Consider the following 49538-nt stretch of genomic DNA (forward strand, 5'->3'; position numbering starts at 1 on the left):
CACCGAGATCTACACCGCCGCCGAGGAGAAATTCTCCATCGAGGACCTGATAGTCGATGAGGAGATGGTTATTACCATCAGCCATGCCGGGTATATCAAACGCCTTTCGGCGACGGCCTACAAGCGGCAGGGCCGGGGCGGCAAGGGGGTGACCGGCATGAAGACCAAGGACGAGGATTTCGTGGAGGGGATGTTCATCGCCTCCACCCACCATTACATCCTGTTCTTCACCGACAAGGGCCGTTGTTACTGGCTGAAGGTATACGAGGTTCCCGAGGGAGGCCGGGCCACCAAGGGCCGGCAGATCAGCAACATTCTGGAATTAAAGGCCGACGAGAAGATCGCCGCTTATATCGCGGTCAAGGAATTCGACGACCAGCATTTCGTGGTGATGGCCACCAGCAGCGGGGTAATCAAAAAGACCGCCCTGTCGGTATTTTCCAATCCCCGCAAGGCCGGCATCATCGCCGCCTCGGTGGACGACAAGGATTATCTGATAGAGGCCAAGCTGACCGACGGGACCGAGGACGTCATCCTGGTCACCCGCCAGGGGCAGGCCTGCCGCTTCCATGAGTCGGACGTTCGCTCCATGGGCCGGACCGCCGGCGGGGTCAGGGGCATCACTCTGGAGAAGAAGGATTACGTGATCGGGATGGTGGTGGTCAAGCGGGAGGGCAGCCTACTGACCATCTGCGACCGGGGCTACGGCAAACGCAGCGATATCGCCGATTACCGGGTGACCCGGCGGGGCGGCAAGGGGGTCATCAGCATGAAGCTCACCGACAAGACCGGCGAACTGGTGGCGGTCAAGGAGGTGGTGGACAGCGACGAGCTGATGATCATCTCGACCGAGGGCCAGGTAATAAGACTGACTCTTAAAAACGTCAGGGTGATGGGCCGGGCCACCCAGGGGGTGCGCCTGATCAATCTGGACGGCAAGGACAAGGTGGTGGATGTGGCCCGTCTGGCAGCCAAGGATGACGAGGAGAACGGAACCGATAACGGAATTGTTGAAGAAGTAACCGAGGAATAAAAGATAATAGCCGCCCTCTTTATGAGGGCGGCTATTTATGTAAAAACAATAGACGTTCAGAACATTATGAATAAAATTACCGGTGTGTTATTATTGGTTCTAAATACTTCATCACTACTGGCCACCGATGTTCGCATTGCAGGGATGGGGGGATGGAACAATGTCGTTCAGGACGTTGAATTTGAAGCATTCTATAATCCGGCCTTATTGCCCAACATTGAGCGAAGCTATGTTATCGCCGGTATTGGCGCAAGATTTGACAAAGGGACATATGGCACAGCACATACTTTTATGGATACAACAATATATACTGATACAAACTATAATTATGAAACATATAATCCCACCCTGGGTCTGTTAATGCCGGTTACAGTGAAAGGCCCATATATTGGCATCATGGCCGGGTTAGATATTAACTGCCCGGATGTCCCTAATAATTATGGGATTATCAATTTAAGGCTTGCACAGAAACTGAAAAATTTTAATATTGGCGTTGGATATGATAATAATCTAAATGCAGGAAACAGCTATGGTAATAAATTAAAAAGCCAGGTTATAATCGGTGCATATTTCGGCAGCAAATCGAATAATTATTCGGTGGTCTATAATAGAAGATACTTTAACAGACAATGCCGGGACAGTGAAACAACCTTAACAGCGTATAATTCTGATAATTTATCCTTTAACTGGTTCCATAAATGGAAGGATTGTTTTCTTACCGCCTTAGCTTCCAGTTATGCTTATGAACGACATGATGAATATCAAAGTGGTTACGAGCGGAGGGAGCATGACTTTGGTCTTCAACCCAGCATTCAAATCAGGATAAAGCCCATTAATACCATAGCTTCGGCCGGGATAAATTTGGATCTAAATATATATCAATATAAACCTTATTTTATTTCACATTACAATACCGCCTACAGCAATACAAATTTGCATGGTTGGTGGTGCTGTGGCGTAGAAACCGAGATCACACCATTTATCACTATCAGGGGCGGATTAAATGCCGGAAAAGATTTTGTGCCAAAACTGTATACAACAGTTTACGATCAATATTCGAGCTATGTCTTTGGCACAACTTATAAAATAAATGAAAATATTAAAATGGAATATGCGTTTATTCCAAATTTCAAAAGAATCAAAGAAGATCAGGATCACTATCTAAAATTAATCTATTCATACTGAAATAATGAATAATTTCGATTATTTTAAACAATTCTGCGGGGCGGTAACGGTCTGCGACCGGGATGGCATCATCCTTTACATGAACGATAAGGCCGTTGGCACTTTTGCCAAATACGGCGGAAGGGACCTGATAGGTCAGAACCTTTTGGACTGCCATCCCGAACCGGCCAGGGCCAAGCTAAAGACGATGATGAATGAACAAAGCACCAATATCTACACCATCGAGAAGAACGGGGTGAAAAAACTGATCCACCAAAGCCCCTGGTTCAAGGATGGTGAATACCGGGGATTTGTGGAATTGTCCCTGGATATCCCCTTTGACCTGCCGCACCATGCAAGAAAATGATTTTTCTGCTTGCTTTTTATAATGCATCGTAGTATAGTTCAAAGGTAAATATTCCCAAAACATAACTGGAGGTATGAAGATGGAAGATCAAATCGGCACCGGGTTGCTGGCGGCGATGGGCGTGGTCTGGATGTTCGTGGGACTGGCCGCCTACCTGTTCTCAGCCTTTGCCTTGATGGCTATTGCCAAAAAGACCAACACTCCCAACGGCTGGCTGGGCTTCATTCCCATCGGCAATGTGTATCTGATGACTCAGATAGCCAAATTGCCCTGGTGGTGGACATTATCAATACTGCTGGCCATCATTCCAGTACTGGGTGCAATTGTGATGATGGTGGCCATGATCTACATCTGGTGGAAGATCGCCGAGAGGTTGGGCAAGCCCGGCTGGTGGAGCCTGCTGTTGCTGATACCGATCGCCAATATCGTGATAATCGCCATTTTGGCCTGGGGCAAGGATACTCCGGGCAAAGATACTCCGGCCCCGGCCCCGGCCCAGGTCTAAATAATTTCCCACCAAGTTAGATTCATTTCAAGCCGTTCTGTCGATAGCACAGAACGGCTTTTACCTTTCCCGGCGTTTTCTTTTATTGACATCATCGGCGCATAATAAGTATAATCCTTTCATGAAATTAATCCTGATAATCCTCATAACGGCCCTGTCCTTTTGGTCGCTGATAAGCGAAAAGAATCGGATCGGCTTTAAGCAATGGGTGGCATTTGCCGGACTACGGTCTGTGGCAATCATTTTATTTGCCTTGGTGCTTTGGGGAGTTCCGCTTGGCCTGAATATTTTTACCAAGCAAGAAAACAACATAGCCCTGGTAGTGGATGCCAGCAGAAGCATGGCCCAACGTGACGGCGGGCCGACCAGTCGTTTTGACAGGGCGATGGACCTTCTGGGAAAAATACCCTCCCAACAGAGTATAAAAATATATATTTATGACAAGAACGGCTTGAGTGAGGCCGAGCCTGGCACGCCGGTTGAGCATTCCGACAATACCGATTTGATAAAGATGATCAACGCGGCTGTTTCCTTAAAGCCGAAAGCGGTGGTGCTTTTCTCGGACGGCAATCATAACGCGGCAGGAAACCCGCCGGTCGAGTTCTCCGGCGGGGATGTTCCGATATACACCATTGGCATCGGCCCGGAGGCTGATAATCAATATCCCTCGATCTCCCGGATAAATTCACCAGAGGAGATCTCACCGGGGCAAAAAGCTTCAATAGAGCTGCAGCTGGACAATGTCAAGGACAAGGGAAAGATAGTCTTAATCGATAACCGGGGAAGAACCCTGCAACAGGCGGAATACTCTTCCGGTAAAAAAACAATCACTCTGGAGGCGACTACTTCTGCTTTGGGACTAAGTCGTTATACGGTGAATATGCTGTCCGGGGGCGATACCATCGACCGAAAAAATGTGGTAATAAACGTAAAAAAAGACCGGATTACTGTTCTCTACTTGTCAGGCAATCCGGGATGGGACCTGCGGTTCATGCTTCAGGCGGCGGCCAATGCCAAAAATATCGAAATAGATCCCTATCTTTGGAAAAATAACAGCTGGGCAGGCATTGGCAACCAAGAGCAAAACCAGCAGTATCTGGGTGATAAAATAAAAACCGCCGATGTGATCATTCTGCAGGACATCAAAGGAAACATATTGGACAGCGGCTTGGAGGGCGATATCGCCGCCCGGGTGCAGAATGGAGGGTGCGGACTTTTGATAATGGGTCTGGATTGGCTCTGGGCGTTTCGCAGCCGCCAACTGTATGCTATTGCACCTATAATGCCTTCGTCCAATAGCGGAAGCACCGAAGGAACGATTTCGCTGACGAAATATTTCTTGACTTCCGCCATGTTCGATCAGTCCATGACCGAACAGATCGCTAAACGGATTGTAAAATATCCTCCATTGAACATAAGGGGGAAAGTCAAACAGTTAGCTACCGATGCGGTACTATTGGGAAGTATTGAAAATAAGAAAGAGAACATCCCCTTTTTGGGCCGTCGCTATTTCGGCCGGGGACGCGTAATGCAGATAACGGCATCATCACTGTGGCCATGGAAAATGACCGCCCAGGGGATACTGGGAGACAGCCTGATCTATTCCGCGTTGATCACCGGGAGCTTTCACTGGCTGGCCGGGATGGAGGATCAGAACATAACCCTATCCACCGATCGAAGCTTTTATTATCCCAACGAAAAGATCATTTTCCAGGGAACCATGCCGGCGGAAAACAGCCGGGCCCAGGGCCTGGAGTGGTCAGTTGAGATCAGAGGGAGAAATGGTGTTCGGCAAAAACGGAGAATGTCACATTGGGGATCGGGGCGCTATATATTCGATGCCGGGACCATGCCGCCGGGCGAGTACAGTTATGAATCGCTCCTTTCATCTGACGGCAAAAAACTAACCGAACTTTCCGGCAGGTTCTGGGTGGAGCCCTTCACTTATCAGGAAAAGGAGCGTTTCCAGAACCGGGAGTTGTTAAGGGAGATATCCCGGGTTACCCAGGGCAGATATTGGGATATAGATTCTTTGGCCGGCAATAATGACTGGCTGGATCAGGTCAAACCGCAACCGGCGGCGGGAGAAAAGACCCAGGCCCCCTGGCTGTTTCTGCTGATCATGGCCCTTCTGCTGGCCGGGGAATGGTACTGGCGGCGGCGCTCCGGCTTAAGCTGAACATGAAAGGCAACCGATGATACCCCTAAAGGATGACATACCATCATCCCGTTTTCCGGTGGTCAACACCATCCTGATCGCTTTGAACGGCCTGGTGTTTTTCTATGAGGTCGGCTTGGGTCACGAGGTTTCGCAATTCATCCAGCGCTTCGGGATGATCCCGGCCAACCTGATGAACCAGGGGTTCGGAGGCTGGGGAAACATCTTTTCATCCATGTTTATCCACGGCGGCTGGGAGCATATCATCGGCAATATGCTGTACCTTTTCATCTTCGGCGACAACGTGGAGGATGCTTTGGGGCACTTCCGGTATCTGCTCTTTTATCTGCTGTGCGGCATAGCCGCTGCCTGGGGGCATATATTGTTCAATCCCCATTCGATCATCCCCACCGTGGGGGCCTCCGGGGCGGTAGCCGGGGTGCTGGGGGCCTATCTGCTACTGTATCCCAGGGCCAGGGTGCTGACGGTGATCCCCATCGGAATATTCATCCGAATAATTAAGGTCCCGGCCGTGCTGGTGTTGGGGTTCTGGATAGTGCTGCAACTGTTGTTCGGGCTGATCAGCCTGCCCCTGCCGGGCGAGCAGTCCGGAGGGATCGCCTGGTTCGCCCATATCGGGGGTTTCTTTACCGGGATGCTGCTGGCCAGCCCGTTTATCCGCCGGAGAAATAAAGGGTCATTTGTTTAAAAAAATGTTGCAAAAGGGCTTGGTTTCTGACATAATTAAAAATTAGACTGATGATTAATATTTATTATATGATATCAAGGAACCAGCCATGGAATACCGATTGGAAAAACTGAACTGGAAGCAGTTCAAAAAGATGGTGCCCGAAAAGACCGACATCGTTCTGCTGCCGGTGGGGACCATCGAGGCCCACGGGCCCGGGGCCTTGGGCACCGATGCCATAATCCCCGGCTACTTGGCCGAGCGGCTTTCCCGGTCGCTTAACGCCATGGTGGCCCCGGCCATCAACTACGGCGTTACCAATTCCCTGATCGGCTTCCCGGGGTCGCTGACCGTCAGCCCCCAGACCCTCAAGGCCTATGTCAGGGAGGTGGCTTTCAGCCTGGCCGACGCCGGTTTCAAAAAGATCATCGTGCTCAACGGCCATGGCGGAAACATCGACAGTCTGGACGATCTGGGGGCCGGACTGTGGAAGGAGAAGAAGGCCGGGTGCCTGGTGATCAACTGGTGGATGGCGGCCGAAGAGGCGTCGGCCAAATATTTCGACGGCTCCGGCCATGCCGGGGCGGACGAGCTGGCGGCCCTGATGGCCATAGACCCCTCGTTGGTCTCAAAATCAGACTACCGCCGGGAGGAGGCCGGGCATCGTTTCCAAGGCATCAGCATGCATCCTTTCTACCGGAGCATGATATTGAACCAGCCGGGGAAGGGCTATCCGGTATTCAATACCGTCCGGGCCAAGAAATATATGGAGGCGGTGGTGATGAGATTAACCTCGGACATTAAACAGATATTGGCCGGCTGGGAGAAGATCATCTGATGGATAACGGGAACTTCAAAATATCGGAATTTGAGAAGATCATCAAGACCAGCAGCCGCTACATCTCCAGGACCGATGAAACGCTGGGGCAGCCGGAACAGGCCCGGGAGAAGATAAGCCTGGTATCCCAGTTCCTCAAGGAGCGAAGGCTGAGCGGCGAGATCCTTTCGGTGTTCGGGGAGGCCAAGAACCCGGGGCTGGTCTATGTGGAGCTTCCCCAGGGCACTAGGGAGTTTCACGGGCAGGCGGCCCAGATGCTGTTGGAATGCTGCCTTTACGATGCCGACGGGCAGCCCAACGAAAGGGCCTGGGACCGGTGGCGCGATTTCGGGAGGAACATCTACTACGGTACGGTGGAGGAGATCTACCTCAACTTCACTTCGGCCCGGCCGGAGCTGGCCCTGATATTCGAGCTGGCCTACCGCCAGCTGATGTCCGAGGCTTCGATATTATGGTGGGAACAGCAGCCGGAGGCGGTCAAAAGCAAGGAGTCGCAGGTGATGCGGAGATTCAATCTGGAGCTGACCGCCCTGCTTCGCCCAATCAGGGATACGGTGCTGCAGAAGCACTCCATCGACACCGAGCTTTTTGAAAAACTGCTGGATCACGGATGGAACGTAACCTTCGACTTAGAAAATCCCCAGGCCAGAAATTTTGCCCCGCTGCTCAGGGAGCTTAATCTTTCCCAGTGGATGGTCTCGGAGCTATTCCACCTGCTGTACACAGAGCAATTGAAAGCCAATGAAGAGGCGCTTTGGGAGAAGCTAGGCAGCAGCAACTTTGCCAAACCCGAAGAGATAACAAATATGATCTCCGGCAGCCTGTCCCAGATCACCGAGGTAGCCGCCCGGGAGATCCAGAAGGTCATTATTAAAAGAGCCTCCGAACTGGAGGTCAAGCTCAACCAGGAGCTAGTCGACCTTCAGAAATACACCAGCCGGGTCAAAAAGCAGACCCAGGAACTGGTGATGCTGAACAACAGCGACATGTCCAAGGTGGTGGATGCCAAGCTCTATTCCGAGAACCTGCTTAACCTTTCGGCCAAGGTCACCGATTCGCTGATGCAGTTCCAGAGAAATCTTACCGGCCAATTGTGGTACCTACAGGACCTGGAACGCAAGGAAAAAACCCTCCAGACATCCATCGAAAAATGCCAATCACTGCAACGGATGCCCCTGAAGGACCTGACCTCAATGCTTACCTCTCAGTCTACCGAGATCTACACCGATCTCCTGAAGCATTTGGGATTTTTCAACAATCTTGACAAATCAATAAAACACGACTGGGAGGGGCTTACCAAGAACCTGGCCAAAATCCTGGTGGAGATGATCCGTCAGGGGCTGGAGCAATCCAACACCAAGGTAAAAACCCTGGATCGGGAGGCGGCCAGGCGCAATCCCAACGATTCTCATGCGGCGGCCGTTCTGTTCGAAATGGAGCAGGCCCAGGCCGACGGAAGGGCCATATCCGGATTGATTGAGGACCAGGGAGGGAACCGGGCCTTCCATGTGGAGCTGCTGATAGAGAACTACCGTAAGTTCCTTAAAGAGGTGGCCGAGCCGATCATGAATTACCGCCGGCTGGCCTCGCTGGTCAAGCTGTGGCCGCCTTTGATGGTGAAAGATCCTCCTGTTTTGAGACAACAGGAATTATGCGACGAGGTCTTCTATCTTTCGGAAAGGCTTAAAAGGTATAATCGGTGCTATTCTTTTGTGGCCCAGGGGGCGGTCCTGCCCCAGTCCTCGGCCGCCCTGAAAAACGACAGCGAGGTGCGGGAAAGGGTATACAAACATTTCTCCCGGGTGGTCACGGTGATGGTCTATGACATCCGGGGCTCCAGTTTCATGAGCTCCAAACTGATGAATGCCGACAAGGAAAGGGAGATCAAGAACAAGCTGGGCTATATGATCGCCCAGGTCATCAGGCAGCATGGCGGGTTTATCGTCAAGGACACCGGGGACGGCGGATTGGCCTGGTTCGGGGACAACGCCCATGAGACTTACGAAAAATGCTACAAGGAGGTCTTCACCGGCAAGGGTCTCAAACTGAGGCATTCCATCAGCTCGGGAACGGAGTTGAACATCCTGCCGGCCACCGAGTCCACCAAACAGGCGGTGGACTGCGCCGCAGAGATGCTTAATATGGCCGAGAAATTCATCAAGGAGAATTTCAGCAATTACCGGGACTGGTTCCGGGACGCCAAGGAAAGGGAGATCCTTTACGAAGGGATAAACTATGCGGTCCTGCCGCCGGCTTTCAAATCGCTGTTCCGGATAGGGGTGGGGATATCCTCAGGCTCCTCCGGCAAAGAGATCAACCTGTCGCTCAATTCGTTCGGCGATACCGATCTGTGCGGGGCGGCGGTCAATAATGCCAGTCTGTATGCCACTGGCAAGGACCCCAGCCGCTCGGTGATCCTGCTGGATCACGTTTCTTTTGCCAATATGATGCTCAACACCGAGAGGTTCACCTCTTTATACCAAGAGCAATTATGGAAGACCAAGACCACCGGGAGTGACGACTGGGAAAGCAAGCTCAGGGAGAGCCTCAAAATATGCGATTCTGTTACCGATGACGGCAGTTATTACATCCCGGGAAGGAACTATTCGGTAAAAAGAACCGGCTATCAGATCGTGGGGCTGTCGAATACATCAAAGGAGGCCAGCCTGCGGATGGAGGCCGGGGACAAGGAGGCAGCCATGCAGGATGACGGCAGGTTCATGGATCCCCAGACCAAGACCGAGATAAAATTCGTATACGAAATTCAACCCCAGGAGAAGGGGGGTAAGTAACCATGGCGGAGATACTGATCGTTGACCAGGACCGGCTCTTTGCCCTGACCCTGATTCATGTCCTGAGCGGCCATCACCACCAGTCGGTGCTGGCCTCCGACGAAAAGGAAGTGGTGAACATCATCCGGGGCCGCAACATCGACCTGATCCTGATGGATGCCGAGCTGGCCAGCCGGAAGAACCTCCATCTGCTTAAGCATTTAAGACAGGCCAACCCCGATATCCCGGTGGTGCTTTCGATATCCAAGAAGGTTGACAAGGACGACAGAGAGCAACTCCGGAGCGGGCTATACGACTATATCAACAAACCGTTCGGGCACGAGGAACTGCTGCTGGCGGTGGAACGGGGCCTGGAAAGGCGGCGCCTCCAGAACGAGAATCGCCAGCTGCTGGGGGACCTCAAACAGCGGATCCGGGAACTGTCCACCTTCAATACCATAGCCAAAACGCTCAACTCCACCCTCAATCTCAAAGAGGTGCTGGATATTGTGATGGGCAAGGTCAAAGAGCTTATCAAGGCCGAGGCCTGGTCCATTTTGATGCTGGATGAGAAGACCAACGAGCTGGTGTTCGAGGTGGCCACCGGGGAGAAGGGGCAGCAGGTGAAGGAGATGAGGCTGGGCATGGGACAGGGGGTGGCCGGCTGGGTGGCTCAGAACCAACGGCCGGTGATCGTGCCGGATACCGCCCAGGATCAGCGTTTCTTCAAGGGGCTGGACCAGAAGACAGGGTTCCGCACCAGATCCATCATCGCCACTCCCCTGGTGTCGCGGGGCCGGCTGATCGGAGTGGTGGAGATAATAAATAAGCTGGGCGACGCTTCTTTTGACCAGAAGGATCTGGATCTGCTGCAAACCCTGACCGATCATGCCGCCATAGCCATAGAGAACGCCCGGCTGTACGAGAAGGCCCGGAGGCTGGCCATCACCGACGACCTGACCGGACTGTTCAATTCCCGGCACTGCGACATGTTCCTGAAGAAGGCCTTGGACGAGGCGGTCAAAAAAGAAAAGCCGCTGTCCCTGATATTCATCGACCTGGATCACTTGAAGGAGGTGGACGATACTTACGGCCATCTGATGGGCGGGCACGCCCTGAAGGAGGTGGCCGACAGGATAGCCGGGGAGGTCAACCCGCCGGATATGGCCTCGCGCTACGGCGGCGACGAGTACGTGATCATTCTGCCCGATAAGAACTCCCGGCAGGCCATGGAGCTGGCCGAGAGCATCAGAAAAAAGATCGAGGCCGAGCCGTTTCTGACCGATCACAAACTGTCGTGCCGGATAACGGCCAGCATCGGCATTGCCAACTACCCGGAACAGGCCGGAAGCGCCGACGAGCTGTTCTCCAAGGCCGACCAGGCCATGTACCAGGTCAAGGAATCGGGAAAGAACCGGGTCAAATTAGCCGATAAATAATTGCAAGGTATATAATGCCATGACGCCTTTCTGCCCCAATTGCCGGACTGAATACCGCCAAGGGTTCAAGAGCTGTTCTGATTGCGGATCCGACCTGGCGGAAACCCTGCCGCCTGAGGCCGACAATCAGGAGGAGGTCAATTCGGACCTGGTGGCGGTTTGCGATGCTCCGGACCAGATGTCAGCTCTGGCCCTGTCGTCCTTTTTGAATGACAGCGGCATTCGGGCCGTCATTAAATCGGAGCAGATCCCCATGTATGACGGGGTGGCCATGATGCTGTTTCCCCGCTGGGGCCGGGTGATGGTTTTGGAGCACCAATATGAAAAAGCCAGGGTGCTGATAGATGAATATATGGCCGGAGAAGCCCTGGCCGAAGAGGAACCGCCGCCAGCATAGAAAAAGCCGCAAACCTAAGTTTGCGGCTTAAAAATGCCGGTAAAATGGTGCCGAGGGGGGGAGTCGAACCCCCATGTCCTTGCGAACACTAAGTTCTGAGCCTAGCGCGTCTACAGTTCCGCCACCACGGCCTAACCATAAAGTGTTATTATAATATAAAATACGCGCCACTGTCAAGATTATATAATGATTGAAAGCATATTAAATAAAAAGGCCCGGTATGATTACGAGATAATCGACCGGCTGGAAACCGGGATCGTTCTGCGGGGCACCGAGGTCAAGTCCATCCGCCAGGGACAGGCCAACCTCAAGGATAGTTTTGCTATGGTTAAGGGCCGGGAGCTGTTTCTGTTCAATATGCATGTTTCACCCTATGATCACGGCAACCGCTACAATCTGGAGGCCACCCGCCCCAGAAAGCTGCTGCTCCACCGGGAGCAGATCCGGAAATTGACCGCCCAGCAAAAAGAGAAGAACCTGTCTCTGATCCCGTTGTCGCTGTATTTTAAAAAGGGAAAGGTGAAGATCGATCTGGCTCTGGCCAAAGGCAAGAAACAGTATGACCGGCGGGAGGACATCAAGAAACGGGACGTGGACCGGGAGATGCGGGGCACCAACAAGGGGAGGTTCCGAGGATAGCCTCACCACCAGACCGAAAAATAACGGCAGTGCCGGCAGAGGGATATCTGATCCCTTTGGCCGGCATTATGTTTTTGCCGCAGGTCGCCCAAAACAGCTCCCTGCCAGATCCCGGCCAAATTGTCTGTTTCGACATTTCCTATCATTTGCCGGGCTTCGTAATCCAGGCAGCAGACCGGCACTGTGCCGTCCCAGTAGATGTTCAGTTGGTCCCAGAGGTAACGGCAGGGCGGCCAAAAGTTCTGCTCCATAAGGTGCGGGCTGTGTTCCCTGTCTGGGAGGGGCACCTGGCCGGCCCAGTCCTGGGCCTGCCGGAAAATAAGGCGATCAGCTTTGTGTTCCCATAAACGCCGAAGTTCTGTTATCTCTTTTTCATTATCGCTAAGGGTAACCACCTGGATATAGATCTTGGGCCGGGGTGAAAGCGACAAGATATGGTCGATATTTTCCACCACTTTACTATAATCGAGCCCGGGGCGCAGTCTATGGTAAGTTTCCGGAGAAGCTCCATCAAGGCTGATATGCATCTGGTCCAGCCCGGCCGAGATCAGCCGGGCGGCTTTTTCCGGGGAGAGCAAGGAGGCATTACTGACCAGGCCGATATTCCCAAAGCCTTTTGATTTTGCCAGGGATATGCGTTCTTCCAAATGGGGATCCAGCAGTGGTTCCCCGAAGCCGGATAGCAGAAGATTCTCGATGGGCCAATCCTGCAGCTGCTCCAAAACCCTCTTATACAGCTCCAACGACATAACCCCCTGGGCCCGTTTCATATTCTTGTGGCCGCACATGATGCAGGCCGAATTGCAGGCGCTGGTGCCTTCTATGGCAACCGTCCGGGGATAGAGCAGTCTTTCTTCCTGTATCCCTTTTATCCGCCGGGAATAGAGGTGCCGGTACAAAGGATTCCGGACGAGCCGTCCCGCTGAAACCATCCGGTAAGCCAGGGGCCTCCATACAGGGGAGTCCGATAAAATGCGACGAAGATTAAAACCCATTTTATTTAGACCTACGTTTTTCGGATTTAGATAATGCCTGAAACAACAATCTGAAGGGCAGAGTGGTCAACAGCAGTGATTTTACCAGGCAAGTTGATAATCTGCCAGGGTAGTGCTTGTCGAAGAAAGCGGCCAGGCTGCGGTGGGAGGAAACGGTCATGGCCAGCCGGGCCTTTTTTATGCTGACCCCCTGCAGGTGGGTCAGCCTGGACTGGGGAAGGAAAAATATTTTCCATCCGGCTCGCTTGAGCCTGAAGCACCAATCCACCTCATTGAGAAACATGGGGAATCTTTTGCTGTCCATCGGCCCGATCTGATCGACGGTCGCTTTGCGAACCAACAAACAGGCTCCCATCGGCTGGTCCACCTCCCGCTGGCTTTGGTGGTCAAAATATCCCATTCGCCAGGAGCCGAAAACTGGATGGCCGGGAAAAAGTCTGGCCAGGCCGGTGAATTCCCAGATAAAATGAACCGGCCGGGGAAACTCCCGACAGGAGGGCTGGATGGTATCGTCGGCGTTCAGCAATTGGGGGCCCAATGCTCCAACCGTAGGATTGGAGTCCATGAAGGATTCCAATATTTTTAAGGAATCTGGCTGGAGAATGGTATCGGGATTTAATAGGAGAATATAATTCCCGGCGGCCCTGTCCAGCCCCTGATTAGTGGCCTGGGCGAAACCCAGGTTGCGGGTATTGGAGATAAGGAGAATGTTTCTCCCATAATTATTTATTAGATCAACAGTGTTATCCTCAGAAGCATTGTCGATGACGATCACTTCGCAAGAAACATAGTTTTGGGCATAGACCGAATCCAGGCAGGTGAGGATCTCGTTACCGCTGTTCCAGGTGACTATGATGATGGAGATTTTCGGTGTTTTGGTCATTATTCCCAGAAAAGAATATTATTCATTTAGCAACCAATCTGTCGAGTTCATCCGAAAGGTGATTGGCAATAATTCTGCGGTCATATGAAGCCGTGTAGACGCTGCCAGCAGAAATCAAACCCGGCCCCATCTCTTTGTTATTATAAAGTTCCACGATATAACCTTTGGCTGATATGCTGTCAGACAAAGAAAACACCTTGCCTGTTTTTGTCCGGTTGATCAACCCCGCGGCAGCCCCGCCTTCGGGAGTACTGGCCAGGATGGGTTTTTGGGCCCCCAGGTATTCATAAAGTTTTCCGGTGGCCACGGTGTTCCCCTCGGAGGGATGTATTACCAACCAGAGAAGATCAGCGCTTTTGAGGAGAGCGATGCTCTCTTTATGCGGAACATAACCCTTAAACTCCACGATCTGTTCCATTCCGGCCAAGCGAACCATATCTTTATCTTGCTGGCGAAAGGTGCCGGCGAAGATAACCTGAATATTGCTGAAAATCTCGGGATGCAAGTCGCGGATGATCTTCAGGGCGTTCAACAAAGGTTGGGGGGAGCGCTTCTCCACGAAAGTTCCGGTATAGACGATGGTGAATTTGGATTGTTTTATCGGGGCAACGCTTTCGAAATCGGCCGGGTCGAACCCCTGGGGCAAAACCTTGAATTTATCGGAACTTATCTCTGGATGCATACTCCCAAAGGAATCAACGATCTCCTGATTTATGGCCACGACCCTGTCAGCATTTTTAAGCACCTTTTTTTCCAAAAAACAGTCGAGCTTTTTGTGCAGGGGGCTGGCGTATGCCGCCTGGGGGTTTTGGGTCCAGGCATCGCGGAAGTCGCAGACCAGTGGTTTGTTCAGTTTTCGTTTCAGGGCCAGGGCGGCCAGATGCGAGGAGAAGGGCGGGGCGGTGGAATAGATGGCGTCAATGCTCTGCTCTTTTGCAATGGACAATCCCCGGTTTACTGCGAAGGGGATCCAGCCCAGTTTATTGTCGGGAATAAAGAATCTGTTCAAGCCCGATATCATACCGCGCCGGGCAACAGCTGAAGGCCTATGTTTTGATGGTGATAGATAAAGCGGGTCAAAAGAGAAGGTGCGTACGATCTCGGTGTCGGGGATCTCCTCCAGCAACGCCGGGTCGTAGCCATAGCTGCCGCGGGGTTTGATGGTCAGCACCACCGGCTGCCATCCGAACTGCGGCAGATATTTGACGAACTTGAGGGTCCGCTGTACACCGCTCATACCCATGGGCGGGAAGTAATAACTCAAAACCAGCAGGCGTTTCATTTACCCAAACGCCTTTCCAGATGTCCCACTATCAGCCGGGTGGTGTGGCCCTGGCCGTAAAGATTGGGATGGGCGGACGGCGGCTTCAAACCCGCCAGGGTTTTTAGAATGCGTTTTTTATCCGGCCCCACCAGTTGATTCCATCCGGTTTTAACCGTCTCCACCCACTCGGTCTCGTGGCGCACTGTCAAACAGGGAGTCTTAAGCAGGTAGGCCTCCTTCTGGATGCCGCCGGAATCGGTGATCACCGCATAGGCGGCTGACTGCAGGGCCAGCGACTCCCGATATCCCCGGGGCGGGATCAAAAGAATGTTCTCCGATCTTTTCAATTTATTCCAAAGCGATAATTCTTTCAGCTTCTTCTCGGTTCGGGGATGGACCGGGAAGACCGCCTTTTTCCCGGATGAGATCAGGGCCTCTATTATGGCGGATAGATTATCAGGATTGTCGGTATTCTCCGCCCGATGGATGGTCACAAACAAGTAATTTCCGGGTACTAAAAACAGCTTCTTGAGTATTTTTGCAGCCTGGTCTTTGGTTGGGAGAATATCTTTCATGGCATCGTACATGATGTCGCCCACCATGTAGAGCCCGCTGTTTATCCCCTCTTTTTTCAAATTATCCACCGCAGTTTTGGTGGAGCAGAAATGCATATTTGACAGGTGGTCGGCCACCACCCGGTTGACCTCCTCCGGCATCATGCGGTTGAAGCTGCGCATGCCGGCCTCGATATGGGCCAGGGGGATGTGCAGCTTGGCAGCGATCAGCGCCCCGGCCAGGGTGGAATTGGTGTCGCCGAAGATTATGATGGCATCGGGTTTTTGCCTGATGACCACCGGCTCCAGCTTACTCAGCATAGCGGCGGTCTGGGCTCCGTGCAGCCCGGAGCCGACCGCCAGATTAAAATCCGGCCGGGGGATGTGCAGCTCTTTAAAAAACTGCTGGGACATGCCGTAATCGTAATGCTGACCGGTGTGCACCAGGATCTCCCGGTGCTTTTTCCTGAGGGCCCGGGAAAGCGGGGCGGCCTTGATGAATTGGGGCCGGGCCCCGATGATTGTCAGAAACTTCATCTTACTATCACCAATTTGCAGATTACAGGTTTTTGTCCGGATGATTGTATGCGGCAGAGATAGATGCCGGAGGCGGGGCGACGGGAGAATCCTATGTCCGGCCGGATTGTCAGGGTATGGGCCGGGGCCGGCGGGCCGTAAAAAGTGCCGCAGGGACGGCCGTCCAGGGTATAGATATCGATCCGGGCCTCGGTCGGCAGGTTGCTGAAATAGATGTAACTGTCTTTTGCCAAGTTGAACGGATTGGGGGCGATATAAGATTGCTGGGCTGCCCGGAGGACAACATCATTATACTTGAAAAGGCTCAAGCCCTTGGCGGTGGCGATGTATATGTCGTCCCCGGTGCTGCTTCCCGGCACTGCCAGCACCTTAATGATGCTATTGCTGATGAGTTTCGAGAAATTGTCATAGCTGTTGTCTTGGGAATAATTTTTCCACTGGCCGTCCCAGGTCAGGCAATTCAGTCCGTTATCGGTCCCGATCCAGAGGTTGTCGGACCTGTCACGAGAAAGCGAGATCACATTATTGGAGAGGATCGGCGAATTATCGGCCCGGTAATGCAGGAAAATTTTTCCGTCATAGTAAAACAGTCCGTTGTCGGTTCCTATCCAGATGTTTCCCCTGGAATCAAGACATAGGGCGGCCACGTAGTTGCTGGCCAGACCACTGGTTGGAGACCAGTTACTCCATACGCCCTCCGGGGTTCTTCTATAAAGACCGTTATAATAGGAGCCGATCCACAGGTTCTGCTTTTTGTCCAAGAGAATGCTGATGGGGTAGAACTTGTTGGTAGGGGCATTAAAAGAACGCCAGGAGGAATCCTGTTGCGAGAAAAAACTGATAGCGTCTATTCCGTCAGGCAGGTCGTAATTTATCAAATATACCCCGCCCGGGACCGGCAGTATCTGGCCAATGTATGGGGTTGGCAAGGGATTGGGGGAAGAATAAGCAAGCCAAAGGTCATCTGGTCTTTTTACGAAAAGGCCCTGTCCCCAGGTACCCACCCACAGGCTATTATCGGTGGTTACTCCGATGAAAGAAGGTTGGTTTATTGGCCAGCCGGTGTTGGCCTGGTCCAGATAATTCCATATGTCGTCCCGGTTATAACTTATGCCCATCTGGGGATGGGCGATCCAGATCACGCCATCGCTGCCCACCGCCAGATATTTGATATTGTTATCTCTCATACAGTCAAAGGCAAAACCCTTCCAGCTTCCGCCCTCATAACGGCAGAGGCCGGTGGCACTGCCGGCCCACAACCGTTGATCCCCATCGATAGACAATGAAAGCACATTATTGCTTAAAAGTCCGGTACTTATATCGCTCAGGACGCTCTGATACCAAAGTTTTATCCCGTTATTGGTGGCAAAGAACAGGGAATCCCCGATCTGGGCGATGCTTCTAACTTGGTCGCCCAACCCCGGGATTCTCTGCCAGGTTCCGCCAACCAGCCGGGCCGCACCGTTGGCAGTGCCGATCAGGGATAGTGTATCTGTCAGCAGGATGCATCTGATATCCGATGACAAGCCATCATAGCTGGCGAAAGTTTTCCAGTTGCTGGTATCACGGATGGAATTCAAGGGTGAAACTTTTACAATGCATAAACCCTGGTCGGTGGCGATCCACAGCGAATCGTTTCGGACCGCCAGGGCCTGGGTCTGATTGCCTAATTTATATCCCTGTTGGGCCAGCAGGGAGAACCAGTTGTATCCGTCATAATAGGAAAGCGAGCCGTATCCGCCGGCAAAAATGCTTTGACCGCTGGCCACTACGCACAGGACAGTGTCCGAGGCCAGGCCGTCGTTCCGGGAGAACACTGTCCAGGCATTGCCGGCCGAATCCAATCTGGTCAGCCCTCCGCCCAGGGTGCCGATCCACTTGTTGTGACGGGCATCCAAAGTTACCGAAGACGCCTCGATATACGGCAGGCCGTCCACGTTGGTGTAGTGTTTGATCAAGACCGTATCGCTGGATGAGAAGGAGAATATCCCGCCCGGTGTGGCTCCCCAGATGATATTGCCTCCCGGCTGGAAGGCCATCTGGGAAACATTTTTGAAATTGGTGTAGCTTATCCACTGCTGGGCCTGGGATGAAAGACAGAGGACTAGCAGGGATGATATTGTAAGGAAAGGTTTTTTCATAACTGAATATTACCTTAAGTAGACCTTTAAAGTCAATGGTTTTGGAGCAGTTTGGTTGAGACATCTATTATTATCACTCGCCTTTATATTCTCTATTGAAATACCAAAGCCACCTGTGCTAACATAATGATACTATGTTCAAATCAGATTCTTACGACGTAATAGTGGTCGGCGGCGGGCCGGCCGGGTCCATGGCTGCCAAAGAGATAGCCCAAGCCGGGCATTCCGTCCTGATGGTGGAAAAGCACCGGGAGATCGGCATTCCGCTGTGCTGCGCCGAGGCCACCAGCCTCAGGAGCCTGGGGCTGTTCATGAAGCCCGACCCCAAGTGGGTGGCGGCGCCCATCAACGGGGCCATTCTTTATTCCCCGGACGAGACCGAAGTGGCGGTGCCCTGGGCCGAGGTGGGGGTGGTGCTGGAGCGCAAGATCTTCGACCGCCACCTGGCCGGGCTGGCCGGAGCCGCCGGGGTCGAGGTGATGGTCAACACCGAGGCGGTGGCAATCAAAATGAACGGCGAGAATGTTGAGGAAATAACATTAAGATCAGGTAATGAAACTAAACAAATAAAATGCCGGGCGGTTATCGGGGCTGACGGAGTGGAATCCCTGATCGGCGCTTGGGCCGGGATGGATACCCGGCTGGAGCCGGAACAATTTCACAGCTGTGCCCAATACCTGATGTCCAACGTGGGCGGTTCTCAGGATATGGTCCGCTTCTGGGTGGGCCGGAACATCGCCCCAGGAGGCTATCTGTGGATATTTCCCAAGGGCAACGGCCTGGCCAACGTGGGACTGGGAATAGTGGCTTCATTGGCCGGAGAGAAAAAGCCGGTGCAATACCTGGATGAATTCATCGTCAAAAATCTGCCCGGGGCCAAAGTGATCGAAGCCATGGTGGGCGGCACGCCGGCCCTGGGTTCCGATTACCCGATGGTCAAGGGCAACGTCCTGCTGGCCGGGGATGCCGCCCGGCTGACCGATCCCCTGTCGGGTGCGGGCATCGCCATCGCCATGGCCTCGGGCACGCTGGCCGGAAAGCTGACCGCCGAATATCTTAAGACCAACGACCTCGCACTGCTGAAAAAATACCCCAAGGAATGGTGGAGCGGGCCGTGGAAGGACCTTAAATTCCATCATCTGGTGCGGGAGGTGTTTTTGAAGCTGTCCGATCAGGAGATGGACCGGATCGCCAGACTGCTGGTCAATATCCTGGCCGGGAAAGATCCGGCCCAGATAAATCCGATAGATGTGGCCAAGACGGTCATCAAATCCGATCCGGGAATCTTATTATTGGGAAGGCACCTGCTGTGAGCAAAATTACGATCGTATCCATCGCATTTCTGGCATCTCTGTTATTGATGGCAGCTGACCTGAGGGCCGGCATCTCCCAAAAATTCGACGGACGGATAGATCAGGGGCTGGAGATCCTCTATCAGGGGGATTACGACAGCGCCCTGGTGATATTCGATTCTTTCATCCGCGACAATCCGCAGAACCCGGCCGGGTATTTCTTTAAGGCCGGGCTGTACCAGACCAGGATGTCGGCCTATGAAAGCGATTTCTGGCACAAGTATTATAAGAATTCCGTGGACAGCGCCATAATGCTCTGCGACCTGGCCCTCGACGATGATCCCAAGGATGCCTGGGCTTATTTTGTCAGGGGCGGGAGTTTCTCCTACATCGCGGCCTGGGATGCCAAGCAGGGTAAATACCTGGCGGCCTTCCGGAACGGCCTGAAAGCGGTGTCCGATTTCAAAAAGGCCCGGGAGGCCGATCCCTCCCTGTATGACGCCTACATCGGGATAGGCTCCTATCACTATTTTCGGACCAAGGCCACCGGTTTTATAAAGTGGCTGCCCTTCATCGGAGACGACCGGGACCAGGGAATCTCGGAGATAATCACCGCCATCGAGAAGGGGCGTTACTCCCGGGTGATGGGGCAGAACGCCCTGCTGTGGATATACACCGATTACGGAAGGGATAAAAAAGCCCTGGAGCTGGGCGGGGCTCTGGAAAAGCAGTATCCCAACAATCCCTTCTTCCACTGGGCGGTGCCGGAGGTATTGTGGCGGCAGAAAAAATGGCCGGAGGCTGAGGCCGCTTATGGCAAACTAATGAACCTGCTGGAACGCCAGAATGCCCTGAACAATTACAACAAGGTGGTGGCCTCCTATAAGCTGGCCAAGTGCTTTTTGGAGAATGGGAAATACCAGAGCGCTTACCGCGCCGCCCAGCAATCCATCAGCTATCCGCTTGACCAGAATACCGCCGGCCGGCTGGTGAACGAGCGCTGCAGGGCCCAGGAGGTGATGCTTCAGGCCGAAAAGAGAATGAAGGATAACTAGCAATTTGCAAAAAAGCAATTTATTATATCTCATAACATTTTTATGCGGCATTGCAGTTTTAAGCTGTTCCCCGGTCTACCTGAGCCGCAAATCTCCGGAGGGCGAGGTACTGATAAGGATCGCCCTGCAGAGGCGCCAGCCCAAAGCAGTGGTCTACGGGTCATACAATATATCGGTATGGGATAAGAGCCACAACAGCATTATCCTGCCGGGCGAAAGCTGGAGCATTATTCCTTCGGGCTCGGGATTGACGGCTGAAACGAACAGGGGCACTGCCATCGAAGGCATCGAGGGGCGGATCCGACTGTGGTCCGCCGACGAATATTTCATCAACCAGAAGCGGGTAAAAGGCGCGGTCGAGATCCGCCGGGAGAATGACCAGGGCCTGCTGGTGATTGCCGAGATGCCGTTGGAGGAATATCTGCCGGGGGTGCTGGCCTCCGAGATAGGCGGCCTGGCTGACAAATCACCCCAGGCGGCCATGGCCCAGGCCATAATCTCCCGCAGCTACGCCTTTGCCAGGATCGGCGCCAAGCCGGAGAGCTATTACGATATCGAGGCCGGAACCTCGCATCAATGCTTTGACCTGGACAACGTGGCTTCGCCCACCGTCAAGCGGGCAGTTAATGATACCAAAGGGAAAGTGCTGACCTTCCGGGGCAGGGTGATATCGCCCAATTTTCATTCCACCTGCGGGGGCAGGACCGCCCGGCCCTCCGAGGTTTGGAACGCCAAAGATGAAGATTTCCCCTATCTGGAACCGGTGGAGGATAAATGGTGCAGCATCTCTCCGAGATATTCATGGAGCGATACCATCATGGCGGAGGAGCTGGCGGGAAAGCTTTTCCCCGGGAAGCTGTCGGTCATAAAGGATGTAAAGGTCATAGGAAGAGGAAGGTCCGGCAGAATAGCATCGCTTTCAGTTGCGACCAGCGCCGGAGATACTGTGCTGACCAAAGCGGCGGTGCGCAACGGGCTGAAGGACAAGCCCCTGCTCAGCACCTGGTTTGATCTTGAGAATATCCGCAATTTCGAGGGGAATATTGAAAAGATCATTATAAGCGGAAAAGGTTTCGGCCACGGGGTGGGCCTGTGCCAGTGGGGGGCCATTGGGATGGCTCGGGCCGGCAAAAGCTATAAGAGCATTTTAAAACATTATTACAAAGGGGTGGAGATAGAGAGGGTATATTGATCAACCGCCACCGGTCTTTTTGCCGGATTATCATTGCCTGATGAAAAAGGACGTAAATATGGGTGTTTTTCAACAAATCAGGGCGGTTTTAAAACCGCCCCTTTTTCTTTAAAAATGCTTAATTTTAAGCTTGCAAATATATGGTTTATCAGTTAAACTTATTGTCTAACCGGATTATTATTCAAGGAGTTAATATAATGGACTACCTAAAATTTTATGGGATGACCGACCAACCATTCTCCAACGCGCCCGACAACCGATTCTACTACGACAGCCCCCAGCATTCCAAGGCCATCCTCAAGCTGTCCCATGCCGCCGAGATGATGAAAGGCCTGGCGGTGGTTTTGGGCGATATCGGCACCGGAAAGACCACCATCTCCCGGCGAATGCTGGAGATCCTGCCGGACGAGCAGTTCGAGACCGGCCTGCTGGTTATCGTTCACTCCGAAGTAACCCCGGGCTGGCTGATCTCCAAGATCGCCCTGCAGTTGGGGGTGGAGAAGCCGGCCGAAACCAAGGCTATGATGGTGGGCCAGCTTTACGAACAGCTGATGAAGATCTATAACGAGGGCCGCAAGGCATTGATCATCATCGACGAAGCCAACATGCTCAAGAACAAGGAGATCATGGAGGAGATGCGGGGCCTGCTGAACATGGAGGTATCCGGCAGCATGCTGATAACCTTTCTGCTGTTCGGGCTGCCCGATCTGGAACAGTGCCTGGCCATGGATCCCCCTTTAAGGGAGCGGATAGCGGTCAAGCACAAGCTGGAGCCGCTGACCTCGGAGTCCACCCGGGGCTACATCCAGTACCGCCTGGCGGTGGTGGGCTGCCAGCACGAACTGTTCACCGATTCGGCCTACGAGTTCATCCATTTCTACTCCGACGGAAAGCCCCGCCTGATAAACACCATCTGCGATAACGCTCTGCTGGAGGGCTCCATGAGCGGCATTCAGCAGATAGACGAATCGCTGATCGAGACGGTGGTCAGCGACCTGGGCCTCAAGAGCGAGGCCGAAGAATCGGGCGGCAAGAACAAACAGCCGGTATTTTGATCCATGATCAGCCATCAATATTTTGTAGACCTGCATATCCATACGGCAGCCTCTGACGGCATCTTCACCCCGGAAGAACTGGTAAAGCAGGCTTCGCTAAAAGGGCTCAAGGCCATTGCCATCACCGACCACGATGCCTGGGACGCCATCGGGCCGATCTCCAGCTTGGCTTTCAAGGTGGGGATCGAGGTCATCCCCGGGATAGAGCTGTCCACCAACATCGAGGGGGCCGAGATCCACATCCTGGGATACTTCATCGATTACACCCAGAGCCATTTCCGGGAGAGGGTGCTGCATTTTAAGAATGCCCGGATCGAACGGGCCCACCGGATGGTGGAGAAGCTGGCCGAGCTGGGGGTGCGCCTGGAGATCGATAGGGTGCTGGAGATCGCCGGTTCGGGCTCGGTAGGCCGGCCGCATGTGGCCCGGGCCCTGGCCGAGGAGGGCTACGTGGGCGGCACCGATGAGGCCTTCACCAGGTACCTGGGCAACGGATGCCCGGCCTATGTGCCCAAGAATTTTCTGACCCCTCAGGAGTCCTTCGACCTGGTCCATTCGGTGGGTGGGCTGGCCTTTTTTGCCCACCCCGGGATCGAGAATCGGGACGGGCTGATAGACCTGTTCGCCTCCCAAGGCCTGGACGGGCTGGAGGTGTGGCATTCCAAACATTCCAACAGCCAGGTGAAGAACTATCTGGAGATCGTCCGACAGAAGAACCTTTTGGCCTGCGGCGGCTCCGACTGCCACAGCGACAACCTGATGAACAACGGAGGCGGCTCGGTAAAAGTGCCCTACAGTGTGGTAGAGGAGATGAAACGATATCTGGCGAATAAAAAAGAAAAGCAAGCTTAGCCAAGGGAGCGATATATGCTGGACGATTCATTATTGCAGGAACTGCTGGTCAGCAATGATAAGAAAATAGTGCTGATCGTGGCCGATGGCCTGGGCGGCCTTCCCCGGGAGAGAGACGGCCAGACCGAACTGGAGTCGGCCGCCAAGCCGCATATCGATGCCCTGGCCATCAAATCGGTCTGCGGGCTGACGATACCCGTTTCCTACGGCATCACCCCCGGCAGCGGACCGGCCCACCTGTCGCTATTCGGGTATGACCCCATCAAATATCAGATCGGCCGGGGAGTGCTGGAGGCCCTGGGCATCGGACTGGAGATGACTCCTCGGGACGTGGCGGCTCGGGCCAATTTTGCTACCATGGATCCCAACGGGCTGATAACCGACCGACGGGCCGGCCGGATCCCCACCGAGAAGAACATGGAACTGTGCGCCAAAATGCAGGCGGCCATCCCGGCCATTGACGGTGTGGAGGTGATGATCCGGCACGGCAAGGAGCACCGCTTCGTGGTGCTGTTTCGGGGCGATGGGCTCTCCGGCAACCTGCACGACACCGATCCCCAGCGGGAGGGTTTAGCGGCCATAGAGCCCAAGGCCTTCTTCGAGGAGGACCTCAAGCTGGCCGCCGTGACAACCAAATTCATCGCCCAGGCCAACCAGCTGCTGAAGGACCAGCACCCGGCCAACACCCTTTTGATGCGGGGCTTTGCCAAGCATCCCGACATCCCCTCCATGAACAAGAGGTTCGGCCTTAAAGCCGCGGCCATCGCCACCTATCCCATGTACAAGGGGCTGGCCAAGCTGGTGGGCATGACCGAGCTGGACACCGGCCAGACCATCGAGGATGAGTTCGAGACCTTAAGGCTCTATTATAACGATTTTGATTTCTTCTACATCCACATCAAGAAGACCGATTCCTACGGAGAGGACGGCAACTTCAACGCCAAGGTCCAGGTGATCACCGAGCTGGACGACGCCATGCCGATGGTCAGCAAACTGAACCCGGACGTGCTGGTGATAACCAGTGACCATTCCACCCCGGCCCGGATGAAGGGCCACAGCTGGCATCCCAACCCCTTCATGCTGCATTCCCCGTATGTCCGGCCGGACGGCCTGGACAGTTTTAACGAGCGGAACTGCGCCTACGGCAGTTTGGGCTGTTTCCCGGCGGTGGAGGCCATGCCCCTGATGCTGGCCAATGCTCTGAAGCTGGGCAAATTCGGGGCCTAGAAATTTCAAATCGATGTTTTCCCAAAAGGTTTCTACATATCTGGTCTGGCTGTCATGATCGCCGGACTGGCATTCATCCCCTGGCCCGGAGCGGCCCAATCCCTGTCCTTCGGCCTGTGGGGAAATTTAAACGGGGCCAAGTTCGTCTGGAACCAGAACACCAACGCTACGATCAATGAAAAGGTCGGACTGGGCGGAGGCGGGTATATAAATTATCGGATCAACCGGCTGGTCTCCTTCCGGTCAGGGCTTCTGCTCAACCAGAAGGGGGCCGAGGTGGTGTAGGCTTTCCGCCAGACCGACCCGGCCACCGGCATTACCTACGATCATTACAATACCTCGAACACCAGGCTGAACTATGCCGAGGTTCCGGTGGCGGTCTGCTTCAGCCTGCCGAGGTCATATCATCCCTTGCTTAATTTATATTTCGGTTTTTACGGGGCGCTGCTTGTCTCCGGACGGCAGGTCATTACCAACAGCGCTTCAGCCGGGATCATCCAGATGGACAGCGTTTACACAACTCCGGAGTCTGCCTTCAGAAAGGATGATTACGGACTGGTACTGGGCGGAAACATCCCCATGGGTCGGATCGAGCTGGGCGGCTGCTACAGCATAGGTTTCCCCAGGATATTAAGGTCGAACATCGCGGATATCAACCGGTACGTGGACCACCGCAACCGGGTGCTGTCGTTAACCGTGGGCTATCGGATAAGATAAATCAAACCAAAACAAATATAAAGGAAGTTGATCATGGCCAAGAATATCATCATCAACGCCGAGACCCTGTTCGACGGAAAGAAAAAACTGAACAACGTCTCGGTGGTCATCGAGAACGACAAAATAGTGGAGATCGGCAAGAAAAAGAAGAAGGCCGATTTTTCGGGAGTGGTCACCCCGGCCTTCATAGACGCCCACTCCCACATCGGGATGGCCCGCTTCGGCGAGCCGGGGGCCGAGGATGAGGCCAACGACATCACCGACCAGTTCCTGCCCATCAACGACCCCCTGAACAGCGTCTACTTCGACGATCTGGCCTTCAAGGAGGCGGTGGACTTCGGGGTGCTGTACAGCTGCATCGTCCCCGGCAGCGGCAATCTTTTAGGCGGCCGGGCCATGATCATCAAAAACTTCGCCCGCCACCGCCAGGAAGCCCTGCTTAAGGACTACGGTTACAAGATGGCACTGGGCTATAACCCGCGCTCCACCGGGGAATGGAAGGGGACCCGGCCCAACACCCGGATGGGCATCTATGGGATGCTGGAGAAGAAATTCGACTCGGTGCTGCTGAAGAAACAAAAGACCGAGCTGGCCAGGGAGAAGAAGCTCAAGGAGCTGGACATCAAGGTGCGGAGCGGCGAGAAGAAGCTGAACCGGGCGGATGTGGAGTTCGAAAAGAAGACCATCGAGAAGGAATATCTTCTGGATTTCGACTGCGAGGAGAGGTCCCTGCTGGATCTGCTGGAGGGCAGGAAGATCGCCAAGGTTCACGTCCACAAGGAGGACGACGCGCTGTATCTGATCGAGCTGGTCAAGAAATACAAGATCAGGGTCACCGCCGACCATCTGGGCGACGTGCATCACAAGGAGATATTCGATGAACTGGCAAAGCATGACATTCCGGTGGTCTACGGCCCGCTGGGCGCCATGCCATACAAGGTGGAGCTGAAGAACGAGAGCTACAAGAACACCGAACTGCTGATGAAGTCCAAGGCCCGGTACGGGCTGATGACCGACCACCCGGTGATCATGGCCCCGGCCCTGAGGGACAGCCTGAAGTTTTTTATGATCTTCGGGATGAAAGAAGAGGAGGCCATCTCGCTGATCACCTACAAGAATGCCGGGATCCTGGGGATAGATGATATCCTGGGCAGCGTGGAGCCGGGCAAGCTGGCCAGCCTGATAGTCTGGAACAAGAACCCCCTGCAATTGTCGGCCTATCCCAGTTGCGTGATGGCCGAAGGAAAAGTGATTCGGAAGGGGATGTAGCGGCAAAAATAAAATATTTTCAGCATCCGTTACAATGAGGCCATACAAACAGGCAAACAGAAAGGGGGCAAATGAGCCAGAGAAAAATTTACATAACTGCATACGATAAAAAACGTTTGGAACAGATGATTTCCAACCACCTGCAGGCCTATAATCCAGAACTAAAATATCTCACAGATTTGCAGGGGGAGTTGAACCGGGCCGAGGTAGTTTTATCCGAAGCAATTCCCAATGATATGGTGACGATGAACAGCAAAGTGACGGTCAAGGACATGGAAACAGGAGAGTCTTTCACCTATACTTTGGTTTTTCCGGCGGCGGCTAACATTTCGCAGGATAAGATTTCCGTTTTATCGCCAGTTGGGACAGCCTTGATTGGCTACCAAGCTGGTGATATAGTGGAATGGGAGGTGCCGGAAGGCATCAGGAAATTAAAAATTATGGAGGTCGTCTATCAGCCCGAGGCGGCAGGTGACTATCACCTGTAATTTTTATATGCTAACCGGCAGCGTGGTGCCGGGCAAGCTGGCCAGCCTGACGGTGTGGAACAAGAACCCGCTGCAGATGGCGGCCTATCCCAACTGCGTGATGGCCGAAGGAAAAGTGATTCGGAAAGGAATTTGATAGGAAAGATGCTTTGGACAGTCAAATGAAAAGCATGGATAGCAGGTTGATTGAACAAAAGAAATCACTTATTTTGATTGAAAAAGAACTTGCGTTATGTGCTTTGGAAACAGAGCTTGAAAAATTAAAAAAGCACCCAGAGCCAGAGTTTAATCTTTTTGATGCTTTCTATGTTCATGAAGAAGAGCAAGTATCAACAATATTGGCTTATTTGTTTAACTGGAACAATGCATTGAGTGCTGGTGATAAATTTTTATATGTCTTCTTGGAAAAATTTCTTGACACATCTAATTCGGCTATAATACAGAAAAATAAATGGTATGTTGAATTAGAGGTTCATGTTACAGATGAAAAAGGGGAAAAGGCGAGGCGACCAGACATAGTGCTTGAATGCGATGAAATGGTAGTATTTATTGAAAATAAAATAAATAAATCAGCGATAAAAGAGAATCAAATAAAAGAAACGATTGGTTTTATTGATGGGGCTAAAAATAGATGGTTAAACAAAAAGAAAACGTATTTAGTTTTAGCTCCAGATAAAAATAATGAAATAATAAAAAACGAATGTGAAAAAGCCAGAAGAGAGCACAAAGACATTAACGTAACTATTGTTGGTTGGGATGAAGTCATAAATATATGTAGACAGTTTATAACAAAGATTGAGAAGAACACGCGCTTATATTTTACAATGATTGATTTTTCAATTTATATTAAAAGGATTATGAGTGATGGCAGATGAGAATAACAAGAAGGGAAGTGAATCCGAAACATATGAATTAGATTCAAAGATCGCTCGATATGCTAAACTATACATTGACTATGGTGGCCAATTAGAAAAAATCGAAGAATCAGGCAAAAATTTTATGAAAATAGTTCTTAGCAGAATCGAGGAAATATTTAATGCGGACAATAAATTAAAAACAAAAACAAATATAAAGGATTACTTAATATTCAAAAACTATTATAGTTTTGGAATAAGTATACCAAAAGGACAAAACACATTAACTATAGATGTGTCATTCTTTGATCCGGAAGATATATCTGCAAGGCCTTCTATTGAAATATATCTTACAGGAAAAGTAAAAAACGGAAACAATTTCTTTTCAGCCTTAGAGAAAAACATTGGTAAATATAAAGCAATAAAAATTGGTCAGAGGGATAGGGGTAGATATTATGAATGTGCAGTAGACTTTACAAAGGACGTAAACACAATTGCTGAAGCTATGTATAAAGAGTTATCGGAAATTTTTGACGTGATTGAACAAATCATAAATAAATTAGATGAATAAATATTTATCTCTATAATCAAATTCACACCCAGGTCATGTTACGGGGCAAATCGACAGAATCTGTATACCTTAAATGTGTAAGCTAACAATCCTAAAGAACCAAAATGCTGTACCAAAAAATCATAGAAAAATTGAATGACGAACAGGTTGAATATCTGGTTGCCGGAGGCATTGCGGTAAACCTGCACGGTTACATCCGGGCCACCATGGATCTGGATGTGCTGATGATGCTGGACGATGTGAATACGAGCAAATTCATAAAAATTGTAAAAGAACTGGGCTATAAGCCAAAGGTTCCGGTGACAATAGATGACTTTTCCGATCCTGCGAAAAGGAAGGAATGGATAAGCAAGAAAAACATGGTAGTATTCTCGGTCTATAATCCAGACAACGACATGGAACACGTGGATATACTGCTAGAGGACAAAATAGATTTTCACAAGGCATACAAAAGGCGCGAGATCATCAAATCCGGTGGATTGATGATAAATCTTATCAGCCTAGACGACCTGATCCGGCTCAAGGAGATTGCCGGAAGAGAAAGGGACAAGATAGACATCAAGGCATTGCAAAAAATAAAGGAGCTGAGAAATGAGAAATAAAATAAACAAAGATGACCAGTATTACAACCTTGACGATCTGCGATCTGCCCAAAAACTTAGTTATGGCCAAAGGATGGAAATGCTGGAAAAGATCAACGAATTCCTGATGAAAACAATGCCTGAAAAGAGCAAACAAATCAGCCGGAAACTTCAAGAAAATAATTTTTGATCAAAACCATGCAAACCAAACGAGCACTTATCAGCGTCTACGATAAGACCGGGCTGGAAAAATTCGCCCGGGAGCTGGCCTCTTTGGGCTACGAGATAGTCTCCAGCGGCGGGACCGCCGGGCACCTGCGGGAGAAGGGGATCGATGTGATCGACGTCTCCGACGTCACCGGGTTCCCCGAGATGCTGGACGGCCGGGTCAAAACCCTGCATCCCCGGATCCATGCCGGCATCCTGGCCTGCCGCCATATTCCAGCCCATATGGAGAAGCTAAAGCAGAACGATATCGCGCCCATCGATCTGGTGATCGTCAACCTGTACCCCTTTGAGCAGACGGTGGCCAAACCCGACGTCACCGAGGAGCAGGCCATCGAGAACATTGACATCGGCGGGCCCTCGCTGATCCGGGCGGCGGCCAAGAACTACCAGGCGGTGGCGGTGCTGACCTCGCCGGAGCAGTACCAGCCGGTGCTGGACGAGATCAAGCAACACAAAGATGTGTCGCTGGAAACCAAAAAGAAACTGGCGGTCCGCGCCTTCGAACTGACCGGCCGGTACGACGTGGCCATAAACAATTATTTCTCCGAACGCATCTCAGGCGGCCAGGAATTGCCGGTCGGCATCAACCTTTCCCTCGACAAAGCCATAGGGCTCAGATACGGCGAGAACCCACATCAGAATGCCGGGTTCTATGTTCACTCCGGAGCCAAAATTCCTTTCGAACAGATACACGGCAAGGAGATCTCTTATAACAATATCCTGGACCTGTCGGCCGCCTGGGAGCTGATCCAGGAATTCAAAAAACCATCCTGCGCCATCATCAAGCACACCAACCCCTGCGGCTGCGCCACTGCCGAGAGCATTGTTCAGGCTTATGTGCTGGCCAGCCAGGGCGAATTGCCGCCCGAGCCCATCTCGCGGTTCGGTGGGATCATCAGCTTCAACCGGCCGCTGGACCAGGAGACCGCCATGCAGATCGTGGCTCCGGGCAGTTTCTACGAGGTGATCGCCGCTCCGGACTTCGGCCCCGGGGTTAAGGACATCTTTGCCGGACGCAAGGGCTGGGGTCAGAATGTCCGTTTGGTCAAAGTGGACAGGGAGACGGTCCGGGCGGAGTGGATATTACGATCGGCGGCCGGAGGATACCTGATCCAGCGTCCCGACGGTATGGTGCTGGACGAGAAGATCCTGCAGCATGTCTCCGGCCCGGCGCCTGCCGAGGCAATGATGGCGGATCTGGTATTCGCCTACCGGTTGGTGAAACATCTTAAATCCAATGCCATCGCCATAGCTAAAGACCAGCAACTGATAGGGACCGGGGCCGGGCAGATGAACCGGCTGGCCTCGGTCCGGCTGGCCCTGAAACAAGCAGGCGATCGCGCCAAAGGCGCGGTGCTGGCCTCCGATGGCTTCTTCCCGTTCCACGACAACATTGAGGAGGCAGCGGCCGGCGGCATCGCGGCCATCATCCAGCCGGGCGGCTCGGTCAAGGATTCGGATGTCATCCAGAAGGCCAAGGAGATGAATATCACCATGCTGCTCACCGGCCACCGGCATTTCCGGCACTAGAATATTTCATAAGGAAACCATGAAACCATGAAAATTTCTGATTGGCAATAGGTTTATAATATTTCCTGGGTTCATTATTAAAAAGGGATAGAGATAATCATGGCCAACATATCTCCTATGCTGATGACCCGGCTGGTGGGCCAGCTGACCGGCTCCCTGCGCAATCTAAAGATGTATCCGGCCAGCCATCCCACCTCCCAAAAACTGTTCGAGGCCAGCCTTCAGTTGATCAAAGATGCGATGGGTCCTGATAGCTTTTTGAGCTTCAGTCTGGCCGGGAACATCCTGCTCCTGAACGATAATCCGGTGCCCGATTCCCGCAAGGAGGTGTTCGCCAATTTCATCTCCGAGTTGGGAAAACGCAGCGTGGGCCAGCTGACCTTTAAGCAGGGCATCGATCGCGACCAGCTGCAGGGATTTTTTGAGACCATGGCCATGGATGTGGATCAGGTAAAAGCCAAGGGTGGGCTGGCGGCCGCGCTGGCCCTGCGGGGCATCTCCAACATAGTCGCTACCGGGATCTCCTACGGAGGAGGCTCGGGGTCCGGAGGCAGCTCAGGAGGCGGGGCCGCCCTGGAAAGCCTGCTGCCGGAGCAGATAATAGCCATGCTCAAAAGCGATCCCTCCATGGTGACAGAGATGCTTTTGAAGGGCGCCCTGGCCATGGCCGACACCCCGGAGGGCCAGGAGAAATTAGTAAGCGATCTGGACCGGCTGGCTATGATGGCCAAGATGCAGGGCGGCGGCGAATACGCCTCGATGATGGCCAATGTTATAGGGGGCTTAGATCAGCGCAGCAGTCAGATGGTAACCCAGGTAAAGCTGGACAACCCCGAATGGTCCGACGTGGTGCGGGAACTGCTGACCAAGTATTCCGACGAAGATCTGGCCAAACTGATCATCGACAAGACCGAGGTGCTGGCCCTGGAGGCCAAGAACGACCCGGTGGTGCTGGCCGAAAAACTGCGGGGGATGGTGGCTTCCATTCCGGCCGACAATTCCCGCAAGCAAACCTTGTATCCTCTGGTCCAGGCCAAGCTGCAATATTACGGATTGAGCGCCGAGGATTGCGCTTTCGTCTTCGGGCAGATATCCTCCACCCAGCCGGTATTGGAGAGATATCTGGCTGACCTGGCCTCCCGCCCGGCGGCGGAGATGGCCTCGGAGGACGAAGTGAAAACCCTGCGCTGGATACTAAGGCGCGACGAGAGTTGCCGGCCGGCCCTGGAGGGTTTTTTGAAACTGCTGGCCGAGGCCGATCCCGGCGTCAGGGAAAGCGCCCTGGCGAAAATGATGACACTGGAGAACGACCTGCTGGCCATCGAGCGCTTCGACCTGGTCGAGCTGGTGATAGACAACACCACCAGCAGGCTGCGCCAGGAGAGCGAACCCCGGATCTATCAGCAGGCCCTCGAGGTGATCCAGCTGATGGCCGACCAGATCAAGAACACAAAGCACCAGTCCCTGGTCTCCCGCATCAGCAAGGATATCTCGGACATTATGCTGCTGATGGCCGAAAAGCCGGTGGCCAGGGACATGATAAAGATCCTGGCCTTGATCGGCGACGAGGCGGCCATCCGTTCCCTGATACTGGGCCTTTTGAAGGACCCCATCCTGGAGGACGCCGCCAGCGTCCTGGCCGGCATCAAGGAAAAGGCCCTGCCCTATCTTATGGATACGGTCAAGGAGAGCGAGGACAGCAACATGCGGCTTAAATGCATGTATGTGCTCAATAAAATAGGGCAGGGCGTGGAGCCCATCGCTATCAAGGCTTTGGGTGAGGATCGCTGGTTTGTGCGCCGCAACATGGCGGTGCTGCTGGCCCTGATGGGCACGGAGTCCTCCATTCCCCATCTGGGCGAGGCCCTCAACGACAAGGACGTCCGGGTACGGCTCGAGGTGCTGAAGGCCATCTACAAGATCAGCGGCAAGGAGTCCGAGGCCTGGCTGATAAGGGCCATGGCCGACAAGGAGCCCGAAGTCAAAAAGCTGGCCATCGAGCATCTGGCCAAGGTTGGAGACGAGGCCTCGGTAGATGCCTTGACCGAGCTATATACCAAACGCGACCTGCTGAGCCGGGGGGAGACGCCGGAGATCAAAAAACAGATCCTCATCTCCCTGGGGCAGATAGAGCTGAAGAGCTCGGCCGGTTTCCTGATGAAGGTGGCCAAGGACCGGGACCCGGAACTGGCCCAGGCTGCCCAGACCGCCCTGGCGGCGCTTTTAAAGAAAATGAAACCACAACAGTAAATTATCGGAGGGCCTTTTGGACAGGATAAACATCATCGATTTCGGCTCGCAGTATACCCAGCTGATCGCCCGCAAGGTCAGGGAGCAGAAGGTCTATTGCCAGATCATCCCCTGCCATGCCGGGACCGGAAAAATCATGGAGGGGAATCCCAGCGGGTTGATCCTATCCGGCGGGCCGTCCAGCCTGTTCGATAAGAACGCCCCCACCATCGACGCCGAAATATTCTCCGCCGGAATACCCATCCTGGGCATCTGCTACGGCATGCAGCTGACCGCCCTGCTGCTGGGGGGGAAGGTGCAGAGAAGCCGGGAGAGGGAATACGGCCACGCCATTCTAAAACTGGCCCGCAATGATTCGGCCGGCTGGTTGTTCTCCGGAATGCCGGACGCCACCCAGGTGTGGATGAGCCACGGGGACAGCGTGCTTAAAGCCCCGCCGGGCTTCGAGACCATCGCCTCCACCGACAGCTGCCGGATAGCGGCCATGGCCGACAAGAAGCGGAGGATCTACGGGCTCCAGTTCCATCCCGAAGTGGCCCACACCCTGAACGGCCACAAGATGCTGTCCGGTTTCCTGTTCACGGTCTGCGGCTGCAAGGGCGACTGGACCATGGACTCCATCATCGAACAATCGGTCCAAAGCATCCAGGAGCAGGCCGGCAAGGCGAAAGTGGTGCTGGGCCTTTCCGGCGGGGTGGACTCCTCGGTGGCGGCGGTGCTGATCTCCCGGGCCCTGGGAAAACAGCTGCACTGCATCTTCGTGGACAACGGTCTGCTGAGGATGAACGAGCGGCAGGAGGTGGAGAAGGTCTTTAAAAAACAGTTCCGGATTCCGCTGATAACGGTGGATGCATCCAAGATATTCTACGCCAAATTGAAGAGGGTGCAGGATCCCGAGAGAAAACGCAAGATAATCGGAAAGGAATTCATAGAGGTTTTCGCCGGGGCGGCCCGGAAGATCGGAAAGGTGGAATATTTGGCCCAGGGCACCATCTATCCGGACGTGATCGAATCGGTCTCCTTCAAGGGGCCCTCGGCCACCATCAAGAGCCATCACAATGTGGGCGGGCTTCCCAAGAACATGCGCAACCTGAAGCTGATAGAACCCCTGCGGGAACTTTTCAAGGACGAGGTCAGGCAGGTGGGGCTGTCTCTGGGACTGCCCCGGGAGATGGTGATGCGCCACCCCTTCCCCGGGCCCGGCCTGGCGGTGCGGGTGCTGGGAGAGGTAACCAAGGAACGCTGCGACATCTTAAGGGCGGCCGACCGCATCTTCATCGAGGAGATCAGGAATGCCGGGTGGTACGACCGCATCTCCCAGGCCCTGGCGGTGCTGCTTCCGGTCAGAGCGGTGGGGGTGATGGGCGACGAGCGGACCTATCAGAATGTGCTGGCCCTGAGGGCGGTCAACACCACCGATTTCATGACTGCCGAGTGGACCCGGCTGCCGGACGATCTGCTGGCCCGGGTCTCCAACCGGATCGTCAACGAGGTCAAGGATATCAACCGGGTGGTGTACGACATCTCCACCAAGCCGCCGGCCACCATCGAGTGGGAATAGTCCGGCAGATCATGGTGATGGGATAACAGATTTCAGGGGTAGGGACGGAGCCCTCCCTAGCTCCCCCAGCGGGAGAGGGAAATCGTTTATAACGCAAATTAAAAACCGGGATTATTATGTCAGAAGATTACATCGATCTGGGTAACAAGCTGGAGAAGCACGGCCATCTGGACCAGGCGCTGAACGCCTTCGAGAACGCCCTGCAGGCCGAGCCGGACAACGCCGACGCCTGGTTCAGCAAGGGCCGCATCCTCAGCCGGATGGAGAGCTTCGACGAGGCCATCAAAGCCTACGACCAGGCCATCGCCCTAAGGCCCGATTTTGCCAAGGCCTGGTGCAACAAGGGCATCGTGCTGGGGGTGCTGGATAGCGATCAGGAGGCGGAGGCAGCCCTGGACAAGGCCATCAGCCTGGACCCCAAGATGATCGCCGCCTGGTACAACAAGGGCCTGGCGGTGCGCGACCTGGGGCGCTATGATGAAGCCATCAAAATATTCGATCAGGCCATCAAGCTGGACGCCGAGTTCAACGATGCCTGGTACAGCAAGGGCGTCACTTTGCGCCATATGAAGAAATACGACGAGGCGGTGACCGCCCTGAACAAATCCCTGGAGATATACTCCGATGACGCCGACGCCTGGTACGAGCTGGCCCGGGTCCAGCTGTTCAAGGGTGACCTCAATGCTTCGTTGCAGAGCCTGGCCAAGGCCATCGAGAACGACGATGACTACAAGGAGAATGTGACCCAGGACGAGGATTTCAAATCATTGTGGGAAACCCCAGAGCTGAAGAAGATGCTGGTTTAGAGCGCCGTACTGGGTCTGGATTCCCATTTGCATGGGAATGACAAAGCCTGTCATTTAAAGCTGAAAATATACGGTCATTGTTAAGGAGAAAATTTATGGCCAAGAAAAAGCCGGTCAAGAAAAGACCGATCAAAAAGACCATAGCCAAAAGGAAAAAGGCCGTCATCAAACCGGCCAAGGCCAAGAAACTCCCTGCCAAAAAGAAAGCCGTCAAGAAACAGCTTAGAGCCAAGGCGGCTCCGCGGAAAAAAACAGGGAAGAAGACAACCATCGCCAAGAAGGCAATAAAAAAATCACCGGCGGTAAAAAAGGCCCCAAAGTCAGATAAGGCCATCAAAGATTTTCTGATACTGGTGCTCAACCCAGGCTCCACCTCCACCAAGGTGGCGGTCTATCAAGGTTCAAAACGATTGGTGGCGGAATCCATCGGGCACGATAAATCCCAGGTCGAAAAATACCCCCGTATCGTGGACCAATACCCCATGCGCAAAGCTGTGATCCTTGATTTTCTGACCAGAAATAAAATAGCGCTCAAATCGCTTTCGGCGGTAGTGGACCGGGGCGGGGTGTTAAAACCCATATCCTCCGGCACCTATCATATCAACCAGACCATTCTGGACGACCTGAAAGAAGCCAAGCGCGGCGAGCATATCTCCAATGTGGGAGCTTTCATCGCCAAGGAGATCGCCGATGCCGCCGGCTGTCCGGCTTTTATTGTGGACGCCGTTTCGGTGGACGAATTCTCTCCGCTGGCCCGTATCTCCGGACTGGCCGAGATCGAACGCAAATCATTATTGCATGCTTTGAACATGCGGATGGCCGCCCTGCAGGCCTGCCAGGATCTCAATAAAAAATTGCCCGAGGTCAATCTGATCGTGGCCCATCTGGGGGGAGGCATTTCCATCTCGCCGGTGGATCATGGGAAATTCATAGATGTAAATAATGCCAACGAAGGCGGGCCGTTCTCTCCGGAACGGGCTGGCGGGGTGCCCACCGGGGCCTTGGTCAAAATGTGTTTCTCCGGCAAATATACCGTTGACGAGATCAAGAAAAAACTTACCCGCAGTGGGGGCCTGTCGGCCTACTTGGGAACCAATATGGCCAATGTGGTCAAGGACCGGGTGCTGGCCGGGGACAAGCAGGCCGAGGAGGTTTTTAAGGCCATGGCCTACCAGATCGCCAAGGAGATCGGGGCCTGCGCCGTGGTGCTTAAAGGCAAGGTGGATGCCATCGTGGTCACCGGCGGGGTGGCCTTCAATAAGATATTCACCGACTGGATAAAGGAACGGGTATCTTTCATCAGCCCCAAGGTTCTGATCTACCCCGGCGAGGACGAAATGCCGGCCCTGGCGGCCGGGGCGTTAAGGGTTCTAAAGAGAGAGGAAAAAGCCAGGGAATATTAAACCACCTCCCTCCTTGAACAAGAAGGGGAACGAGGGGAAGTAAAATAACATAGGATTCATAAATCGCAACAGTAGGCTCAATAAATTAACTTCAAAGGGGAATAGCGGAATGGCGCACGATGTAAAACACGACCCGAAAAGGAACCTGGTGGTTATCACACATTCCGATCATGTGGACAAGGATGACCTGTGGAACGCCCGTCTGGCAGCCCTGAAGATAATACAGGATAACGAATCGCCCAGGATACTGGTGGATATGAGGGACATCAACCTGACAACCACCACTTTGGAGAGGTTCGAATTCGCCCAATCGCACAACAAACATTTCTCCAACCGCACCAAGATAGCCACCCTGATAACCAAGGACGATCCCAGGAAGGAGGATCACCAGTTCGTGGAGACGGTCAGCCTGAACCGGGGATTTCTGTTGAGGGTTTTTGAGGACGAGGGCGAAGCGGAGAAATGGCTGCTGGGATAGTTGCTAAAAAACAAAAATAAAATATAAAATATTCCAGAGGAACCGTCATTGTCCTTTAAAGTTCTGGCCATCAATCCCGGCTCGACCTCGACCAATAAAAATCAAGGATATTAACATGAAATTAAAAATCATCATCACATACGAAGACGGCTGGTACATCTCCAGTTGTCCCAACCTTCCAGGCTGTCATTCACAGGGGCGAACGACAAAAGAAGCCTTTGCGAACATTGAGGATGCCATAAAGGGATACATTGCAAGTTATGTCAAACACAAAGAGCCCTTGCCGGTGCAGCCCTTTATCGAAAAGCAGATTGAGGTTAAATATGACAGTATTTCCGCTAGTATCCGGTAGAAAACTGGTCAAAGCTCTGCGCAGAATAGGATATAATATTGACCACCAATCCGGCAGTCATATTATTCTTCGGCATATAGATCCGCCTCATCGCCGCCTAACGATTCCAAATCATAATGAAATCGCCAAAGGGACGATGAAAAGCATTCTTCGTGATGCCGGTATAAGCATTGAAGAAATCAAAAAACTTCTATAGTAAATAAAAATCTGGAGGATCCACCTGTGCCCTTTAAAGTTCTGGCCATCAACCCCGGATCGACCTCGACCAAGATAGCGGTCTTTGAGGACGATAAGCCGACATTCAAGCAGACCCTGAGCCATTCGGCCGAGGAGCTGGCCCCCTTCAAGCGCATCACCGACCAGTTCGATTTCCGCAAGAAGGCCATCGAGGATGTGCTGAATAAGGCTGGCATCAATGTCAAAGAACTCAATGCTGTCATCGGGCGGGGCGGGCTGTTCAAGCCCATCCCCTCGGGCACCTATGCCGTCAGCCAGGCTATGAAGGATTACGTCCTGGCCGGGACCGGCGGCGACCATGCCTCCAACCTGGGCTGCCTGATCGCCGACGACATCGCCCGCGACGTCGGGGTCAAGGCCTACATCGTGGACCCGGTGGTGGTGGACGAAATGGGGTCCCTGGCCCGCTATTCCGGCCTGCCGGAGCTGCCCCGGGTCAGCATCTTCCACGCCCTCAACCAGAAGGCGGTGGCCCATCGGGCGGCCAGGGAGATGGGAAAAAAGTACGCAGAGCTTAATTTGATTATGGTGCACCTGGGCGGTGGCATCTCCATTGGCATCCATGAAAAAGGCAAGGTGGTGGACGTCAACAACGCCCTGAACGGCGACGGGCCGTTCGCCCCGGAGCGTTCCGGAGGTTTGCCCACCGGCGACCTGGTGAAGATGTGCTTCTCCGGCAAATACACCCAGGCCGAAATGATGAAAAAACTGGCCGGCAAAGGGGGCTGTGTTTCACATCTGGGCACCAACGACGGAAGGGAAATGGAGAAGAGAGTCAAGGAAGGCGATGCCAAGACCACGTTGATCATCCAGGCCATGGCCTACCAGGTTTCCAAGTGCATCGGAGAGATGGCCACGGTGGTGAACGGCAAGGTGGACGCGATTGTTCTGACCGGCAGTTTCGCCTACTTCCCGGAATTCATAGATTGGATCAAGGAACGGGTGGGCTGGATCGCGAAGGTGCTGGTATACCCCGGCTAGGACGAGATGACGGCCCTGGCCGAGGCCGGGATGAGGATACTGAAGGGCGAGGAGCAGGCCAGAGAATACGCCTGACATTCCGAATGTCATTCCTGCGAAGGCAGGAATCCAGAAGAGAACTAGACATTAACTCATGCGTAAATGATAAAAAATAAACGTGTCATTCCTGCCCCGCATCAAGTGCGGGATAAACTCCGGCAGGAATCCATAAAAAATGAAGCAAAGTTATGTTTATATCATTGCCAGCAAAAGAGGCGGCACGTTGTATATCGGCGTAACCAGTGACCTGAAACGCCGAATATATGAACATAAAAATAAACTGGTGGAAGGATTTTCAAAAAGGTACGATATAAGCCTTTTAGTGTATTTCGAAATATACGATGATATTCGCCTGGCTATATTGCGGGAAAAGAGGCTGAAAGCCTGGAAGCGGGACTGGAAGATAAGGCTGATCGAAGAGCGAAATCCTGAATGGAATGATTTGTACAATGAATTGAGGTAGTCATGGATTCCCGCCTTCGCAGGAATGACAAAATGGTGATAGTGTGAAAATAAAACTGGATTCCTGCTGGAGTTTACACTGAAAGAACTGAAGTGCAGGAATGACAAAGACACAAGGGCCACAGGGGTGGGATAGGTATCTGTATAAATTTAGGCAGGGAAAATGATAAATAAAATATTGGCTTATATTTGGCTGGTTGGTCTATTTATTTCTCCGGTTTTCGGGCAGGAGTTCGGATCGGCAATGATCACCTCTGTCCCCGATAGCGCCGATGTTTATATTGACGGATATTGTTTTGGCAAGACGCCTTTTCAGCCGGTCAATATCATTCCCGGTACTTACCAGATAAAGTTGAAGCATAAGGGATATGACTCCCTGGTCACCGAAATGAATATTGAAAGCGGTAAAAGACTGGTAGGCAAGATAGAACTTAAAAAGAAGGAAGACGCAGCGGGTGAAAATTCTTTTAAAACTGATAACACACAAGAAGATAGAAAGAAATTCAAGAATCTAAGTGAATCCCCAAAGTTTATATCTATGCAAAATCCGGTTTATCCTCAATTGGCAAAAAATAATGGTCTTGAAGGGAAAACTTATTTGCATCTTTTGATTGATTTAGATGGAACAATTAAGTTAGTGGTTATTGATAAAACAAGTGGATCATTTTGTTTGGATTATGAAGCGATCAAGACAGCATATACGGGTAAATTTTCACCGGCGCTGGATTATGAAAACCAACCGGCTCGTGTATGGATAATATATCCTATAAAATTTTTGATGAATAGATAAACAATAATATTTACATATCAGGAAAGCATAATAAATGATCAAATCATTTTCCGACCTGATGAAACAGGCCAAGGCCAGCGGACCCAAGAAGGTGGCAGTGGCGGTGGCCCAGGACGAGGTGGTGCTGGAGGCATTAAGCGAAGCGGCCGCCGAGAAGATTGCCACCCCAATATTGTTCGGCGACAAGACCGCCATCGAAGATGCCGCAAAAAAGGCCAAGGTGGACATCAAGGGCTGGGAGATAAACGACATCAAGGATATGGCCGAAGCCAGCAAAGCAGCGGTGGCAGCGGTCTCCAGCGGCAAGGCCGATTTTTTGATGAAGGGCTTGGTGGCCACCTCAATATTCCTGAAAGCGGTGCTCGACAAGGAGATCGGCCTGCGCACCGGGCGGCTGTTGTCGCACGTAGCGGTAATGGAGATGAAGCTTTATCCCAAATTGTTCCTGCTGACCGACGGCGGGATGAACGTCAAGCCCGACCTGATGGCCAAGGTGGACATCATCAACAATGCGGTTGGGATCTCCCGCAAGCTGGGGGTGGAGAACCCCAAGGTGGCGGTGCTGACCGCCCTGGAGACGGTCAACTCCAACATGCCGGAGACCATAGACGCCGCGCATCTGGCCAAGATGAACGATCGGGGGCAGATCAAGGGCTGCCTGGTGGACGGGCCGCTGGCCCTGGACCTGGCGGTGTCGGCCGAGGCCGCCGCCCATAAGAAGGTCAAGAGCTTGGTGGCCGGGGATGCCGACATCTTCTTGGCGCCGGAGATCGCGGCCGGCAATATGCTGGCCAAGGGCCTGATCTACCTGGGCGGGGCCCAGGCCGCCGGGCTGATCGCCGGGGCGGCCCGGCCGGTGGTGATGCTGTCCCGCTCCGATTCCAAACAGCAGAAGCTGAACTCCATCGCCCTGGGAGTGGTCAGCTGCTGATGGCCGGGCAAGCCGAAAATAATGCCGGCGGACTGCCCTGCGATACTTACAAGGCCATCCTGGACCAGACCTATGACGGGGTCTATTTTGTGGATAACGACCGGCGGATAACCTATTGGAACAAGGGGGCCGAGAGTATCTCCGGCTACCAGCCCGGGGAGGTGGTCAGCTTCCGCTGCTCCGACAACCTGTTGTGCCATATCGATACCGAGGGGCGGGAGATGTGCGGCCCGCTGTGTCCCTTGAGCCGGGCGGTGAACAGCGGGCAGATCACCGGCCAGACCAGGGTCTACCTGAAACACAAGGACGGGCGCCGGGTGCCGGTGGATGTGGTCTCCTCCCCCGTCAATGACCCCGACGGGCGGCGCCTGGGGGCGGTACAAATATTCCGGGATGCCAGCATCTACGAGGAGGAGGCCCGGGCCTCGGAATTGCTTTCCAAACTGGCTTCCATCGATCCCCTGACCGAACTGCTGAACCGCCGCAAGATAGAGATGGAGCTGGACCTGGAGATAAAGAAATCCCGGCGCTTGGGCCTGCCGCTGTCGCTGGTGTTTTGCGACCTGGATTATTTCAAGAACATCAACGACAAATACGGGCACCCGGTGGGGGACGAGGTCTTAAAAGGGGTCTCCCGGCACCTGCAGGCCGGTCTTCGGGAGTACGACCGGGCGGCCCGCTACGGGGGCGAGGAATTCCTGATCATGCTGCCCCAGACCAAGGCCGAGATCGCAGTGGAGATCGCCGAGAGGCTTCGCCTCTCCATCGAAAGATGGAGGCTGATCCACCAGGAGAAACTGTGGCCACTCAGCGTCACCATCAGTCTGGGGGTGGCCGAGCTGAACCGGGACGAGTCGCTGGCATCCCTGATAGACCGGGCCGACAAGGCCCTGTACCGGGCCAAGCAGGGCGGTCGCAACGCCGTCTTCTTAAGTTAAAATAACTAAAATATATAAAATAAAAAATCAGGAGAATTTTAAGTGACACAAGTGACATCATTGAAGCAGATGGCGGAACTGGTAAAAGGCGGACCCTTGAAGAAAGTGGCGGTGGCCTGCGGGCAGGATCCGGACATCATCGGGGCCCTGGCCCGGGCGGTCAACGAGAAGCTGGCCCAGGCCATCCTGATCGGCGACCAGAAGAAGACCGAGGCCCTGGCCCAGGAAAATAATATCGATCCCAAGATATTCACCCTGATAAACGAGACCGATCCTAAAAAAGCCGCAGCCAAAGCGGTGGAGATGGTCAAAAATGGCGAGGCCGACGTGCTGATGAAAGGCCTGATAGACACCGCGATCTACGCCCGGGCCTACCTGAACAAGGAGAGCGGCCTGATCAACAGCGCCACGGTCTCCCATGTGGCGGTGTTCGAGGTCCCCAACTATCCCCGCCTGCTGATAGTCACCGACGCCGCCCAGATACCCTATCCTGATTTCGGCCAGAAGGTGGACATGATCAAACACGCCGTGGCGGTGGCCCAAAAATTGGGCATCGAGACCCCCAAGGTGGCGGTGCTGGCGGCGGTGGAGAAGGTCAATCCCAAGATGCCCTGCACCCTGGAGGCGGCCCAACTGGCCAAGATGGCCGACCGCGGGCAGATCAAGGGCTGCATAGTGGACGGCCCGCTGTCGATGGACGCGGCGGTCAGCCCGGAGTGCGCCGCCGGCAAGGGCATCAAATCCCCGGTGGCCGGCTATGCCGATATCCTGGTATGCCCGGACATCCACTCCGGCAACATACTGTACAAGACCCTGACCCAGCTGGCCAGGGCCGAGTTGGCGGCCATAGTGCTCGGCACCAGCGCCCCGGTGGTGCTGACCTCGCGCACCGATTCCGACGATACTAAGTTCATGTCGATAGTACTTTCGGTCCTGATGGCTAAGTAATTCGCGAGAGCGAATTACCTACTGATCCTGTCTTTTAGTCGGGCATCTCCAAACATTCCCTTGACAATGCAGCGACAATAATTTATTCTTAATCAAATAAAGGTTGTGGTATGAAAGTTGCCATCGGGTCGGACCATCGGGGCTATTTTTTAAAAGAGCAGATCAAGAGCGCCTTTTCCCCCGACAATATAAAATTCAACGATCTGGGCGCCAAAAGCCGGGAGTCCTGCGACTTTCCCGATTACGCCTACCCGGTGGCCCAAGCGGTGGCCAATGGCCAGGCCGACAAGGGCATCCTGATCTGCAGCACCGGCAACGGCATGGCCATGGCGGCCAACAAGGTCAAAGGGGTCAGGGCGGCGCTGGCGCTTACCCCCGACATGGCCCGCCTGTCGCGCCAGCATAACAACGCCAATGTTCTGGTGCTGCCGGCCGATTTCGTGGACCTCCAGATAGTCCCCAAGATCGTCAAGGTTTGGCTGGAGACCGAGTTCGAGGGGGGCCGCCACCAGAAGCGCTTAGACAAGATCGCAAAATACGAGGAGGACAATTCCAAATGATGCGCTTAGCAACCTGCTGTCTTTTATTGGTCGGTGTTTTCGCACCTATTTTGGCCGCCGAGAGTGCGGTCCCGGAACTGATCGGCAAGCCGGCCCCGATCGTAGTTCTGAAAACGCTTGACGGAAAGGATTTCTACCTGCGGGATTATTGCGGGAAGATCAGGGGGCCGCGCCATAGGCAGGAACGGGAGGTAGTGGTTCTCAGTTTTTTTACCTCCTGGTGCAAGAACTGCAAAAACGAAATACCGGTGCTTCAGCAGTTGGCCTCGGAGATGGCCGGACTTCCGGTAAAGTTCTACCTGGTCAATGTCGGCCAGCCCCGGGATACCGTGGAAAACTACGTGTTCCAGAACGTGACCACCCTGCCGGTGTTGATGGACCAGTATGAGGTGGCCTCAAAGAAATACAAGGTCAAGGAGCTGCCCACCCTGGTGATGATAGACCAGGATGGCATTTTAAGGGAATACCACACCGGGTTCCTCCCGGCCTACGGCGACAGCATCAGGCTTAAGGTCCGATCTTTGCTGGGCATGGGCCAGGCGGGAAACTCGGGACATGCAGCGGTCAAGCCGGATTCAACCATGGCGAATACCGTAAAGGTGGCACCGAAGCCGGTGGTTAAGAAAAAGAAAACCAAGAAGTAATATATTAAGGAAACAACCATGAGCGATCTTAAGAACAAAGACCCGGAAATATTTAAATCCATCATCGACGAGACCGAACGCCAGGAATACGGCCTGGAGCTGATAGCCTCCGAGAATTTCGTCTCCGAAGAGGTGATGGAGGCCCAGGGCTCGGTGATGACCAACAAGTATGCCGAGGGCTATCCCGGTAAACGCTACTATGGCGGCTGCGAGTTCGTGGACGTGGCCGAGAATATCGCCCGGGACCGGGCCAAAAAACTCTTCGACTGCGAATACGCCAACGTCCAGCCGCATTCCGGCTCCACCGCCAACCAAGCGGTATACTTTACATTCTGCCAGCCGGGCGACGTGGTGCTGGGGATGGACCTGGCCCACGGCGGACACCTGACCCACGGCTCGCCGGTGTCCTTCTCGGGAAAGATGTATAAAATATTCTCCTACGGGGTCAAAAAGGAGACCGGATATATCGACATGGATGACGCGGCCAAGAAGGCCCGGGAGCACAAGCCCAAGATGATCATCGTGGGGGCCTCGGCCTACAGCCGGCATTACGATTTCGCCAAATTCCGGGAGATCGCCGACGAGGTGGGCGCCTACCTGTTCGCCGATGTGGCCCATCCGGCCGGGCTGATCGCCGCCGGACTGCATCCCTCGCCCATTCCCCATTGCCATGTGGTCACCACCACCACCCATAAGACCCTGCGCGGCCCGCGGGGCGGGATGGTGCTGATCGGCCAGGACAGCGAAAACCCCTTCGGGATCAAGCTCAAGACCAAGGCCGGTGAGCGGCTGAAGATGATGTCCGAGGTGATGGACAGCACCGTGATGCCCGGCATCCAGGGCGGCCCGCTGATGCACGTGATCGCCGCCAAGGCGGTAGCATTCAAGGAGGCGTTGGAGCCGTCATTCAAGACTTACGCCCAGCAGGTGATCGACAATGCCCGGGCTTTGGCCGCCAGCCTGGTGGAGAGGGGATATTCCATCGTCTCCGGCGGCACCGACAACCATCTGATGCTGATAGATCTGACCGACAAGAACATCACCGGCAAGGAGGCCGAGAATGCCCTGCATGCCGCCGGGATCACCGTCAACAAGAACATGGTGCCGTTCGACACCCGCAGCCCCTTCGTGACCTCCGGCTTCCGGATGGGCACCGCGGCCCTGACCACCCGGGGCATGAAGCAGAATGAGATGAAGCTGGTGGCCGGTATGATCGACAAGGTCCTGTCAAATATCGGAAACGAAAGCAAAATCAAAGAAGTATCCGGCGAGATCAGGGAGCTGTGCCGGCAATTTCCCCTGTATCCCAACCTATTGAAAGGATAAGAAATGGGAGAGATCAAACAGTTAGGCAAGGTCCAGTTCGGGGATGTGGTGGCCACCGCCATCAAGGAACACTGGTCCGGCGTGCTGACCATCGACAATCCCGAATACACCGAATACGTGGAATTCAAGGGGGGCTCCATCTCCGGCTTCTCCTCGGCCGAACGGAAGAAGCTGATAGGAGAGATACTGACCGCCGGCGGGCATTTAAGCCCGGAAGAGATCAAGAGGGCGGTCGACCACCAGAAGCAGAACGGTGGCAGGTTGGGCGACATACTGGTGGAGTTGGAGATGATAACCCGGCAGCGGCTGGAGGAGGCCATGGCCCTTCACCAGATGAGCGTGCTGGCCCTGTGCCTTTCGGCCAAGGACAGCGAGCTGTCCTTCGAGCCGGATATCGCCCTGGAAAGCAAGCAATAGATAATGCCGCTTAAGAAGAAAGCCGCCAGACCGGCCAAAATATCCGGCCGGGCTAAAATATTGCCCGGGAAAAAAGCCCGGCCCAGCTGGGAGAAGTTTTTTATTGACCTGGCCCGGATGGTCTCCACCAGGTCCACCTGCCTGCGGCGCCAGGTGGGGGCGGTGGTGGTGCGCGATAAGCGGATACTGGCCACCGGTTATAACGGGGCTCCTTCGGGGATGGAGCATTGCGACCAGGTGGGCTGCATTCGGGAGCAGCTGAAAGTGCCCTCCGGCGAGCGTCACGAGATCTGCCGGGCCATCCATGCCGAGCAGAACGCCATCATCCAGGCGGCCACCTTCGGGGTGTCGCTGGCCGGGGGCACCATCTACATAACCCATCACCCCTGCGTGCTGTGCTCCAAGATGCTCATCAACTCCGGGATCAAGAAGGTGGTGTACCAGCAGGGCTATCCGGATGAGCTATCACGCCTGATGCTCAAGGAAGCAAAACTCAAAACAACCAAGTGCCGGCCATGAAAACAGCCAGGGAGAAGGCCATCCGGGCTTACATAGGATTGGGCTCCAACCTGGGCAAGCGCCTGGGAAACATCCGGAGCGCCATCGCCGCGCTGGAGCAGGTCCCGGGCATTGCCATCAATACCATCTCCTCGGTCTACGAGACCGAGCCGTTGGGAAATGTCAGCCAGCCAAAATTCCTTAATTCGGTGGCGGAGATCGAGACCGGGCTGCCGGCCGCCGAACTGCTGATGACCCTGCAGCGGATAGAAAAACACCTGGGCCGGAAGCGGCAGCTAAAGGATGAACCCCGGATCATCGACCTGGATATCCTGTACTACGATCGGCTGGTGATCAGCACCGAGGAATTGTCCATCCCCCATGCCCAGGCAACCCAGAGGGCCTTCGTGATGATCCCCCTGCTGGAGATCTCCCCGAATCTGGTCGACCCCTCCCGTAAAAAGAAAATAAGCGAAATCCTGGCAAGCTTGGACGCCAAAGGCCAGGGCGTGAGAAAATTAGATAAGAGCAGATATTAAACGATGGCACAGATACCCAACTACATAGCGGTGGAGGGCGTGATCGGGGTGGGCAAGACCTCGCTGGCCCGGATGCTGGCCGAGCGCTTCAAATCCAAGCTGGTGCAGGAGGAGGTGGAGGAGAATCCCTTCCTTTCCAAATTCTATTCCGACCGCCGGGCCTTCGCCTTCCAGACCCAGATATTCTTCCTGCTGTCGCGTTTCAAACAGCAGCAGAATCTTTTTCAACAGGAATTGTTCAGCCAGGGCCTAGTGTCCGATTATCTGTTCGCCAAGGACAAGATCTTCGCCTACCTGAACCTGGACCAGAACGAGATCTCGCTCTACGAGCATATGCTGCCACTGCTGGAGAGGAACATCAACCAGCCCGACCTGGTGATCTACCTGCAGGCCGAGGTGGACGTGCTGCTCAGGCGGATCAAACACCGGGGGCGGCCCTTCGAGCACGGCATGCAGCGGGAATATCTGGCCGAGCTCTCCGAGGCCTATAATCATTTCTTCTTCCATTATTCCGAGACCCCGCTTTTAGTAGTGAATGTCAACGACATCGATTTCGTGAACAACGAGGATGATTTCAACGACCTGGTGGAAAAGATCTGCCAGCCCCATCCCGGGACCAGGTATTATGTGCCGGTGGGTAGCAAGGGGAAAAGGTAAAACCCGTAATTTGTAAGGATACGAAAATGATATTAATCATACCGATCAACAATATTAAGGAGCGGGATTAAAATGATAGATTGGAAAGGCTCTTTCGTGGCAATCGTAACGCCGTTCAGAAACGGTACCCTGGATGTACCGGCCCTGGAACGGCTTTTGGATTTTCATGCGGCCAACGGCACCGCCGGGGTGGTCTTTGCCGCCACCACCGGGGAGGGCCCGACGGTCCTGCCGGAGGAATACAAAAAGATCGTCGAAACAACCCTGAAGAAGGCCCAGGGCAAAATGAAGGTCCTGGCCTATACCGGCACCAACGACACTTTGAAGAGCATCACCAAGACCCAGGAGATGGAGAAGATGGGGGTGGACGGAGCTCTGGTGGTCACTCCTTATTACAACAAGCCCAGCCAGGAGGGCCTTTATCAGCACTTCAAAGCAGTGGCTGGAGCCACCAAGCTGCCCATCATGCTGTACAATGTTCCGGGCAGGACCGGCGTCTCCCTAGATCCGGCCACCGTCTGCCGCCTGGCAGAGATTGACAACATCGTGGCCATCAAAGAGGCCTCGGGAAACCTGGACAATGTCAGCCAGATAATCTCGCTGTGTGGCGACAAGATGGCGGTGTTCTCCGGCGACGACTCCCTGACCCTGCCGATGCTGGCCATCGGGGCCCAAGGGGTGGTGTCGGTGGTGGCTAATATCGCCCCCAAGGATACCGCCAAAATGGTGGACAAATTTTTTAAAGGCAAGCTTGATGAGGCCCAAAAGATACACCTCAAACAGTTCCCGCTGATCAAGGCCCTATTCTTGGAGACCAGCCCCGGGCCGGTCAAGGCGGCCCTGAACCTGATGGGCCTGTGTCACGCCGAGATGCGGATGCCGCTGGTGGAAATAACAGACGCCACCAAGAAACTGCTTAAAACCGAAATGAAAAAATACGGATTGATAATTTAATTCATGGCCCGGCTACTTTTACATATCTGCTGTGCTCCCTGCCTTTGCTATCCCTACCAGGCGCTGTCGGATGAGAAGGCGGATATCACTGGTTTCTGGTTCAACCCCAATATCCATCCATACCAGGAATACCAGGCGCGATTGGGATCGGTCAGGGATTTTGGCCTTCGTCATAATATAGACATCATCTATCGTGACGAATATCCTCTGGAAGAAAACCTTGCTGCATTGTCGAAGGGCCGCTGCCGGGTCTGTTATTCAATCCGGCTAGAGGCTGCGGCCAAAGAGGCCGCCCAACGGGGGTATGATGGATTTTCCACCACCTTGCTTTACAGCATATACCAGAAACACGACCTGATAAGAGACCTGGGATCGGAGATCGGCCAGAAGTTCGGGGTGGAGTTCATTTACCGGGATTTCCGGGAAGGCTGGGAGGCAGGCAGGGAAAAGGCCGGGGCGCTGGGGCTTTATCGGCAGAAATAC

52 protein-coding genes, 1 tRNA gene and 1 pseudogene are annotated in these 49538 nt (G+C 53.7%); 48 read left to right on the top strand and 6 right to left on the bottom strand.

The annotated features are described in order from the left end of the window. The 10 genes from KJ869_06715 to KJ869_06760 form a co-directional block, all read left to right on the top strand. Window positions 1-1033 (top strand): DNA gyrase subunit A (locus KJ869_06715; protein MBU1576884.1); only part of this gene is annotated, 1033 nt, incomplete at its 5' end. 66 nt (window positions 1034-1099) lie between these two features. Further along, window positions 1100-2218, top strand: a complete 1119-nt coding sequence (locus tag KJ869_06720) for a hypothetical protein (GenBank protein MBU1576885.1) — start codon at window positions 1100-1102, stop codon at window positions 2216-2218. Between the two features lie 4 nt (window positions 2219-2222). Continuing rightward, on the top strand, window positions 2223-2564 hold the full coding sequence (locus KJ869_06725; protein ID MBU1576886.1) for a PAS domain-containing protein: 342 nt from the start codon (window positions 2223-2225) through the stop codon (window positions 2562-2564). A gap of 79 nt (window positions 2565-2643) precedes the next feature. Next, complete coding sequence (locus tag KJ869_06730) at window positions 2644-3069, top strand: hypothetical protein (protein ID MBU1576887.1); 426 nt, start codon at window positions 2644-2646, stop codon at window positions 3067-3069. Window positions 3070-3190: 121 nt separating this feature from the next. Continuing rightward, window positions 3191-5248 (top strand): VWA domain-containing protein, encoded by a 2058-nt coding sequence (locus KJ869_06735; GenBank protein MBU1576888.1) that lies wholly within the window; start codon window positions 3191-3193, stop codon window positions 5246-5248. 16 nt (window positions 5249-5264) lie between these two features. Further along, window positions 5265-5936, top strand: coding sequence for a rhomboid family intramembrane serine protease (locus KJ869_06740; protein ID MBU1576889.1), 672 nt, complete (start codon window positions 5265-5267; stop codon window positions 5934-5936). A gap of 88 nt (window positions 5937-6024) precedes the next feature. Continuing rightward, window positions 6025-6753 carry a creatininase family protein gene (locus KJ869_06745; GenBank protein ID MBU1576890.1) on the top strand — a complete coding sequence of 243 codons (729 nt, stop codon included), beginning with the start codon at window positions 6025-6027 and terminating at the stop codon, window positions 6751-6753. Continuing rightward, window positions 6753-9545: a hypothetical protein gene (locus KJ869_06750; GenBank protein MBU1576891.1), complete on the top strand. Its 2793-nt coding sequence runs from the start codon at window positions 6753-6755 to the stop codon at window positions 9543-9545. The genes KJ869_06745 and KJ869_06750 overlap by 1 nt, the downstream gene beginning before the upstream one ends. A gap of 2 nt (window positions 9546-9547) precedes the next feature. Continuing rightward, complete coding sequence (locus KJ869_06755; protein ID MBU1576892.1) at window positions 9548-10963, top strand: diguanylate cyclase; 1416 nt, start codon at window positions 9548-9550, stop codon at window positions 10961-10963. Window positions 10964-10982: 19 nt separating this feature from the next. Continuing rightward, entirely contained in the window at window positions 10983-11360 is a 378-nt protein-coding gene (locus tag KJ869_06760; protein MBU1576893.1) for a DUF2007 domain-containing protein, read from the top strand. Between the two features lie 45 nt (window positions 11361-11405). On the opposite strand, the gene KJ869_06765 is transcribed toward KJ869_06760, so the two are convergent. Further along, window positions 11406-11491, bottom strand: a tRNA-Leu gene (locus KJ869_06765). Window positions 11492-11546: 55 nt separating this feature from the next. On the opposite strand from KJ869_06765, the gene smpB reads away from it, so the two are divergent. Further along, window positions 11547-11999 (top strand): SsrA-binding protein SmpB, encoded by a 453-nt coding sequence (gene smpB, locus KJ869_06770; GenBank protein ID MBU1576894.1) that lies wholly within the window; start codon window positions 11547-11549, stop codon window positions 11997-11999. 2 nt (window positions 12000-12001) lie between these two features. Here the strand turns inward: smpB and KJ869_06775 are convergent, their stop codons facing one another. The 5 genes from KJ869_06775 to KJ869_06795 form a co-directional block, all read right to left on the bottom strand. After that, entirely contained in the window at window positions 12002-12898 is an 897-nt protein-coding gene (locus tag KJ869_06775; protein MBU1576895.1) for a radical SAM protein, read from the bottom strand. Window positions 12899-12995: 97 nt separating this feature from the next. Beyond that, window positions 12996-13877, bottom strand: coding sequence for a glycosyltransferase family 2 protein (locus tag KJ869_06780; protein MBU1576896.1), 882 nt, complete (start codon window positions 13875-13877; stop codon window positions 12996-12998). 22 nt (window positions 13878-13899) lie between these two features. Continuing rightward, on the bottom strand, window positions 13900-15159 hold the full coding sequence (locus KJ869_06785; protein ID MBU1576897.1) for a glycosyltransferase family 4 protein: 1260 nt from the start codon (window positions 15157-15159) through the stop codon (window positions 13900-13902). Beyond that, window positions 15156-16232, bottom strand: coding sequence for a UDP-N-acetylglucosamine 2-epimerase (non-hydrolyzing) (wecB, locus tag KJ869_06790; GenBank protein MBU1576898.1), 1077 nt, complete (start codon window positions 16230-16232; stop codon window positions 15156-15158). Before wecB ends, KJ869_06785 begins: the two co-directional genes overlap by 4 nt. Beyond that, window positions 16229-18373, bottom strand: coding sequence for a hypothetical protein (locus KJ869_06795; GenBank protein MBU1576899.1), 2145 nt, complete (start codon window positions 18371-18373; stop codon window positions 16229-16231). The genes wecB and KJ869_06795 overlap by 4 nt, the downstream gene beginning before the upstream one ends. Window positions 18374-18507: 134 nt before the next feature. Here KJ869_06795 and KJ869_06800 point away from each other — a divergent pair, with 134 nt between their 5' ends. From KJ869_06800 to KJ869_06980, 37 genes and pseudogenes are all read left to right on the top strand, one after another. Continuing rightward, the gene (locus KJ869_06800) at window positions 18508-19686 is read left to right on the top strand and encodes an NAD(P)/FAD-dependent oxidoreductase (GenBank protein ID MBU1576900.1); all 1179 of its coding nucleotides are present in this window, start codon (window positions 18508-18510) and stop codon (window positions 19684-19686) included. Continuing rightward, complete coding sequence (locus KJ869_06805; protein MBU1576901.1) at window positions 19683-20720, top strand: hypothetical protein; 1038 nt, start codon at window positions 19683-19685, stop codon at window positions 20718-20720. The genes KJ869_06800 and KJ869_06805 overlap by 4 nt, the downstream gene beginning before the upstream one ends. A 4-nt stretch (window positions 20721-20724) precedes the next feature. Then, entirely contained in the window at window positions 20725-21912 is a 1188-nt protein-coding gene (locus tag KJ869_06810) for a SpoIID/LytB domain-containing protein (protein MBU1576902.1), read from the top strand. Window positions 21913-22109: 197 nt separating this feature from the next. Further along, window positions 22110-22967: an AAA family ATPase gene (locus tag KJ869_06815; protein ID MBU1576903.1), complete on the top strand. Its 858-nt coding sequence runs from the start codon at window positions 22110-22112 to the stop codon at window positions 22965-22967. A 3-nt stretch (window positions 22968-22970) separates the two neighbouring features. Next, the gene (locus tag KJ869_06820; protein MBU1576904.1) at window positions 22971-23819 is read left to right on the top strand and encodes a PHP domain-containing protein; all 849 of its coding nucleotides are present in this window, start codon (window positions 22971-22973) and stop codon (window positions 23817-23819) included. A 15-nt stretch (window positions 23820-23834) separates the two neighbouring features. After that, entirely contained in the window at window positions 23835-25046 is a 1212-nt protein-coding gene (locus KJ869_06825) for a 2,3-bisphosphoglycerate-independent phosphoglycerate mutase (protein ID MBU1576905.1), read from the top strand. Between the two features lie 54 nt (window positions 25047-25100). After that, window positions 25101-25331: a hypothetical protein gene (locus KJ869_06830; GenBank protein MBU1576906.1), complete on the top strand. Its 231-nt coding sequence runs from the start codon at window positions 25101-25103 to the stop codon at window positions 25329-25331. 126 nt (window positions 25332-25457) lie between these two features. Beyond that, window positions 25458-25763, top strand: a complete 306-nt coding sequence (locus tag KJ869_06835; GenBank protein MBU1576907.1) for a hypothetical protein — start codon at window positions 25458-25460, stop codon at window positions 25761-25763. A gap of 33 nt (window positions 25764-25796) precedes the next feature. Then, the gene (locus KJ869_06840) at window positions 25797-27032 is read left to right on the top strand and encodes an amidohydrolase family protein (GenBank protein ID MBU1576908.1); all 1236 of its coding nucleotides are present in this window, start codon (window positions 25797-25799) and stop codon (window positions 27030-27032) included. 71 nt (window positions 27033-27103) lie between these two features. Beyond that, the gene (rnk, locus tag KJ869_06845) at window positions 27104-27520 is read left to right on the top strand and encodes a nucleoside diphosphate kinase regulator (GenBank protein MBU1576909.1); all 417 of its coding nucleotides are present in this window, start codon (window positions 27104-27106) and stop codon (window positions 27518-27520) included. Between the two features lie 161 nt (window positions 27521-27681). Beyond that, entirely contained in the window at window positions 27682-28395 is a 714-nt protein-coding gene (locus tag KJ869_06850) for a PD-(D/E)XK nuclease family protein (protein MBU1576910.1), read from the top strand. Beyond that, window positions 28385-28945, top strand: coding sequence for a hypothetical protein (locus KJ869_06855; protein MBU1576911.1), 561 nt, complete (start codon window positions 28385-28387; stop codon window positions 28943-28945). Before KJ869_06850 ends, KJ869_06855 begins: the two co-directional genes overlap by 11 nt. A gap of 104 nt (window positions 28946-29049) precedes the next feature. Further along, entirely contained in the window at window positions 29050-29547 is a 498-nt protein-coding gene (locus KJ869_06860; protein ID MBU1576912.1) for a hypothetical protein, read from the top strand. Beyond that, complete coding sequence (locus KJ869_06865) at window positions 29537-29716, top strand: hypothetical protein (GenBank protein ID MBU1576913.1); 180 nt, start codon at window positions 29537-29539, stop codon at window positions 29714-29716. The genes KJ869_06860 and KJ869_06865 overlap by 11 nt, the downstream gene beginning before the upstream one ends. Before the next feature lie 8 nt (window positions 29717-29724). Continuing rightward, a complete protein-coding gene (gene purH / locus KJ869_06870) occupies window positions 29725-31284 on the top strand; it encodes a bifunctional phosphoribosylaminoimidazolecarboxamide formyltransferase/IMP cyclohydrolase (protein ID MBU1576914.1) in 1560 nt (519 codons plus the stop codon). A 99-nt stretch (window positions 31285-31383) separates the two neighbouring features. Then, window positions 31384-33534, top strand: a complete 2151-nt coding sequence (locus KJ869_06875; GenBank protein MBU1576915.1) for a HEAT repeat domain-containing protein — start codon at window positions 31384-31386, stop codon at window positions 33532-33534. 16 nt (window positions 33535-33550) lie between these two features. Continuing rightward, on the top strand, window positions 33551-35095 hold the full coding sequence (gene guaA, locus KJ869_06880; GenBank protein MBU1576916.1) for a glutamine-hydrolyzing GMP synthase: 1545 nt from the start codon (window positions 33551-33553) through the stop codon (window positions 35093-35095). A 116-nt stretch (window positions 35096-35211) separates the two neighbouring features. Beyond that, the gene (locus tag KJ869_06885; GenBank protein ID MBU1576917.1) at window positions 35212-35901 is read left to right on the top strand and encodes a tetratricopeptide repeat protein; all 690 of its coding nucleotides are present in this window, start codon (window positions 35212-35214) and stop codon (window positions 35899-35901) included. Window positions 35902-36233: 332 nt separating this feature from the next. Next, the gene (gene buk / locus KJ869_06890; protein MBU1576918.1) at window positions 36234-37304 is read left to right on the top strand and encodes a butyrate kinase; all 1071 of its coding nucleotides are present in this window, start codon (window positions 36234-36236) and stop codon (window positions 37302-37304) included. 109 nt (window positions 37305-37413) lie between these two features. Next, a complete protein-coding gene (locus KJ869_06895; GenBank protein MBU1576919.1) occupies window positions 37414-37782 on the top strand; it encodes an STAS/SEC14 domain-containing protein in 369 nt (122 codons plus the stop codon). 115 nt (window positions 37783-37897) lie between these two features. Further along, a complete protein-coding gene (locus tag KJ869_06900) occupies window positions 37898-38134 on the top strand; it encodes a type II toxin-antitoxin system HicB family antitoxin (protein ID MBU1576920.1) in 237 nt (78 codons plus the stop codon). Beyond that, on the top strand, window positions 38106-38330 hold the full coding sequence (locus KJ869_06905; GenBank protein MBU1576921.1) for a type II toxin-antitoxin system HicA family toxin: 225 nt from the start codon (window positions 38106-38108) through the stop codon (window positions 38328-38330). Before KJ869_06900 ends, KJ869_06905 begins: the two co-directional genes overlap by 29 nt. Before the next feature lie 26 nt (window positions 38331-38356). Next, window positions 38357-39427: pseudogene (gene buk, locus KJ869_06910) on the top strand (butyrate kinase). A gap of 139 nt (window positions 39428-39566) precedes the next feature. After that, on the top strand, window positions 39567-39854 hold the full coding sequence (locus tag KJ869_06915; protein MBU1576922.1) for a GIY-YIG nuclease family protein: 288 nt from the start codon (window positions 39567-39569) through the stop codon (window positions 39852-39854). 162 nt (window positions 39855-40016) lie between these two features. Then, window positions 40017-40643 (top strand): TonB family protein, encoded by a 627-nt coding sequence (locus KJ869_06920; GenBank protein MBU1576923.1) that lies wholly within the window; start codon window positions 40017-40019, stop codon window positions 40641-40643. 34 nt (window positions 40644-40677) lie between these two features. After that, window positions 40678-41574, top strand: a complete 897-nt coding sequence (locus KJ869_06925) for a phosphate butyryltransferase (protein ID MBU1576924.1) — start codon at window positions 40678-40680, stop codon at window positions 41572-41574. Beyond that, on the top strand, window positions 41574-42512 hold the full coding sequence (locus tag KJ869_06930; GenBank protein MBU1576925.1) for a sensor domain-containing diguanylate cyclase: 939 nt from the start codon (window positions 41574-41576) through the stop codon (window positions 42510-42512). Before KJ869_06925 ends, KJ869_06930 begins: the two co-directional genes overlap by 1 nt. A gap of 69 nt (window positions 42513-42581) precedes the next feature. Further along, a complete protein-coding gene (locus KJ869_06935; GenBank protein MBU1576926.1) occupies window positions 42582-43460 on the top strand; it encodes a bifunctional enoyl-CoA hydratase/phosphate acetyltransferase in 879 nt (292 codons plus the stop codon). Window positions 43461-43570: 110 nt separating this feature from the next. Next, complete coding sequence (gene rpiB, locus KJ869_06940) at window positions 43571-44020, top strand: ribose 5-phosphate isomerase B (GenBank protein MBU1576927.1); 450 nt, start codon at window positions 43571-43573, stop codon at window positions 44018-44020. Beyond that, the gene (locus KJ869_06945; protein ID MBU1576928.1) at window positions 44017-44664 is read left to right on the top strand and encodes a TlpA family protein disulfide reductase; all 648 of its coding nucleotides are present in this window, start codon (window positions 44017-44019) and stop codon (window positions 44662-44664) included. The genes rpiB and KJ869_06945 overlap by 4 nt, the downstream gene beginning before the upstream one ends. A gap of 18 nt (window positions 44665-44682) precedes the next feature. Next, window positions 44683-45990: a serine hydroxymethyltransferase gene (locus KJ869_06950; protein ID MBU1576929.1), complete on the top strand. Its 1308-nt coding sequence runs from the start codon at window positions 44683-44685 to the stop codon at window positions 45988-45990. 3 nt (window positions 45991-45993) lie between these two features. Next, window positions 45994-46407, top strand: coding sequence for a hypothetical protein (locus KJ869_06955; GenBank protein ID MBU1576930.1), 414 nt, complete (start codon window positions 45994-45996; stop codon window positions 46405-46407). A gap of 3 nt (window positions 46408-46410) precedes the next feature. After that, the gene (locus tag KJ869_06960; protein ID MBU1576931.1) at window positions 46411-46926 is read left to right on the top strand and encodes a cytidine/deoxycytidylate deaminase family protein; all 516 of its coding nucleotides are present in this window, start codon (window positions 46411-46413) and stop codon (window positions 46924-46926) included. Further along, window positions 46923-47444, top strand: coding sequence for a 2-amino-4-hydroxy-6-hydroxymethyldihydropteridine diphosphokinase (gene folK / locus KJ869_06965; protein ID MBU1576932.1), 522 nt, complete (start codon window positions 46923-46925; stop codon window positions 47442-47444). The genes KJ869_06960 and folK overlap by 4 nt, the downstream gene beginning before the upstream one ends. A 3-nt stretch (window positions 47445-47447) precedes the next feature. After that, window positions 47448-48101 carry a deoxynucleoside kinase gene (locus KJ869_06970; protein MBU1576933.1) on the top strand — a complete coding sequence of 218 codons (654 nt, stop codon included), beginning with the start codon at window positions 47448-47450 and terminating at the stop codon, window positions 48099-48101. A gap of 72 nt (window positions 48102-48173) precedes the next feature. Then, entirely contained in the window at window positions 48174-49055 is an 882-nt protein-coding gene (gene dapA, locus KJ869_06975; protein ID MBU1576934.1) for a 4-hydroxy-tetrahydrodipicolinate synthase, read from the top strand. A gap of 3 nt (window positions 49056-49058) precedes the next feature. Beyond that, window positions 49059-49538, top strand: a 480-nt coding sequence (locus KJ869_06980; protein ID MBU1576935.1) for an epoxyqueuosine reductase QueH, incomplete at its 3' end; no start/stop codon positions are given.

This window comes from Candidatus Edwardsbacteria bacterium, from assembly GCA_018821925.1.
In the GTDB taxonomy this organism is placed as follows: domain Bacteria; phylum Edwardsbacteria; class AC1; order AC1; family EtOH8; genus UBA2226.

Bases quoted from the DNA above. Each gene is read 5' to 3' on its own strand.
- rnk (MBU1576909.1), top strand. From the start codon at position 27,104: ATGAGCCAGAGAAAAATTTACATAACTGCATACGATAAAAAACGTTTG.
- KJ869_06960 (MBU1576931.1), top strand. From the start codon at position 46,411: ATGCCGCTTAAGAAGAAAGCCGCCAGACCGGCCAAAATATCCGGCCGG.
- KJ869_06800 (MBU1576900.1), top strand. From the start codon at position 18,508: ATGTTCAAATCAGATTCTTACGACGTAATAGTGGTCGGCGGCGGGCCG.
- KJ869_06945 (MBU1576928.1), top strand. From the start codon at position 44,017: ATGATGCGCTTAGCAACCTGCTGTCTTTTATTGGTCGGTGTTTTCGCA.
- KJ869_06860 (MBU1576912.1), top strand. From the start codon at position 29,050: ATGCTGTACCAAAAAATCATAGAAAAATTGAATGACGAACAGGTTGAA.
- KJ869_06855 (MBU1576911.1), top strand. From the start codon at position 28,385: ATGGCAGATGAGAATAACAAGAAGGGAAGTGAATCCGAAACATATGAA.
- KJ869_06755 (MBU1576892.1), top strand. From the start codon at position 9,548: ATGGCGGAGATACTGATCGTTGACCAGGACCGGCTCTTTGCCCTGACC.
- purH (MBU1576914.1), top strand. From the start codon at position 29,725: ATGCAAACCAAACGAGCACTTATCAGCGTCTACGATAAGACCGGGCTG.
- wecB (MBU1576898.1), bottom strand. From the start codon at position 16,232: ATGAAGTTTCTGACAATCATCGGGGCCCGGCCCCAATTCATCAAGGCC.
- KJ869_06950 (MBU1576929.1), top strand. From the start codon at position 44,683: ATGAGCGATCTTAAGAACAAAGACCCGGAAATATTTAAATCCATCATC.
- KJ869_06825 (MBU1576905.1), top strand. From the start codon at position 23,835: ATGCTGGACGATTCATTATTGCAGGAACTGCTGGTCAGCAATGATAAG.
- KJ869_06815 (MBU1576903.1), top strand. From the start codon at position 22,110: ATGGACTACCTAAAATTTTATGGGATGACCGACCAACCATTCTCCAAC.
- KJ869_06750 (MBU1576891.1), top strand. From the start codon at position 6,753: ATGGATAACGGGAACTTCAAAATATCGGAATTTGAGAAGATCATCAAG.
- KJ869_06900 (MBU1576920.1), top strand. From the start codon at position 37,898: ATGAAATTAAAAATCATCATCACATACGAAGACGGCTGGTACATCTCC.
- KJ869_06930 (MBU1576925.1), top strand. From the start codon at position 41,574: ATGGCCGGGCAAGCCGAAAATAATGCCGGCGGACTGCCCTGCGATACT.
- KJ869_06865 (MBU1576913.1), top strand. From the start codon at position 29,537: ATGAGAAATAAAATAAACAAAGATGACCAGTATTACAACCTTGACGAT.
- folK (MBU1576932.1), top strand. From the start codon at position 46,923: ATGAAAACAGCCAGGGAGAAGGCCATCCGGGCTTACATAGGATTGGGC.
- KJ869_06905 (MBU1576921.1), top strand. From the start codon at position 38,106: ATGACAGTATTTCCGCTAGTATCCGGTAGAAAACTGGTCAAAGCTCTG.
- KJ869_06780 (MBU1576896.1), bottom strand. From the start codon at position 13,877: ATGACCAAAACACCGAAAATCTCCATCATCATAGTCACCTGGAACAGC.
- KJ869_06785 (MBU1576897.1), bottom strand. From the start codon at position 15,159: ATGAAACGCCTGCTGGTTTTGAGTTATTACTTCCCGCCCATGGGTATG.
- dapA (MBU1576934.1), top strand. From the start codon at position 48,174: ATGATAGATTGGAAAGGCTCTTTCGTGGCAATCGTAACGCCGTTCAGA.
- smpB (MBU1576894.1), top strand. From the start codon at position 11,547: ATGATTGAAAGCATATTAAATAAAAAGGCCCGGTATGATTACGAGATA.
- KJ869_06725 (MBU1576886.1), top strand. From the start codon at position 2,223: ATGAATAATTTCGATTATTTTAAACAATTCTGCGGGGCGGTAACGGTC.
- KJ869_06925 (MBU1576924.1), top strand. From the start codon at position 40,678: ATGATCAAATCATTTTCCGACCTGATGAAACAGGCCAAGGCCAGCGGA.
- KJ869_06935 (MBU1576926.1), top strand. From the start codon at position 42,582: ATGGCGGAACTGGTAAAAGGCGGACCCTTGAAGAAAGTGGCGGTGGCC.
- KJ869_06795 (MBU1576899.1), bottom strand. From the start codon at position 18,373: ATGAAAAAACCTTTCCTTACAATATCATCCCTGCTAGTCCTCTGTCTT.
- KJ869_06830 (MBU1576906.1), top strand. From the start codon at position 25,101: ATGATCGCCGGACTGGCATTCATCCCCTGGCCCGGAGCGGCCCAATCC.
- KJ869_06850 (MBU1576910.1), top strand. From the start codon at position 27,682: ATGAAAAGCATGGATAGCAGGTTGATTGAACAAAAGAAATCACTTATT.
- KJ869_06745 (MBU1576890.1), top strand. From the start codon at position 6,025: ATGGAATACCGATTGGAAAAACTGAACTGGAAGCAGTTCAAAAAGATG.
- rpiB (MBU1576927.1), top strand. From the start codon at position 43,571: ATGAAAGTTGCCATCGGGTCGGACCATCGGGGCTATTTTTTAAAAGAG.
- KJ869_06760 (MBU1576893.1), top strand. From the start codon at position 10,983: ATGACGCCTTTCTGCCCCAATTGCCGGACTGAATACCGCCAAGGGTTC.
- KJ869_06915 (MBU1576922.1), top strand. From the start codon at position 39,567: ATGAAGCAAAGTTATGTTTATATCATTGCCAGCAAAAGAGGCGGCACG.
- KJ869_06735 (MBU1576888.1), top strand. From the start codon at position 3,191: ATGAAATTAATCCTGATAATCCTCATAACGGCCCTGTCCTTTTGGTCG.
- KJ869_06820 (MBU1576904.1), top strand. From the start codon at position 22,971: ATGATCAGCCATCAATATTTTGTAGACCTGCATATCCATACGGCAGCC.
- KJ869_06895 (MBU1576919.1), top strand. From the start codon at position 37,414: ATGGCGCACGATGTAAAACACGACCCGAAAAGGAACCTGGTGGTTATC.
- KJ869_06840 (MBU1576908.1), top strand. From the start codon at position 25,797: ATGGCCAAGAATATCATCATCAACGCCGAGACCCTGTTCGACGGAAAG.
- KJ869_06920 (MBU1576923.1), top strand. From the start codon at position 40,017: ATGATAAATAAAATATTGGCTTATATTTGGCTGGTTGGTCTATTTATT.
- KJ869_06955 (MBU1576930.1), top strand. From the start codon at position 45,994: ATGGGAGAGATCAAACAGTTAGGCAAGGTCCAGTTCGGGGATGTGGTG.
- KJ869_06730 (MBU1576887.1), top strand. From the start codon at position 2,644: ATGGAAGATCAAATCGGCACCGGGTTGCTGGCGGCGATGGGCGTGGTC.
- KJ869_06885 (MBU1576917.1), top strand. From the start codon at position 35,212: ATGTCAGAAGATTACATCGATCTGGGTAACAAGCTGGAGAAGCACGGC.
- KJ869_06720 (MBU1576885.1), top strand. From the start codon at position 1,100: ATGAATAAAATTACCGGTGTGTTATTATTGGTTCTAAATACTTCATCA.
- KJ869_06875 (MBU1576915.1), top strand. From the start codon at position 31,384: ATGGCCAACATATCTCCTATGCTGATGACCCGGCTGGTGGGCCAGCTG.
- KJ869_06740 (MBU1576889.1), top strand. From the start codon at position 5,265: ATGATACCCCTAAAGGATGACATACCATCATCCCGTTTTCCGGTGGTC.
- KJ869_06970 (MBU1576933.1), top strand. From the start codon at position 47,448: ATGGCACAGATACCCAACTACATAGCGGTGGAGGGCGTGATCGGGGTG.